General features: G+C 70.2%; 54 protein-coding genes and 1 pseudogene. 25 read left to right on the top strand and 30 right to left on the bottom strand.

Going from position 1 to position 52,436, the window contains the following annotated elements:
• Positions 1–38 precede the first annotated feature (38 nt).
• The gene (locus AC07YS_RS25060; protein ID WP_159274905.1) at positions 39–602 is read left to right on the top strand and encodes a response regulator transcription factor; all 564 of its coding nucleotides are present in this window, start codon (positions 39–41) and stop codon (positions 600–602) included.
• A 63-nt stretch (positions 603–665) separates the two neighbouring features.
• Complete coding sequence (gene trhA / locus AC07YS_RS25065) at positions 666–1,373, top strand: PAQR family membrane homeostasis protein TrhA (protein WP_370870083.1); 708 nt, start codon at positions 666–668, stop codon at positions 1,371–1,373.
• Positions 1,374–1,383: 10 nt separating this feature from the next.
• On the opposite strand, the gene AC07YS_RS25070 is transcribed toward trhA, so the two are convergent.
• The 4 genes from AC07YS_RS25070 to AC07YS_RS25085 are packed head-to-tail and all read right to left on the bottom strand — an operon-like array spanning position 1,384 to position 3,898.
• A complete protein-coding gene (locus AC07YS_RS25070; RefSeq protein ID WP_495270354.1) occupies positions 1,384–1,608 on the bottom strand; it encodes a SlyX family protein in 225 nt (74 codons plus the stop codon).
• A 51-nt stretch (positions 1,609–1,659) separates the two neighbouring features.
• Entirely contained in the window at positions 1,660–2,553 is an 894-nt protein-coding gene (locus AC07YS_RS25075) for an SDR family NAD(P)-dependent oxidoreductase (RefSeq protein ID WP_495270353.1), read from the bottom strand.
• Between the two features lie 49 nt (positions 2,554–2,602).
• Positions 2,603–3,103 (bottom strand): DUF1097 domain-containing protein, encoded by a 501-nt coding sequence (locus tag AC07YS_RS25080; protein WP_495270352.1) that lies wholly within the window; start codon positions 3,101–3,103, stop codon positions 2,603–2,605.
• A 36-nt stretch (positions 3,104–3,139) separates the two neighbouring features.
• Complete coding sequence (locus tag AC07YS_RS25085; RefSeq protein ID WP_159278121.1) at positions 3,140–3,898, bottom strand: SDR family oxidoreductase; 759 nt, start codon at positions 3,896–3,898, stop codon at positions 3,140–3,142.
• Positions 3,899–4,023: 125 nt separating this feature from the next.
• Between AC07YS_RS25085 and AC07YS_RS25090 the strand changes: the two genes are divergently transcribed.
• The gene (locus tag AC07YS_RS25090; RefSeq protein ID WP_495270351.1) at positions 4,024–4,923 is read left to right on the top strand and encodes a LysR family transcriptional regulator; all 900 of its coding nucleotides are present in this window, start codon (positions 4,024–4,026) and stop codon (positions 4,921–4,923) included.
• Between the two features lie 19 nt (positions 4,924–4,942).
• On the opposite strand, the gene AC07YS_RS25095 is transcribed toward AC07YS_RS25090, so the two are convergent.
• Complete coding sequence (locus AC07YS_RS25095; protein WP_495275736.1) at positions 4,943–6,469, bottom strand: MFS transporter; 1,527 nt, start codon at positions 6,467–6,469, stop codon at positions 4,943–4,945.
• A gap of 125 nt (positions 6,470–6,594) precedes the next feature.
• Between AC07YS_RS25095 and AC07YS_RS25100 the strand changes: the two genes are divergently transcribed.
• From AC07YS_RS25100 to AC07YS_RS25110, 3 genes are read left to right on the top strand one after another with little or no spacing between them, the layout of a single operon-like run.
• The gene (locus AC07YS_RS25100) at positions 6,595–7,497 is read left to right on the top strand and encodes a LysR family transcriptional regulator (RefSeq protein ID WP_495270331.1); all 903 of its coding nucleotides are present in this window, start codon (positions 6,595–6,597) and stop codon (positions 7,495–7,497) included.
• Positions 7,498–7,541: 44 nt separating this feature from the next.
• Positions 7,542–7,814, top strand: a complete 273-nt coding sequence (locus AC07YS_RS25105) for a type II toxin-antitoxin system Phd/YefM family antitoxin (RefSeq protein WP_070061494.1) — start codon at positions 7,542–7,544, stop codon at positions 7,812–7,814.
• On the top strand, positions 7,811–8,134 hold the full coding sequence (locus AC07YS_RS25110) for a type II toxin-antitoxin system RelE/ParE family toxin (protein WP_070061493.1): 324 nt from the start codon (positions 7,811–7,813) through the stop codon (positions 8,132–8,134). Before AC07YS_RS25105 ends, AC07YS_RS25110 begins: the two co-directional genes overlap by 4 nt.
• 39 nt (positions 8,135–8,173) lie before the next feature.
• On the opposite strand, the gene AC07YS_RS25115 is transcribed toward AC07YS_RS25110, so the two are convergent.
• The 3 genes from AC07YS_RS25115 to selD all read right to left on the bottom strand — a co-directional run bounded on the left by AC07YS_RS25115 (position 8,174) and on the right by selD (position 13,500).
• Positions 8,174–9,640, bottom strand: coding sequence for an AAA family ATPase (locus AC07YS_RS25115; RefSeq protein WP_495270332.1), 1,467 nt, complete (start codon positions 9,638–9,640; stop codon positions 8,174–8,176).
• A gap of 106 nt (positions 9,641–9,746) precedes the next feature.
• Entirely contained in the window at positions 9,747–12,263 is a 2,517-nt protein-coding gene (locus AC07YS_RS25120; RefSeq protein WP_070061491.1) for an ABC transporter permease, read from the bottom strand.
• Between the two features lie 157 nt (positions 12,264–12,420).
• Positions 12,421–13,500: a selenide, water dikinase SelD gene (selD, locus tag AC07YS_RS25125; protein WP_062469051.1), complete on the bottom strand. Its 1,080-nt coding sequence runs from the start codon at positions 13,498–13,500 to the stop codon at positions 12,421–12,423.
• A gap of 111 nt (positions 13,501–13,611) precedes the next feature.
• Here selD and AC07YS_RS25130 point away from each other — a divergent pair, with 111 nt between their 5' ends.
• Genes AC07YS_RS25130 through mnmH form a run of 5 tightly spaced genes read left to right on the top strand, consistent with a single transcriptional unit; the run spans position 13,612 to position 18,055 of the window.
• Positions 13,612–14,475 carry a putative selenate ABC transporter substrate-binding protein gene (locus AC07YS_RS25130; protein ID WP_062469048.1) on the top strand — a complete coding sequence of 288 codons (864 nt, stop codon included), beginning with the start codon at positions 13,612–13,614 and terminating at the stop codon, positions 14,473–14,475.
• A 13-nt stretch (positions 14,476–14,488) separates the two neighbouring features.
• Positions 14,489–15,313, top strand: coding sequence for a phosphonate ABC transporter ATP-binding protein (locus AC07YS_RS25135; RefSeq protein WP_495269686.1), 825 nt, complete (start codon positions 14,489–14,491; stop codon positions 15,311–15,313).
• On the top strand, positions 15,310–16,146 hold the full coding sequence (locus tag AC07YS_RS25140) for a PhnE/PtxC family ABC transporter permease (protein ID WP_369644444.1): 837 nt from the start codon (positions 15,310–15,312) through the stop codon (positions 16,144–16,146). The genes AC07YS_RS25135 and AC07YS_RS25140 overlap by 4 nt, the downstream gene beginning before the upstream one ends.
• Positions 16,143–16,940 carry a phosphonate ABC transporter, permease protein PhnE gene (gene phnE, locus AC07YS_RS25145; protein WP_495269685.1) on the top strand — a complete coding sequence of 266 codons (798 nt, stop codon included), beginning with the start codon at positions 16,143–16,145 and terminating at the stop codon, positions 16,938–16,940. The genes AC07YS_RS25140 and phnE overlap by 4 nt, the downstream gene beginning before the upstream one ends.
• Before the next feature lie 35 nt (positions 16,941–16,975).
• A complete protein-coding gene (gene mnmH, locus AC07YS_RS25150; RefSeq protein ID WP_495269684.1) occupies positions 16,976–18,055 on the top strand; it encodes a tRNA 2-selenouridine(34) synthase MnmH in 1,080 nt (359 codons plus the stop codon).
• Here mnmH and fdhD read toward each other — a convergent pair.
• The 6 genes from fdhD to modB form a co-directional block, all read right to left on the bottom strand.
• Positions 17,980–18,897, bottom strand: a complete 918-nt coding sequence (gene fdhD / locus AC07YS_RS25155; RefSeq protein WP_495269683.1) for a formate dehydrogenase accessory sulfurtransferase FdhD — start codon at positions 18,895–18,897, stop codon at positions 17,980–17,982. The two genes, mnmH and fdhD, sit on opposite strands and share 76 nt — an antisense overlap.
• Before the next feature lie 19 nt (positions 18,898–18,916).
• On the bottom strand, positions 18,917–19,207 hold the full coding sequence (locus AC07YS_RS25160) for a helix-turn-helix domain-containing protein (protein WP_062479014.1): 291 nt from the start codon (positions 19,205–19,207) through the stop codon (positions 18,917–18,919).
• Positions 19,204–21,546 (bottom strand): FdhF/YdeP family oxidoreductase, encoded by a 2,343-nt coding sequence (locus AC07YS_RS25165; RefSeq protein WP_495269682.1) that lies wholly within the window; start codon positions 21,544–21,546, stop codon positions 19,204–19,206. Before AC07YS_RS25165 ends, AC07YS_RS25160 begins: the two co-directional genes overlap by 4 nt.
• An 80-nt stretch (positions 21,547–21,626) precedes the next feature.
• On the bottom strand, positions 21,627–22,418 hold the full coding sequence (locus tag AC07YS_RS25170) for an ABC transporter ATP-binding protein (protein WP_495269681.1): 792 nt from the start codon (positions 22,416–22,418) through the stop codon (positions 21,627–21,629).
• A complete protein-coding gene (gene modA, locus AC07YS_RS25175; protein WP_495269680.1) occupies positions 22,415–23,164 on the bottom strand; it encodes a molybdate ABC transporter substrate-binding protein in 750 nt (249 codons plus the stop codon). Before modA ends, AC07YS_RS25170 begins: the two co-directional genes overlap by 4 nt.
• Before the next feature lie 28 nt (positions 23,165–23,192).
• Entirely contained in the window at positions 23,193–23,882 is a 690-nt protein-coding gene (gene modB, locus AC07YS_RS25180; protein WP_495269679.1) for a molybdate ABC transporter permease subunit, read from the bottom strand.
• A 115-nt stretch (positions 23,883–23,997) separates the two neighbouring features.
• Between modB and AC07YS_RS25185 the strand changes: the two genes are divergently transcribed.
• The gene (locus tag AC07YS_RS25185; protein ID WP_062478998.1) at positions 23,998–24,237 is read left to right on the top strand and encodes a hypothetical protein; all 240 of its coding nucleotides are present in this window, start codon (positions 23,998–24,000) and stop codon (positions 24,235–24,237) included.
• Positions 24,234–24,914: a nitroreductase family protein gene (locus AC07YS_RS25190; protein ID WP_495269678.1), complete on the top strand. Its 681-nt coding sequence runs from the start codon at positions 24,234–24,236 to the stop codon at positions 24,912–24,914. Before AC07YS_RS25185 ends, AC07YS_RS25190 begins: the two co-directional genes overlap by 4 nt.
• On the opposite strand, the gene tsaA is transcribed toward AC07YS_RS25190, so the two are convergent.
• The 4 genes from tsaA to apbC all read right to left on the bottom strand — a co-directional run bounded on the left by tsaA (position 24,875) and on the right by apbC (position 27,883).
• Positions 24,875–25,372, bottom strand: coding sequence for a tRNA (N6-threonylcarbamoyladenosine(37)-N6)-methyltransferase TrmO (gene tsaA, locus AC07YS_RS25195; RefSeq protein ID WP_495269677.1), 498 nt, complete (start codon positions 25,370–25,372; stop codon positions 24,875–24,877). The two genes, AC07YS_RS25190 and tsaA, sit on opposite strands and share 40 nt — an antisense overlap.
• Complete coding sequence (locus AC07YS_RS25200) at positions 25,369–25,716, bottom strand: winged helix-turn-helix domain-containing protein (RefSeq protein ID WP_062478989.1); 348 nt, start codon at positions 25,714–25,716, stop codon at positions 25,369–25,371. Before AC07YS_RS25200 ends, tsaA begins: the two co-directional genes overlap by 4 nt.
• 51 nt (positions 25,717–25,767) lie before the next feature.
• Positions 25,768–26,718 (bottom strand): LysR family transcriptional regulator, encoded by a 951-nt coding sequence (locus AC07YS_RS25205; RefSeq protein ID WP_062478987.1) that lies wholly within the window; start codon positions 26,716–26,718, stop codon positions 25,768–25,770.
• A 73-nt stretch (positions 26,719–26,791) separates the two neighbouring features.
• On the bottom strand, positions 26,792–27,883 hold the full coding sequence (gene apbC / locus AC07YS_RS25210; RefSeq protein ID WP_062478984.1) for an iron-sulfur cluster carrier protein ApbC: 1,092 nt from the start codon (positions 27,881–27,883) through the stop codon (positions 26,792–26,794).
• Positions 27,884–27,990: 107 nt separating this feature from the next.
• Here apbC and AC07YS_RS25215 point away from each other — a divergent pair, with 107 nt between their 5' ends.
• On the top strand, positions 27,991–29,196 hold the full coding sequence (locus AC07YS_RS25215; protein ID WP_495269676.1) for a patatin-like phospholipase family protein: 1,206 nt from the start codon (positions 27,991–27,993) through the stop codon (positions 29,194–29,196).
• Positions 29,197–29,227: 31 nt separating this feature from the next.
• On the opposite strand, the gene AC07YS_RS25220 is transcribed toward AC07YS_RS25215, so the two are convergent.
• The 3 genes and pseudogenes from AC07YS_RS25220 to AC07YS_RS25230 all read right to left on the bottom strand — a co-directional run bounded on the left by AC07YS_RS25220 (position 29,228) and on the right by AC07YS_RS25230 (position 32,882).
• Positions 29,228–30,487: a M20 family metallo-hydrolase gene (locus AC07YS_RS25220; protein WP_495269688.1), complete on the bottom strand. Its 1,260-nt coding sequence runs from the start codon at positions 30,485–30,487 to the stop codon at positions 29,228–29,230.
• A gap of 15 nt (positions 30,488–30,502) precedes the next feature.
• Positions 30,503–31,672: pseudogene (locus tag AC07YS_RS25225) on the bottom strand (diaminopropionate ammonia-lyase); the annotation flags it as partial.
• A gap of 28 nt (positions 31,673–31,700) precedes the next feature.
• Entirely contained in the window at positions 31,701–32,882 is a 1,182-nt protein-coding gene (locus AC07YS_RS25230; protein ID WP_495269675.1) for a M20 aminoacylase family protein, read from the bottom strand.
• A gap of 88 nt (positions 32,883–32,970) precedes the next feature.
• On the opposite strand from AC07YS_RS25230, the gene AC07YS_RS25235 reads away from it, so the two are divergent.
• The gene (locus AC07YS_RS25235; RefSeq protein ID WP_095743953.1) at positions 32,971–33,444 is read left to right on the top strand and encodes an Lrp/AsnC family transcriptional regulator; all 474 of its coding nucleotides are present in this window, start codon (positions 32,971–32,973) and stop codon (positions 33,442–33,444) included.
• Positions 33,445–33,471: 27 nt separating this feature from the next.
• Here AC07YS_RS25235 and AC07YS_RS25240 read toward each other — a convergent pair whose 3' ends face one another.
• From AC07YS_RS25240 to AC07YS_RS25260, 5 genes are all read right to left on the bottom strand, one after another.
• Positions 33,472–33,831: a hypothetical protein gene (locus AC07YS_RS25240; protein ID WP_495269674.1), complete on the bottom strand. Its 360-nt coding sequence runs from the start codon at positions 33,829–33,831 to the stop codon at positions 33,472–33,474.
• Positions 33,832–33,875: 44 nt separating this feature from the next.
• Entirely contained in the window at positions 33,876–34,331 is a 456-nt protein-coding gene (locus AC07YS_RS25245; RefSeq protein ID WP_495269673.1) for a hypothetical protein, read from the bottom strand.
• A gap of 85 nt (positions 34,332–34,416) precedes the next feature.
• Entirely contained in the window at positions 34,417–35,118 is a 702-nt protein-coding gene (locus AC07YS_RS25250) for a YceH family protein (RefSeq protein ID WP_495269672.1), read from the bottom strand.
• A 41-nt stretch (positions 35,119–35,159) separates the two neighbouring features.
• Entirely contained in the window at positions 35,160–35,885 is a 726-nt protein-coding gene (locus tag AC07YS_RS25255; protein ID WP_495269671.1) for a phosphodiester glycosidase family protein, read from the bottom strand.
• A 28-nt stretch (positions 35,886–35,913) separates the two neighbouring features.
• Complete coding sequence (locus tag AC07YS_RS25260; protein ID WP_354343042.1) at positions 35,914–36,945, bottom strand: isocitrate/isopropylmalate dehydrogenase family protein; 1,032 nt, start codon at positions 36,943–36,945, stop codon at positions 35,914–35,916.
• Positions 36,946–37,171: 226 nt separating this feature from the next.
• On the opposite strand from AC07YS_RS25260, the gene metG reads away from it, so the two are divergent.
• On the top strand, positions 37,172–39,268 hold the full coding sequence (metG, locus tag AC07YS_RS25265) for a methionine--tRNA ligase (RefSeq protein WP_307696238.1): 2,097 nt from the start codon (positions 37,172–37,174) through the stop codon (positions 39,266–39,268).
• 24 nt (positions 39,269–39,292) lie between these two features.
• On the opposite strand, the gene AC07YS_RS25270 is transcribed toward metG, so the two are convergent.
• Entirely contained in the window at positions 39,293–39,964 is a 672-nt protein-coding gene (locus AC07YS_RS25270) for a GntR family transcriptional regulator (RefSeq protein WP_495269670.1), read from the bottom strand.
• A gap of 58 nt (positions 39,965–40,022) precedes the next feature.
• Between AC07YS_RS25270 and AC07YS_RS25275 the strand changes: the two genes are divergently transcribed.
• Genes AC07YS_RS25275 through AC07YS_RS25290 form a run of 4 tightly spaced genes read left to right on the top strand, consistent with a single transcriptional unit; the run spans position 40,023 to position 43,202 of the window.
• A complete protein-coding gene (locus AC07YS_RS25275) occupies positions 40,023–40,778 on the top strand; it encodes an enoyl-CoA hydratase/isomerase family protein (protein WP_495269669.1) in 756 nt (251 codons plus the stop codon).
• 42 nt (positions 40,779–40,820) lie between these two features.
• On the top strand, positions 40,821–41,795 hold the full coding sequence (locus AC07YS_RS25280) for a Bug family tripartite tricarboxylate transporter substrate binding protein (protein WP_495269668.1): 975 nt from the start codon (positions 40,821–40,823) through the stop codon (positions 41,793–41,795).
• Positions 41,792–42,991 (top strand): CaiB/BaiF CoA transferase family protein, encoded by a 1,200-nt coding sequence (locus AC07YS_RS25285; RefSeq protein ID WP_495269667.1) that lies wholly within the window; start codon positions 41,792–41,794, stop codon positions 42,989–42,991. Before AC07YS_RS25280 ends, AC07YS_RS25285 begins: the two co-directional genes overlap by 4 nt.
• Positions 42,978–43,202, top strand: coding sequence for a hypothetical protein (locus AC07YS_RS25290; protein ID WP_307696242.1), 225 nt, complete (start codon positions 42,978–42,980; stop codon positions 43,200–43,202). Before AC07YS_RS25285 ends, AC07YS_RS25290 begins: the two co-directional genes overlap by 14 nt.
• 7 nt (positions 43,203–43,209) lie before the next feature.
• Here the strand turns inward: AC07YS_RS25290 and AC07YS_RS25295 are convergent, their stop codons facing one another.
• Entirely contained in the window at positions 43,210–44,922 is a 1,713-nt protein-coding gene (locus tag AC07YS_RS25295) for a hydrogenase maturation protein (protein WP_495269666.1), read from the bottom strand.
• Between the two features lie 134 nt (positions 44,923–45,056).
• On the opposite strand from AC07YS_RS25295, the gene AC07YS_RS25300 reads away from it, so the two are divergent.
• Positions 45,057–46,730 carry a SulP family inorganic anion transporter gene (locus AC07YS_RS25300; RefSeq protein ID WP_369631699.1) on the top strand — a complete coding sequence of 558 codons (1,674 nt, stop codon included), beginning with the start codon at positions 45,057–45,059 and terminating at the stop codon, positions 46,728–46,730.
• 10 nt (positions 46,731–46,740) lie between these two features.
• On the opposite strand, the gene AC07YS_RS25305 is transcribed toward AC07YS_RS25300, so the two are convergent.
• Positions 46,741–47,499: a helix-turn-helix transcriptional regulator gene (locus AC07YS_RS25305; RefSeq protein WP_495269665.1), complete on the bottom strand. Its 759-nt coding sequence runs from the start codon at positions 47,497–47,499 to the stop codon at positions 46,741–46,743.
• Between the two features lie 141 nt (positions 47,500–47,640).
• Here AC07YS_RS25305 and AC07YS_RS25310 point away from each other — a divergent pair, with 141 nt between their 5' ends.
• Positions 47,641–49,077, top strand: a complete 1,437-nt coding sequence (locus tag AC07YS_RS25310) for an amidase (RefSeq protein ID WP_495269664.1) — start codon at positions 47,641–47,643, stop codon at positions 49,075–49,077.
• 9 nt (positions 49,078–49,086) lie between these two features.
• Here the strand turns inward: AC07YS_RS25310 and AC07YS_RS25315 are convergent, their stop codons facing one another.
• On the bottom strand, positions 49,087–49,590 hold the full coding sequence (locus tag AC07YS_RS25315) for an outer membrane protein assembly factor BamE (RefSeq protein WP_495269663.1): 504 nt from the start codon (positions 49,588–49,590) through the stop codon (positions 49,087–49,089).
• 39 nt (positions 49,591–49,629) lie between these two features.
• Between AC07YS_RS25315 and AC07YS_RS25320 the strand changes: the two genes are divergently transcribed.
• The 3 genes from AC07YS_RS25320 to nadB all read left to right on the top strand — a co-directional run bounded on the left by AC07YS_RS25320 (position 49,630) and on the right by nadB (position 52,345).
• Positions 49,630–49,836 carry a DUF3460 family protein gene (locus tag AC07YS_RS25320; protein ID WP_062477114.1) on the top strand — a complete coding sequence of 69 codons (207 nt, stop codon included), beginning with the start codon at positions 49,630–49,632 and terminating at the stop codon, positions 49,834–49,836.
• Between the two features lie 68 nt (positions 49,837–49,904).
• Entirely contained in the window at positions 49,905–50,741 is an 837-nt protein-coding gene (locus tag AC07YS_RS25325) for a segregation and condensation protein A (RefSeq protein WP_056578351.1), read from the top strand.
• A 20-nt stretch (positions 50,742–50,761) separates the two neighbouring features.
• Entirely contained in the window at positions 50,762–52,345 is a 1,584-nt protein-coding gene (gene nadB, locus AC07YS_RS25330) for an L-aspartate oxidase (protein ID WP_062477111.1), read from the top strand.
• Positions 52,346–52,436 lie beyond the last annotated feature (91 nt).

A 52,436-nucleotide genomic window follows, 5' to 3' on the forward strand; every position in this document is an offset into this window, starting at 1 on the left:
CTCGCGGACACCGCCGCCCCCCAAGCCCCGAGCAGCCCATGACCCACACACCCGACACCGCCGAGGTCCGCCAGCTGCTCATCGTCGAGGACGACGAGGCCTTCGCGCGCACGCTCGCGCGCTCGTTCGAGCGGCGCGGCTACGTCGTGCTGCATGCGCGCAACCTCGAGGAGGTGGAAGCGCTGCTCGAGGAAGGCGACGGCCCCTCGCCCGGCTACGCCGTGGTCGACCTCAAGCTCAACGGCGAGGCCTCGGGCCTGGCCTGCGTGCAGATGCTGCACCGGCACGATGCGGAGATGCTGATCGTGGTGCTCACCGGCTTCGCGAGCATCGCCACCGCCGTCGAGGCCATCAAGCTCGGCGCCTGCCACTACCTGGCCAAGCCCTCGAACACCGACGACATCGAGGCCGCCTTCGGCCGCGCCGCCGGCACCACCGAGGTCGAGCTGACCAACCGCTCCACCTCGATCAAGACGCTGGAGTGGGAGCGCATCCACGAAATGCTGGCCGAGACCGGCTTCAACATTTCGGAAACGGCGCGCCGGCTCGGCATGCATCGGCGCACATTGGCACGCAAACTCGGCAAACAGCAGGTCAAGTAACATGATCTGCCGGTTTCGCGAATTCTTGCGGAACCAACACCGATCCCGGAGGCTCTGTTCCTGATGACGAATAGCCCGCCGCTGCAGCTGCAGCCCGCCCGTTCCACCGATCTGCAGAAAAAGCAGGCGTCCGCCGCGCGCGACCAGACCGCGATGGAAGAGCTCTTCAACGCCCTGAGCCACGGCCTGGGCCTGTTGCTGGCGATCGCCTCGCTGCCGATCCTGGTCTATAGCGCCGCCCAGAAGGGCCAGGCCGCGGCCGTGGTGGGCGCCTCGCTCTTCGCGGGCACGGCCATCGTGCTGTACCTGATCTCCACGCTGTACCACGCGCTGCCGATCGGCCGCGCCAAGGCCTGGTTCAACCGGCTCGACCACGCGGCCATCTACCTGTTCATTGCGGGCAGCTACATGCCCTTTCTGTTCGGCGTGCTGCGCGGGCCCTGGGGCTGGACGCTGTTCGGCGCCATCACCGCCGCCGCCGTGCTGGGCGTGAGCGCCAAGCTGTTCAACCGCCTGCAGCACCCGCTGTGGTCCACCGGCCTGTACGTGGCGATGGGCTGGATGGCACTGATGGCGGCGGTGCCGCTGTACGAGCGCATGTCATCGGCGGGGCTGGCCTGGCTGGTGGCCGGCGGGCTGTTCTACACGGCCGGGGCCGTGGTGTTCCTGTTCGACAACAAGGTGCGCTACGCGCACTCGGTGTGGCACCTGTTCGTGCTGGCCGGCAGCACCTGCCACTTCTTCGCCGTGCTGTGGCACGCGCACGGCTGACCGATCTTCCTCAGTAGTGAGGCGGGAGCTCGTCGCGCAGGTTGCGCGCGCCCCCGTCCTGCCCTGCGTTCTGGCTTTGCAGCCGCAGCTGCGCGACCTGCAGGATCAGGTTGTCGATCTGCTGCTGTTGCCGGTAGATCGTCATGTTCAGCTGCTCGAGCAGGTCTTCGGCATAGCTCGACTTGATCTCGAGGTCGTTCAGGCGCTCTGTCACGTCGTTCGGTGAATGTTCCATGCCGCTATTGGACAGGAAGATCCACCGCTTCTTGTTGACACTGCGCCCCGATCAGCGCCGGACCTTCGCCTCGAGCAGGTCGCCCATGCCGATGCGCCGGGCGAAGTCGATGCGCACGCGCTCCGACACCTCGAAGACCTCGGCCGCACCGTCGCCCACGAAGTCGATCAGCGAACGCATCGGCCGCGTGCCGGCCGGCAGGCCCACGATGCGCACGATGTCGTCGGCCACGGCCTGCGGATCGGCATGCTCGGGTGTGAGCGCGGACAGGCGCTCGCCGATGCGGTCCATCACGCCGTCGTAGCGGCTGTAGGCGGCGGCAATGGCCGCATCGGAGGGCTTGCCCGCACTCGGAAAGTGATCGGTGCCCCGGGTGAACGCGCCCGGCACGACGATCGAGGTCTCGATGCCGAAGCGCGCGATCTCGTAGGCCAGCGTCACGGCCAGCGAATCCATGGCCGCCTTGGCCGCGCCGTACGGGCCCATGAACGGAGGAAAGCCGCCCTTGGTGGTCGTGCTGCTGATCCACAGCATCAGCCCCGACTCCTGCTGGCGCAGGTACGGCAGCACCGCGCGGTTCACGCGCTGGGCGCCGAGCACGTTGGTGTCGAACACCTGGGCGATGTCTTCCGGCGTGAAGGCCTCGGTCGGCCCGACCACGAGATGGCCCGCGTTCTGCATCACCACATCGAGGCGGCCCTGCGCCTGGACGATGGTCGCCGCGGCGGCTTCGGCGGAGGCCTGCGACAGCACATCGAGTTCGATCGGATGCAGCTGAAGCCCCTGGGCCGCGGCCAGGGCACGCAGCTCGGCCGCGCGCGCCTTGTTGCGGCCTGCGATGTCGCGCATGGAGGCATAGACGATGTGGCCCGCTTCGGCGAGCGCCCGCGCGCTGAGCTTGCCGATGCCGGAGCCGGCGCCAGTGACGAGGATGACGGATTGCATGAGGGAACCCCTTGAATGAAGGTGAGAGGGAAGAAAGGAAAGTCCGGGGTCAGTGCACGCGGCGCTGCAGCAGGTGCGCCACCCACGCCGCCATCGATCCGAGTGCCGCCGCGCCGGCCAGCGTGGCGAACAGCGACAGCGAAGGGGGCTGGTGGACCGCGAAGAACGCGATCAGCCCGAGGAAGTAGCACAGCAGGTTGTTCAGTCGCGGCACGCTGCGCATCGACACCACGAGAAGCGCCACGAACAGCACCACCACCGGCAGCGCCGCGGCGCCCGCGATCGGGGCCAGCGCGGCGATGGCCAGGGCCGCGCCCTTGCCGATCAGCAGGCCCAGGCTCACGCAGACGAGGTTGAACACGCCGTCGCGTGCGGTCGCGCCGCGGGTGTAGAACGCCACCCAGCCGACGAACATTGCCCACACGGGCAGTTCGAGCACGAGCGCCATCGCCGAGGCGACAGCGGCCACCACGGCCGCGGCGGCCGTGAACGCCGTGTAGGCGAGGCTGAAGAAGCGCGGGGTGGCCGCGCGGGGTGAAGGCGGATGCATGGTGCGTGCTCCGTGGATGTCGTGGGAAGCCACTGGTCAGGCCACGCCGCCGTTGGCCCGCAGCACCTGCCCGTTGACCCATCCCGCATCCGGCCCCGCCAGGAACGACACCACCGAGGCGATGTCTTCCGGCTGGCCCAGGCGCTGCAGCGGTGGCATCTGGGCGAAGGCCTGGATCTGCTCGTCGGTCTTGCCGTCCAGGAACAGCGAGGTCGCGACCGGGCCCGGCGCCACGGCGTTCACCGTGATGCGTCGGCCGCGCAGCTCCTTGGCGAAGACGTGCGTGAAGGCCTCGACCGCCGCCTTGGTGGCGTTGTAGATCGCGTAGCCCGGCATGTGCAGCGCGAGCGTGGTGCTCGAGAAGTTGACGATGCGCCCGCCCTCGGCGAGCCGGGTCGCGGCCTCGCGCAGGGTGTTGAAGGTGCCGCGCACGTTGATGTCGAAGGTGTGGTCGTACAGCGCGTCGCTGTGCGCGGCCAGCGGCGCGGTCTGGAGCACGCCGGCGTTGTTGACCAGCACGTCGACCGGGCCGAGCTGCGCTTCGACGGTGTCGAACATCGCGCGCACCGCGTCGGCGTTCGCCACGTCGGCCTGCACCGCGAGGGCGCGGGCGCCGGTAGCCTTCAGTTCGGCGACCAGCGCTTCGGCCGGCGCAGCGCCTGCAGCGTAGTTGACGGCAATGGCGAACCCGTCGGCGGCGAGCCGGCGGGCGATGGCGGCGCCGATGCCGCGCGAGGCGCCGGTGACGAGGGCGACGCGGGTGGGCAGCGAAGCAGAAGTGGCGGTGGTGTTCATGGCGCGATTCCTTGGGGTGGTGAGTGGATGAAGCGAATGGTCGGCCATTCCACCCAAAAGATAATCAGCACCCATTCGTCAATAAAATTCCATTTACTTAAACAATAGGCGCGAAGGGCGACCCCATGGACCGCTTCCAGGAAATGCAGGCCTTTGTGCGCATCGCCGAGCGTCAGAGCTTCACGCAGGCCTCGGACGACCTGCAGATTCCGCGCGCCACCCTCACCACGCTGATCCAGCGGCTCGAATCGCGCCTGGGCGCCCGGCTGCTCGAGCGCACCACGCGCACGGTGCGCCTCACGCAGGACGGCGAGGCCCACTACCAGCGCTGCGTGCGGCTGCTGGCGGACGTGGAAGAGGCCGAGGGCGCGTTCACCCATGCGGCGCCCCAGGGCCTGCTGCGCGTGAGCCTGCAGGGCACGCTGGCGCGGCACTTCGTGGTGCCGGCGCTGCCCGCCTTCCTCGCCCGCCATCCGGGCCTGCAGCTGCACATCGGCGAAGACGACCGGCTGGTCGACCTGGTGCGCGAAGGCGTCGACTGCGTGCTGCGCGCCGGCCCGCTGCAGGACTCCTCGCTGGTCGCGCAGCGCGTGGCGCTGCTGCCGCAGGTGACGGTGGCGAGCCCCGGCTACCTTGCGGCGCACGGCGAGCCCGTCGACCTGGCCGCGCTGGCTTCGCACCGCGCGGTGCACTACGTGTCGAGCAGCACGGGCAAGGCGCTGCCGCTCGAGTTCACGGTCGACGGTCAGGTGCGCCCCGTGCAACTGGCCGCCACCGTGTCGGTCACAGGCGCCGACCTGTACACGGGCGCTGCCGTCATGGGCCTCGGGCTGGTGCAGGTGCCGCGCTACCGCGTGGCGGCCGAGCTGGCGGACGGGCGCCTGCAGGCGGTGCTGCCGGGCTTCGCGCCGCCGCCGATGCCGGTCTCGGTGCTGTATCCGCAGAACCGGCAGCTGTCATCGCGGGTGCGGGTGTTCACGCAGTGGCTGCGCGGTCTCTTCGCAGAAGACACCGCGCAGGGCTGAGCACCGCGCCCGACATGCTTCAGGAAACCGGGCACTCCAACGTCGCCTCCGGGTGATGCGACGGCATCTCCCCGCGCAGGAATGCAAACACCACCACCGCTGTCAACACAGTCACCCCGGCCAGCACGCACAGCAGCGTCCCGAACGCGGCGCCATACGCATGCAGCAGCCCCGCGCGGTCCATGCCCGGCAGCAAGGCCAGCGCTTGCGCCAGGTCGCCCGTCGCCACGCGCTGCGCCGCCTGCGAAACCGCCACGGACGAAGGCGACGATGACGCCGTCAGCTGCAACGCCACGAGGGCCGTGAGCCCCGCCCCCACCAGCGCCAGCGCAATGCCCTCCCCCGCGACCCGCACCGTGTTGAAGATCCCCGATGCCATGCCCGCCCGCTCGCGTGGCACCACGCTCACGGCCAGGCCGTCCATCAGCCCCCAGGGCAGGCCGATGCCCGCGCCGATCAAGAGCAGCGGGCCCACGAGGCCGTGCAAGGGCGTGCCCGGTGCACAGCGGCTGAGCCACACGAGCCCCGCTGCGCACACCAACAATCCCGCGGCCGAGATCACGCCTGCAGAGAACCGGTGCGCGAGCCACGCCGCCAGCGTCGGCACCACGAGGATCGGCCCCGACAACGCGAACATGAAGCCGCCCGCCTCCAGCGCGCTGCGCCCTTCGAGCCCGATGAAGCGGATCGGCAGCAGCACCAGCAGCACGACAAAGCCGTAGGCCGGCGCCGCGGCCAGCAGCTGCACGCCGACGAAGCGCGGAAAACGGAACAGCGACAGGTCGAGCATCGGATGCGCAGCGCGCCGCTCGATGGCGATGAAGGCCGCGCCCATGGCCAGCGCGCCGGCCAGCGCCGCGAGCACCCACGGGCTGCCCCAGCCGCTGTCGGGCGCCTGCAGCACGCCCAGCGTGAGCAGGCTCAGCGCGGCCGTGAAGCTGAGCGTGCCCGGCACGTCCAGCCCCATCGCCTGCGGGTTGCGCGACTCGTGCATGCGCGGCGCGGCCAGGCCCAGCGCAACGAGGCTCACGGCGCCGGGGCTCAGCATCACGGCGTGCCAGCCGACGGTGTCGGCCAGCCAGCCCGAGAGGATCGATCCGCACGACAGCCCCACGCCGAACGAGGTGCCGATGAGGCTGAACGCCCGCAGCCGCGCCGGCCCGTCGAACACCTGCGCCAGCGCCGCCGTGCCGGCCGCGAAGGCCGCCGCCGAACCCAGCCCCTGCACGACACGCGCGAGGTCGAAGGCGACGATGCCCGGCGCCAGCGTCAACAGCGCGCTGCTCAGCGCCACCACCGCCAGGCCCAGCAGGAAGACGCGCTTGCGCCCGTACGCATCGGCCAGCGCGCCGGCCGCCATCAGCGTGGCGCCGAAGCTCAGCATGAAGGCGTTGGTGACCCAGTTGAGCTGCACCGGCGTGCCGCCCAGCGCGTCGCGGATCGCGGGCAGCACCACGGCCGGGCCGGTGAAGCTCAGCGGCATGCCGAGCGCGGCCAGACAGACGGCGGCGAGCAGCCAGGCCTTGTTGGAATCGGGGGAGGACATCGGGAGGGCTTTCACGCGGGAGAAGGAAAAGGGGAATGCGTGAAGCGAAGATAAAAAGGATTCAATGAAACGAAAATGGGCCCTCAGCTCCTCACACTGCCAACCCCAGGTTGCCAATCAAGCCCATGGACAGCTTCAGCGGACTCGAATCCTTCGTGCGGGCGGCCGACCTGCAGAGCTTTGCGCGGGCAGGCCGCGACCTGGGCATCTCGGCCTCGGCCGTGGGCAAGAACGTCGCGCGGCTGGAGGCGCAGATGGGCGTGCGGCTGTTCCACCGCACCACGCGGCAGGTGCGGCTCACGGCCGAGGGCGCGATGTTCCACGAGCGCTGCCGCCGCATCCTCGACGAGCTCGGCGATGCGCGCGCCATGCTGCAGGACGCCGTCGCCACGCCGCGCGGCTGCCTGCGCGTGAGCCTGCCGACCATCGGCTACCGCTTTCTGCTGCCGATCCTGCCGGCGTTCAAGGCGCGCTTCCCCGAGATCGAACTCGACCTCGACTTCAACGACCGGCTGGTCGACGTGGTGGCCGAGGGTGTCGACGTGGCCATCCGCAGCGGCGAGCTGGTCGACTCACAGCTCGTGGCGCGCCGGCTCGGCCCGTTCAGCTTCGTGCTCGCCGCCTCGCCGGCCTACCTGGCGCAACACGGCGTGCCGCAAGTGCCGGCCGACCTCGCCCGTCACAGCTGCCTGCGCTACAAGTTCGTGACCGGCGGAAAGATCGAGGACTGGGACCTGCCCGGCCTGCCGCCCCAGCTGCCGCCGGGCCTGGTCTGCAACAACATGGAAGCCATGCTGGGCGCCGCCGTCGCGGGCCTGGGCATTGCGTACATGCCCGACTTCCTGGCGCGCGACGCGCTGCGCCGTGGTGAACTGCAGCGCGTGCTCGCCGCGCACCTCGTGCGGCAGGGGCAGTTCTCGGCGCTGTGGCCGTCGAGCCGGCAGCTGTCGCCGAAGGTGCGGGCGTTTGTCGACTTCGCGAGCGAACACATGTTCAGGGACGATGGCTCGGAAACATCGAAAGACTGAATTCAGACCATAATCGGTCCGATCGACAACCGCAGGTGAACCCCATGAACTTCTCAACGCAGGTCAAACCCATCAGCTATCTCAAGAGCCATGCCGCGGACATCGTGAAGACCCTCTCGGACACCCGCGAGCCTCTGGTCATCACACAGAACGGCGAAGCCAAGCTCGTGGTGATGGATGTCCGCTCCTTCGAAGAGCAGGAAGCGACCCTCGCGTTGCTGAAAGTGCTGGCACTCGGCAACCGCGAAATCGAACAAGGCCAATTCCGGTCCGCGGACGATGTGTTCGCCGATCTGGACCAAGAAGACGCCCCATGAAGGTGGTGTTCCTGCGGTCCGCCGAAGCCGACCTGAAGGACCTGAGGCGCTACCTGCTCAAGAACTTCGGCGCGGACACCTGGGCGGCGAGCTACGCCAAGATCAAGCAATCCGTCGCGATGATCGCAGCCCATCCCCAGGCAGGCCGGATTCCCGAGGAACTGGAAGACCTGAACGCGGCCCAGTACCGGCAGGTCATCTCGGGCATGAACCGCATCATCTACGAGGTGCGACTGGACACCGCCTACATCCACGTCGTCTGCGACACGCGCAGGGACCTGAAGGGCCTGCTCATGCGGCGCCTCGTGGGCGCCGTGTGAGCCCGATGCAGTACGCGGCCTGAGACGTCCGGCGTACGCCTACGCCGCCGCTTCCACCAGCTGACGCTCCGCCTGTTCGCCGACAGTCACGGCGGGTGCCTCGACAGGCGCCACGGGCTTCGCCTGGCTCAGCGCCAGCGCCACCTGCAACGGATACAGCGTGCGCACATCGCCCTCGGCCTTGTTGCTCACCGTCGTGCCGGCGGCCTCGCTCATGCGGGCCGTGCGCACCGCGTCGAGCCGGTGGGTCGGCACCATGAACGGCGAGTGCGTCGTGTAGAGGATCTGGTTGGCGAAGTCGTGCTCCAGATGCGCCAGCAGATCGGCCTGCGAATGCGCGTGCAGGTGCAGGCCGGGCTCGTCCAGCAGCAGGATCGCATCGGCCACGCCCTTCGTGTCCGCGAAGAACGCGACGTAGAACGAGAAGAACCACTGGAAGCCGCGGCTGCGTTCGTCGAGGTTCACTTCCACCTCGTAGGCGGCGTTGGGGTCGGACACCAGCGTCTCCAGGTGCTGCCCGTCGAGGTTGAAGCGGACCTTGAGTTCGCGGTCCTTCCACACGCGGCGGATTTCCGACGTGACGACCGAGCCCGCCCGGTTCACCAACTGATTGCGCGTCGCCAGGTCGTTCTTCGCCAGCAGGTCCTGCAGTTGCTGCGGATCGAGCCCCGCCACCTGGCACAGCTTCTCGAAATTGCGCTCGCCCGCCGTGCGCTCGCCCCAGCCCTTGCGCGTGAGGTACTCGGCGATGTTCTGGCGGCCGGGCAGCGAGGCGTAGTCCTCGACGTAGATGAAGCGCGGCAGTTTCTCCAGCACCCAGGCGCGGGCGCGGGCCAGCGCGGGCTGGTCGTTGTCGATCGTGCGTGCCAGCTCCTCGAGCTCGGTCAGCATCTGCGCCTGCTTGTCGGCGATCTCGGCGCCGGCCGTGGCCAGCGCCTGGCGCAACGCCTGCAGTGCCAGCAGCGCGCCGGCCGACCACTTGACGAAATCGGGGCTCGGGATCATCGCGGCGTCGAAGGCGTCGGCCTCCTGTTCGAGCGGCGCCTTCAGCTCGTCGGCGACCTTCTCGGCCGCGGCCTTCACGGCGGGCACGATCTTGCGCACCTTGGCCTTGATGTCGCTCACGTCGATCGACAGCGGGCCCAGGCCCTCGAAGCCGGTCGTGCGCGTGGCGCCGTAGCCGCGGCCGGCCGTGACCTGGCGCACGCCTGCCGCGCGCGGCAGGATGGCGGCGAGCGCCAGCTGTTCGGAGGCGTCCAGGTCCCAGCGCGTGTGCACCACCGGGGTGTCGTCGGTGCATTCGTCCAGGCGGCGGTGCCGCGGAAAGTCCTTGATGGGGCTGAGTGCCGTGAGCCCGTCGGTCGGGTTCAGGCTGTGCAACGCGCGCAGCAGGTTCGACTTGCCGCTGTCATTTCGGCCGAGGATCGCTGTGATCTGGGAGGAATCGATGGAGCCGCTGTCGTGGATCGAGCGATAGTTGGTGATCTGGAATGACGCCAAGCGCATGCAGGAATTTCTCTTCTGAATTGAATACGGGGCCGGGGAATGTATTGCATCCCCGGCCCCGTCCTGCCGATCGCGGAAGAAAAAAACTGTACGGGCCTGCCGTGCCCTACTCGGCCGCGCGGCGCAGCGTGTCGACCACCGGCCGGCGCAGCACATCGCGCAGGCCCCACCACCCCGCCGCCAGCGCGAGCACCGCGCCGGCCAGCGCGCCCGCCACCGGCACGAGCGGCGAGGCGGTCCAGGTGAACTCGAAGACGTAGCGCGCCAGCCCCCAGCCGATCACCGAGGCCACGATGCTCGCCAGGAAGCCCGCCAGCAGGCCCACGCCCACCAGCTCGGCGCGCTGCACCTGCCGCAGCAGACTGGCGCGTGCGCCCACCGCGCGCATCACGGCGAACTCGCGCGCACGCTCCTCGCGCGTGGCGGTCACGGCGGCGAACAGCACCACCAGCCCGGCCGCCAGCGTGAAGCCGAACAAAAACTCGACCGCGCGCACCACCTGGTCGAGCACGCGCTGCACCTGGTTGATGGTGGCGCTCATGTCGACGTTGGTCACGTTGGGGAAGCTGCGCACCAGCGCGTTGTCGAAGCCGCGCGTCTCGGGCGCGCGGAAGGCGCCCATGTAGGTCACGGGCACATCGGCCAGCGAGGCCACGGTGTACATCACGAAGAAGTTGGCGTGCAGCGAGCCCCAGTCGACCTTGCGCAGCGAGGTGATGCGCGCGTCGTTCTGCATGCCGCCGATGTCGAAGCGCAGGGTGTCGCCCAGCTTCAGGCCCAGCGTCTCGGCCAGGCCTTCTTCCACGCTCACCTCGTTCTTCGCCTCGGGCGTCCAGGCGCCGGCGGTGACGCTGTTGTGCGCGGGCGCCTCGGTGCTGTTGCTCAGGTTGAACTCGCGGTCCACCAGGCGCTTGGCGCGGTCCTCGGTGTAGTCGTCGGGTGTCACGGGCTTGTCGTTGATCGCCACCAGCCGGCCGCGGATCATCGGGTACCAGTCGAACTTGGCGACGCCCGCGTCGCGCAGCGTCTTCTGGAACGCCTCGCTCTGCTCGGGCATCACGTTGATGACGAAGCGGTTGGGCGCATCGGGCGGCGTGGCCTTGCGCCAGCTCGCCACGAGGTCGGTGCGCAGCAGCACGAGCAGCACCAGCGCCAGCAGGCCCACGGCCAGCGCGCTGACCTGCACCACGGCGTAGGCCGGGCGCGCCGAGATCTGCCGCGTGGCCAGCACCAGCCAGCGCGGCGCGGTGGTCTCGCTGACGCTGCGGCGCAGCACCTTCACGGCGAGCCAGCTCAGCAGCGCGAACACGGCCACGGCACCGGCAAAGCCGCCGACCGCAATGAGGCCCAGCTTGAGGTCGCTGCTGGCCGCCATCAGCAAGGCCGCGAAGCCCGCCACGCCGATGCCGAGCACGGCGAGCGATGCAGGCTTGAGCCCACCCACGTCGCGCCGGATCACGCGCAGCGGCGGCACGCGCGCCAGCTGCAGCACCGGCGGCAGGCCGAAGGCGAACAGCAGCGTGAGCCCCATGCCCAGGCCGAAGGCCACCGGCCACAGCGTGGCGGCGGGCAAGGCGGTTTCGACCAGCCCGGCCAGCAGCAGCACGAACACGTAGTGGACGGCAAAGCCGATGGCCACGCCGATCGCGCTGGCCACGGTGCCGATCACGGCGAACTCGAAGGCGTAGGCCGCGGCGATGGTGCGCTGGCTCTGGCCCAGCACGCGCAGCATGGCGCAGTCGTCCAGGTGGCTGGCCGCGAAGCCGCGCGCGGCCAACGCCACGGCCACGGCCGACAGCAGCGCCGCGAGCAGCGCGACGAGGCTCAGGAATTTCTCGGCGCGGTCCAGCGTCTGGCGCATCTCGGGCCGACCGCCCTCGAAGGAGTCGAGCCGCACGCCGCGCAGCTCGCCCTTCTTGATGGTGGCGTCGGCCCATTCGGTGAAGCGCTTCACGGCGGCGTCGTCGCCCGCCACGGCGTAGCGGTAGCCCACGCGGCTGGCCGGCTGCACGAGGCCGGTGCGCGCCACGTCGGCCTGGTTGAGCATCACGCGCGGCGAAAAGCTCATGAAGCCCGCGCCCCGGTCGGGCTCGAGCGTGATCACGCGGCCCACGCGCAGGCCGGTGTCGCCCAGCAGCAGCGTGTCGCCGACCTTCAGGCCCAGCGAGTCGAGCAGCGAGGCATCGACCCAGACCTCGCCCGACGCCGGCACGTCGCGCGTCACCGTGCCCGCGCCCTCGGCCGTGGTGGCCGTCTGCAGGTTGCCGCGCAGCGGATAGCCCGGCGTCACGGCCTTCAGGGCCACGAGCTTGCTGGCACCGCCCTGGGCGTCCTCGGCCCGCGCCATGGTGGGAAAGCCGAAGGTGCCGGTGCCCGCAAGGCCCAGCGACTTCGCCTGTGCGATGAAAGTTTCGGGCGTCGGGTTGTCGCTCACGACCACCGCGTCGCCGCCCAGCAGCTGGCGCGCGTCGCGCTGCAGCCCGCCCTGCAATCGGTCGGCGAAGAAGCCGACCGCCGTGAGCGCGGCCACGGCCAGCACCACGGCCACGATCAAGAGGCGCAGCTCACCGGCGCGCAGGTCGCGCCAGAGCGTGCGCCAGCCAAGGCGAAGGGAAGCGTTCATGGCGCGAACGATAGCCGACGCCTACCGGCACCGGCGGACTCAAGGGTTATTGGAAAGGGCCGCGGGGTGTTGCCCGCTGCGCGGACCTGTCGCACGATGCGAAAAAACGAAGGAGCGCGTGTCGATGACGACCCCACCCGCCCGGCGGCGCCCCGGCTCAGGGCAACACGACGAGGCCCGGCGCGCCAGCTTCCACGCGACCGATGACCGCCGCCTGCCCGAAGCCTTCGTTGCGGAAGATCTCCAGCACCGCCTCGACCGCCTCGGGCGCGCAGCTCACGAGCAGCCCGCCCGAGGTCTGCGGATCGGTCATGAGCGCCTGCGCGGTGGCCGGCAGGCCTTCGTGCAACTGCACGTCGGCGCCGTAGCCCGCCCAGTTGCGGCCCGACGCGCCGGTGACCAGTCCGCCGCCGGCCATGGCGATCACGTTGTCGAGCAGCGGCACACGCGACCATTCGACCACCGCCGCGAGCCCCGCGCCGCGCGCGAGTTCGAGCGCGTGGCCGGCCAGGCCGAAGCCGGTGACGTCGGTCAGCGCATGCACGCCGTCGAGTGCCGACAGCGCGATGCCGGGCGTGTTGAGCTTGGTCGTGTTCTCGATCAGCTGGCGGTAGCCGGCCTCGGACAGCTGCTGCTTCTTGAGCGCCGCCGACAGCACGCCCACACCCAGCGGCTTGCCCAGCACCAGCACGTCGCCCGCCTGCGCGTCGGCGTTGCGCCGCACGCGCTTGGGGTGCACCAGCCCCATCGCGACCAGCCCGTAGATCGGCTCGACCGAATCGATGGTGTGGCCGCCCGCAATGGGAATGCCGGCCGCGCGGCACACGTCCTGCCCGCCGCGCACGATCTCGGCGATGACTTCCACCGGCAGCTGGTTGATCGGCATGGCGACCAGCGCCAGCGCCATGATCGGGCGCCCGCCCATCGCGTAGACGTCGCTGATCGCGTTGGTCGCGGCGATGCGGCCGAACTCGTAGGGGTCGTCCACGATGGGCATGAAGAAATCGGTGGTGGCGATCAGCGCCTGCTCGTCGTTGAGCCGGTAGACTGCCGCGTCGTCGGCGGTCTCGATGCCGACCATGAGCTCGGGCGGAATCAGCCCGCCCGCATGGTTCTTGAGGATCTGCGACAGCACGCCCGGCGCGATCTTGCAGCCGCAGCCGCCCCCATGCGAGAAGCTGGTGAGCCGCAGCGGCGCCAACGGATTCAGGAGCTTGGAAGGTGCGGCTTCGATCATGGCAGCGGGTCGGTCGAATGGAACAAGCCGCGATTATCGAAGCCCGCACCGCCGTCTGCCCGAGTGCCCCGACACACCCTTTTCTTTTTCCACTGAACGCGTCATCACACCATGCAAACGAAACAAACCGTGTCCCGGCTCGCGCTCGCGCTGGCCCTGTCCCTCACCGCCGTGGGCGCCTTCGCCCAGGGCGTGCTGCGCGTGTCGGCCATTCCCGACGAGGCGCCCACCGAGCTGCAGCGCAAGTTCACGCCGCTGGGCGACTACCTGAAGAAGGAAACCGGCATGGACGTGCAGTTCACGCCTGTGACCGACTACGCCGCCGTGGTCGAAGGCCTGGCGACCAACAAGATCGACCTGGCGTGGCTGGGCGGCTTCACCTTCGTGCAGGCGCGCATCCGCACCAACGGCGGCGCGGTGCCGATCGTGCAGCGCGCGGAAGACGAGGTGTTCACCAGCAAGTTCATCGTGCCGATCGACAGCCCCGCCAAGACCCTGGCCGACCTGAAGGGCAAGACCTTCGCCTTCGGCGCGCCCTCGTCCACCTCGGGCAGCCTGATGCCGCGCTACTTCCTGCTGCAGGCCGGCATCAACCCCGAGAAGGACTTCAAGACGGTCGCGTTCTCGGGCGCGCACGACGCCACCGTGGCCTTCGTGGCCGCCTCGCGCGCCGAAGCGGGCGTGCTCAACGCCTCGGTGTGGGACAAGCTGGTCGAGGCCAAGAACCCCAACGCCGCCAAGGTGCGCGTGCTGGCCACCACGCCGACCTACTACGACTACAACTGGACCGTGCGCCCGGGCCTGGACGCCGCCGTGACGAAGAAGCTGACCGACGCCTTCCTGAAGCTGGACCCGGCCAACCCGGCGCACAAGGAGATCATGGCGCTGCAGCGCGCGAGCAAGTTCATTCCCACCAAGTCGTCGAACTACGACGGCATCGAGACGGCGGGCAAGTCGGCCGGCCTCATCAAGTGAGCGGAATGCGCGGATGAGTTTTTCGCTCGACAGCGCGGGCGTGGTGCACCCCAACGGCCAGCGCGCGCTGGCCGGGGTGACGCTGGCCGCGCGCGACGGCGAGCGCATCGCCGTCATCGGGCCCTCGGGCGCGGGCAAGACCACGCTGCTGCGCGTGCTCGGCGCGGCGCTGCGGCCCGGTGAAGGCCAGGTGCAGGCGTTGGGCCAACACCCGTGGCGGCTGCCGGCCCGTGCGCTCAAGCAGCTGCGCGCGCGCATCGGCACCGTGCACCAGGCGCCGCCGATCGCGCCGCGCCTGCGCGTGGTCACGGCCGTGCTCGCGGGCCGGCTCGGCCAGTGGTCGACGGCACGCGCGCTGGGTTCGCTGTTCTACCCGTCCGACATCGCGGGCGCGCACGCGGCGCTGGCCCGGCTCGCGCTCGAAGACCGGCTGTTCGACCGCTGCGACCGCCTCTCGGGCGGCCAGCTGCAGCGCGTGGGCATCGCCCGCGTGCTGTACCAGCGCCCCGCACTGCTGCTGGCGGACGAGCCGGTGTCGGCGCTCGACCCCACGCTCGCGCACGCGGCCGTGGGCCAGCTGGTGGCGCAGAGCGAATCGACCGGCGCCACGCTGGTCGCGTCGCTGCACGCGGTCGACCTGGCACTGCGCTGGTTTCCGCGCATCGTGGGCATGCGCGACGGTCAGGTGGCCTTCGACCTGCCGGCCGCCGAGGTGACGCCGGCGCTGCTTGAGGCGCTCTATGCGAGCGAAGGCGGCGTGGCGACGCAGGGCCCGCTGCCGGTTGCACCGGTGGCCGGCACCGCCGAGCCGGCCTTCCACCGGCCGGACTGCCCGTGACGGCGACACTCGCCCGCCCCGCCCTGCGCGATCCGCACGCGGGCCGCCGCCTGGCCGGCTGGCTCGCGGCACTGGCCGTTGCGTGGCCAATGCTCGCGCTCTCCGAATTCAAGCCCTGGGCGCTGTTCGGCAGCGGCAACCTCGCCGTCATCGGCGGCTTTCTTGCGGGCTTCTTTCCGCCCGACAGCTCGCCCGCCTTTCTCGCGCTGCTCGCCAAGGCCACGCTCGAGACCCTGGCCATGGCCACGGCCGGCACCGCCATGGCGCTGCTGATCGGCGCGCCGCTGGGCTTCGTGACCACGCGCGCGCTCTCCATCTCGCGCATCGGGCCCGGCCCCGGCCGCGTGCAGGCCGGCATCGTCCGGCAGGCGGCGCGCTGGCTGCTGATGGTGCTGCGCGCCATTCCCGAGATCGTGTGGGCGCTGCTGTTCGTTCGCGCGCTCGGGCTCGGCCCCGCGGCCGGCGTGCTGGCGCTGGCCATCACTTACGGCGGCATGCTGGGCAAGGTCTACGCCGAGATCCTCGAATCGACCGACACGCGCCCCGCGCGCGCCCTGCTCGAAAGCGGCAGCGGCCGGCTCGCGGCGCTGTGCTACGGCCTGCTGCCGCACACGGCACAGGAGCTGGCCTCGTACACCGTGTACCGCTGGGAATGCGCGGTGCGCGCCTCGGTGGTGATGGGCTTCGTGGGCGCGGGCGGCCTCGGGCAGCTGATGGACCAGTCGATGAAGATGCTCAACGGCGGCGAGGCCAGCAGCATCCTGCTGGTGTTCCTCGCGCTCGTGCTGCTGGCCGACATGCTGAGCAACGCGCTGCGAAAGCTCCTGGCATGACGACGCTGCCGCCACGCCCTCCTTTGTGCCTGCGCTGCTGGCTCGCCGTGGGGCTGATCGCCGCGGCCGTGGTCGCGAGCTTCGTCTACCTGGGCATCGACTACGGCGCGCTGGGCTCGGCCGAATCGCTCCGGCTCATGGGCAAGTTCATCGCCGAGTTCTTCCCGCCCGACGTGTCGCCCGAGTTCCTGGCCAAGGTCGGCCACGGCGCGTTGCAGACGCTCGCGGTGTCGGCACTGGGCACCGTGCTGGCCGCCGTGGCGGGCGCCGTGCTCGCGCTGCCGGCGTCGGGGCGCATCGGCGGGCCGCTGCGCCACGGCGCGCGCTTCGTGCTCAACTTCCTGCGCAGCGTGCCCGAGCTGGTGTGGGCCGCGCTGATGGTGCTGGCCGCCGGCATCGGGCCGTTCGCGGGCGCGCTGGCGCTGTCGCTGCACACGACCGGCGTGCTCGGGCGCCTCTTCGCCGAAGCGCTGGAGAACGCGCCGCGCGAGCCCGAGCAGGCGCTGACGCTCTCGGGCGCGGGCCCGGTCGCCGCCTTCAGCTACGCCAGCCTGCCGATCGTGCTGCCGCAGTGGGTGGCCTACACGCTCTACCGCTGGGAAATGAACATCCGCATGGCGGCCGTGCTGGGCTTCGTGGGCGGCGGCGGGCTGGGCCAGCTGCTGTACTTCCACCTGTCGATCTTCCAGCAGCAGCAGGCGATGACGGTGCTGATCGCGATGTTCGTGCTGGTCACCTTTGTCGACTTGGCGAGTGCTCGCTTGCGAAAAGGCTTAGGTCCCGCCTACGCCTGAGTGGCCGACAATGGCGGCATGAGGTCCCTTCAGCCATGAGTCATCGCCAACCCGTCCGGGTGGCGGACCGCCACGCCTTCGATTCGATCATCGACGCCCGCTCGCCCGCCGAGTTCGCGCTCGACCACATCCCCGGCGCCATCAACTGCCCCGTGCTCAACGACGAAGAGCGCCACATCGTCGGCACGGTCTACGTGCAGACCGGCGCCTTCGAGGCGCGCCGCATCGGCGGTGCCATGGTGGCGGCCAACATCGCGACCCACCTGCGCGACACGCTGGCCGACCGGCCCGAGAAGTGGAAGCCGCTGGTCTACTGCTGGCGCGGCGGCATGCGCAGCGGCTCGATGGTCACCTGGCTGCGGCTCGTGGGCTGGGACGCGCAGCAGCTCGCGGGCGGCTACAAGAGCTTTCGCCGGCACGTGATCTCGCAGCTCGACGCGCTGACGCCGCAGCTCGACCTGCGCGTGGTCTGCGGCGCCACCGGCAGCGCCAAGACGCGCGTGCTGCACGCGCTGGCCGAACGCGGCGCACAGGTGCTCGACCTGGAAGCCTTCGCCAACCACAAGGGCTCGCTGCTCGGCGCGCTGCCGGGCGTGCCGCAGCCTTCGCAGAAGCACTTCGAGACGCGCATCGCGACCGTGCTCGAAGCCATCGACCTCTCGCGCCCGCTGTATGTCGAGGGCGAGAGCGTGCGCATCGGGCGGCTGTCGCTGCCGCTGTCGCTCGTGGCGCAGATGCGCGCCGCGCCGTGCATCGAGGTGGAGGCCACGCCCGAGGCGCGGCTGGCCTACCTGCTGCGCGACTACGCCTACCTGGGCGACGACCGCGCGGCGCTCGCCGAGAAGATGGGCGTGCTCAAGGAACTGCAGGGCAAGGAAACGGTGACGCGCTGGCAGCAGTGGGCGCACGAGGCCGACCTGCCGCATCTGTTCGCCGAGCTCATGTCGTTGCACTACGACCCGCACTACCAGAAGTCGCAGGAGACGCACTTTCGCGCGTGGGCCAGGCGCCAGCGCGTGGGGGCGACCGACCTCTCGGATCAGGGCATCGAGGCCGTGGCCGACGCGGTGCTGCTGCTCGCCAATCCACCCGTCGCACCAAGCCCGTCGGCGTAGAGCACGCCGCGCGGCGCGCGGCACAGCCCCCAGAACCGCAGGCCGCTGAGCTCGGCCATGCGCACGCCCATCGCGGTCGGCGCCGAGATGGTCGCCATCGCCGCGATGCCCAGGCGCGCGCACTTGCGCACCAGCTCGTGGCTGCCGCGGCTGGACATCAGCACGAAGCCGGGCTCCTGCAGCCGATTCGCACGGGCCAGCGCGCCGAGCAGCTTGTCGAGCGCGTTGTGGCGGCCGACGTCTTCCATGAGGTCGGTGAGTTCGCCGTCGACCGTGGCCCAGGCCGCCGCGTGGATCGCGCCGGCTTCGGCATTGAGCACCTGGCGCGGCGGCATGGCGGCGAAGGCGCGCAGCACGGTGGCCAGGTCGATGCGTTCGATCCAGTCGCGTGGCGGCACGCGCTGCGGCGACAGGTCGAGCCCCGCGAAGCTTTCGACGCCGCACACGCCGCAGCCGGTGCGGCCCGCGAGGCTGCGACGGCGGTCCTTCAGGCGTTCGAAGCTGCGCGTGGACACTTCGAGCTGCACCTCGATGCCGGGCATGCCTTCGGGCAGGCCCGCATCGAGGGCCTCGACCGTTCGCACGTCGATGCCGCGGCAATCGGCGGCGCTGTCGAGGATGCCCTCGCTGAGTGCAAAGCCCAGCGCGAAGGCCTCGAGGTCTTGCGGCGTGGCCATCATCACCGCGTGCGAGACGCCGTTGAACACCAGCGCCACCGGCACCTCGGCGGCCAGCGTGTCGTCGCGCACCACGCCCTCGGGCGCGAGGCCGCGCTCGCCGAAGACGTGCACGGCATGCCGCACGAGGGGCGGCAGGGCGTCGGGTTCGGGGGTGTTTTCCATGGCCGCGGCCATTGTCCGCTCAGTCTCGGCTGTCGTCAGCCGGCAGGCTCTCGGCGACCGCGCGCCCGGCGTCGGTGAGGTGCGCGACCCAGCGATCGTCCAGCTGCACCACGCGCACCCAACCCGGTCCGCGCACGCCGCCGAGCGCGGCATCGCCCATCAGCGTGAGCTGGCGCATGACCACGCTCGCGCCCTGCCCCAGCCGCTTGCCCAGGCGCGGCAGCGACATGCCGCCTTCGCCCGGAGCTTCGGCCAGCGCGCGCAGGATCGCGATGGAAAAGGCGTCGGCGTCGAACCCGGAATCGCTCATGCCGCCACGGCGTCGGCCTCCGCCGCGACCGGCGCCACATGCAGCGACAGCACCACGGGGATCGACTTGGACGTCGGCGTACCCGCGTTCTCGGCCACCGACGACAGCGGCACCAGCGGGTTCGTCTCGGGGTAGTAGGCCGCGAGGTTGCCGCGCGGGATGTCGTACGCGACCAGCTTGAAGCGATCGGCCCGGCGCTCCTGCCCGTCGCTCCACACCGTCTGGATGTCGACCCAGTCGCCGTCCTTCATGCCGAGCTGGCGGATGTCGTCGGCGTGGATGAACACCACGCGGCGCTGGCCGAACACGCCGCGGTAGCGGTCGTCCATGCCGTAAATGGTGGTGTTGTACTGGTCATGCGAACGCGTGGTGAGCAGCGTGAACACCAGCGTGTCGCGCTGCGACGCGAAGCGCGCGCGGGCGCGGTGGGCGTGCGTGTCCAGCGGCACGGCGTGCGTGAAGAACACGGCCTTCTTCGACGCGGTGGCCCACACGCGCTCGCTCGCCGTGTTGCGCAGGCGGAAGCCGCCGGGGTGCGCCACGCGTGCGTTGAAGTCCTTGAAGTCGTCGAACACGGCTTCGATCTTGTCGCGGATGCGGGCGTAGTCTTCCACCAGCCAGAGCCACGGCGTCTTGCTGCGCGCGCCGATGGTGGCTGCAGCAAGGCGCGCCACGATGGCCGGCTCGGACAGCAGGTGCTCCGACGCGGGTGGGTTGATGCCCATCGAGATGTGCACCATGCTCATCGAGTCTTCGACCGTCACGCCCTGCGGACCGTTGGCCTGCATGTCGATCTCGGTGCGGCCCAGGCACGGCAGGATGAGTGCCTCGCGCCCGTGGATGATGTGGCTGCGGTTGAGCTTGGTCGTCACGTGCACCGTGAGGTCGCACTGCCGCAGCGCCTTCCAGGTCTGGTAGGTGTCGGGCGTGGCCGCCGCGAAGTTGCCGCCCAGCGCGAAGAACACCTTGCCCTTGCCGTCGAGCATGAGCTGGATCGCCTCGACCGTGTCCACGCCATTTTTGCGCGGCGGCTCGAAGCCGAACACCTGCTGCAGCCGGTCGAGCAGCGCGGCCGGCGGCTTTTCCCAGATGCCCATGGTGCGGTCGCCCTGCACGTTGCTGTGGCCGCGCACCGGGCAGGCGCCCGCGCCTTCGCGGCCCATGTGGCCGCACAGCATGAGCCAGTTGCCGATCATCTGGATCGTGGCCACCGAATGCTGGTGCTGCGTGATGCCCATGCCCCAGCAGGCGATGACCCGCTTCGCGCCCAGGTACACGTCGGCCGCCGCGCGCATCTGCGCTTCGCTCAGGCCCGATTCCTGCGCCAGCAGCGGCCACGATTCGGCGCGCAGGTCGTCGGCCAGCGCTTCGAAACCCAGGGTGTGCTCGGCGATGAATGCGTGGTCGAGCACCGAAGGCTCGCCGCGCGCCACCGCCGCGTCTTCGCGCTCGATGACGTGCTTCATCATCCCCTTCACCGCCGCGAAGTCGCCGCCCACGCGCAGCTGGAAGTAGTGCGTGCTGATCGGCGTGGAGCCCAGCGTGGCCATCTCCAGCTTGTCCTGCGGGTCGGCAAAGCGCTCCAGCCCGCGCTCGCGCAGCGGGTTGAAGCTCACGATGCGCGCGCCGCGCTTGGACGCCGCGCGCAGCTCGCCGAGCATGCGCGGGTGGTTGGTGCCCGGGTTCTGGCCGAAGATGAAGATCGCGTCGGCCTTCTCGAAGTCTTCCAGCGTGACCGTGCCCTTGCCCACGCCCAGCTGCGGGCGCATGCCGCTGCCGCTGGGTTCGTGGCACATGTTCGAGCAGTCGGGAAAGTTATTGGTGCCGTACTCGCGCACGAACAGCTGGTACAGGAAGGCCGCCTCGTTGCTCGCGCGGCCCGAGGTGTAGAAGATGGCCTGGTTCGGGTCGGGCAGCGCGTTCAGGTGCTGCGCGATGCGCGCGAAGGCGTCGTCCCAGTCGATGGGCACGTACCTGTCGCTGGCCGCGTCGTAGGCCATGGGGTGCGTGAGGCGGCCCTGGTCTTCGAGCCAGAAATCGCTCTGCTGAGCCAGCTCGGCCACCGTGTGCTTCGCGAACAGCTCCGGGCCTGCGCGCCGCGCGGTGGCCTCCGCGGCCACGGCCTTCACGCCGTTCTCGCAGAACTCGAAGGTCGAGGCATGGTTGCGGTCGGGCCAGGCGCAGCCGGGGCAGTCGAAGCCGTCGGGCTGGTTGGCCGAGAGCAGCGTCTTCGCGCCCTTGACCGGAATGTCCTGCCGCAGCAGCGCATTCGTCACGCTGCGCAACGCACCCCAACCACCGGCAGGGCCCTTGTAAAACTCGATCTTCTGCTCGCTCATGGCGGCAGTGTTGGCCTGCGGGGGCGTGGCGTCAAATTGAATCGGGACATGCGGCGATTCAAAATGGAAATGATGGAGGCTCAGGCCTCGCGCGCACCACCCATCAACAAGCCCCGCAGCTTGCTGCGCAGCGGCGTCTCCTCCACCTCCTGCACCCCGGCAATCTCCCGCAGCGCAAAGTCGCGGCTGTCGGCGTTGTGCAGGTCGATCTCCCGCACCACCTGCCCGTCCTTGTAGACAAAGGCCACGTCGGCCAGCGCCAGCACGTCCTCGATGTCGTGCGTGATCATCAAAACCGGGATGCCCCATTGCTTGCGCACCTGCGCGAGCTCGTGGCGCAGCTCGGCGCGCAGCATGGGGTTGAGCGCGGCAAAGGGTTCGTCGAGCAGCAGCACCTGCGGCTCGCAGGCCAGCGCGCGCGCCAGGGCCACGCGCTGCTGCTGGCCGCCCGAGAGTTTCTGCGGCCGGCTGTCGGCCAGCGCGGCGAGGCCGAAGCTGGCCAGCAGCGCCTGCACGCGCTCGGCGTCGCGGGCCGGCAGCGTGCGGCGGTGCCACGCGGTGAGCCCGAAGGCCACGTTCTCGCGCACCGTGAGGTGCGGGAACAGCGCGTAGTTCTGGAACAGGTAGCCGATGCGGCGCGCCGGCGCGGGCACGTCGATGCGCTGGGCCGCGTCGTACAGCGTGCGGCCATCGAGCCGCACATGGCCCGCCGACGGATGCAGCAGGCCGGCGATGGCCTGCAGGGTCAGCGACTTGCCGGCCCCCGAGGGGCCGTAGAGCGCGGCGAAGGGAACGTCGGTCTGGAAGCGCACGGCGAGGTCGAAGCGCCGGGCCCCGTCCTTCACCGTGAGCTGCAGATCGACATCGATCATGGCTTGCCGAAACCGTAGCGCGTGAGCACTTCTTGCGCGGCCGGTGTCGCGAGGAAGGCGATGAAGTCGCCGGCCAGCGCCTTCTGCTTGCTCTCGGCCACGACGGCGATGGGGTAGGTCACGGGCGTGTGGCCGGTGGGCGTGAAGGCGACCTTGACCTTATCGCCGGCCACGGCCGCGTCGGTGCGGTACACGAAGCCAGCCTCGACCTCGCCACGGCTCACGTAGTCGAGCACCTGGCGCACGCTGTCGGCCTGCACGAACTTGGGTTCGAGCGCGGTCCACAGGTTGGCGTTGTCCAGCACCTGCTTGGTGTAGCGGCCGACCGGCACGGTGGCGGTCTTGCCGACGGCGATCTTCTTCACGTTCGCACCGCTCAGGTCCTGCAGCGACTTCAGGCCGACGGCGCCCTGCGCGGGCTCGACCAGCACGAGGCTGTTGGTGACGAAGTCCTTGCGGGTGGCGGTGTCGATGAGCTTCTGGTCGTTGCCGCGGTTCATCGTCTCCTGATCGGCGCTGGCGAACACGTCGACCGGCGCGCCTTGCCCGATCTGCTGCAGCAGCACGCCCGAGGCCGCGAAGTTGAAGCGCACAGTGCTGCCCGCCTTGGCGGCTTCGAACTTGGGACCGATTTCCTTGAACGCGTCGGTCAGGCTCGCGGCGGCGGACACGGTGATCTGCTGCGCGGCGGCCGCAAACGGCAGGGCCAGGGCAAGCACGACAGACAAAAGACGCAACGGACGCATGGGCACAGTCTCCTGGAAAAAAGGGGAATCAACGAAGCGAAAAGAAGCGGTTCGACACGACCAGCACGGCAATCGACAGCACCGACGTGACGACCACCAGCAGCAGCGCCAGGTCGTCGTGGCCGGCCTGCACGGCGTCGTAGATGGCCATCGACAGGGTCTGGGTCTGCTTGGGAATGGAGCCGGCCACCATCAGCGAGGCGCCGAACTCGCCCATGGCGCGCGCGAACGCGAGCAGCGTGCCGGCCAGGATGCCGGGCCAAGCCAGCGGCAGCGTGACGCGCAGGAACACCGAAAACGGCGACTGGCGCAAGGTGCTGGCGGCGGCTTCGAGCGAGCGGTCGACGTTCGAGAACGCCGCGCTGGCCGACTTGAGCACCAGCGGCAGCGCCACCACGGCCGACGCCACCACGGCGCCGTGCCAGCTGAAGATGATGGTGTAGTCGAAGTGCTCGCGCAGCCAGGCGCCCAGCGGGCTGCGGCGCCCTGCCGCCACCAGGATGGCGTAGCCGATCACCGTGGGCGGCAGCACCAGCGGCAGCATGAACACGGCCTCGAGCACGCCCGAACCGGTGAACTGCTTGCGCGCGAACACCCAGCCCAGCGCCACGCCCGCGACCAGCGCCAGCAAGGTCGCGACCGCCGCGACCTGCAGCGACAGGACCAGCGGCGACCAGTCGGTGGTGACGATGAGCGAAGATGTGGTCGTCGTGTTCATTGAGATACGGCGCAATTGTTACATGAGCGGCCTTCTGGTTCCCACGGGGATGCACGGATGCGCCGGTCTTCATATACTGGCGGATACAGCGTTGGAGACTTTGTCCATCCGCCCCATGCGCCTTTCCCCTCATGACACCGTTGTCCGCTCGACCTCCGGCAGGCCCGAGCTTCGCCATGTGACGCAGGTGCACGAATGGCGCATCGAGCGCACGCTGGACGCCGGCGGCTTCGTGCTGTCGATCATCGCGCCGGGCGGCGAGAGCCAGTCGTTCCTGGTGGCGCCGGGCGACGCGCAGGACATCGGCGAGGTGCTGCGCCGCAGCGCCGCGTGGACCGACCGGCGCGGGCCATGACAACGATGTGGCGCCACATGACGGGTGCGGAACGCATCCTCGAAGTCCTGCTGACACGGCGCTCGGTGTCGCCGCGGCGGCTGCAATCGCCCGGCCCGAACCCCGACGAACTCGACGCCATCCTTCAGGCCGGCCTGCGCGCGCCCGACCACGGCGGGCTGCATCCGTGGCGCGTGATCGAGTTCCGCCCGCAGAACCGCGAGGCGCTGGCCTGGTGCTTCGAACAGGAAAAGCTGCGCCGCGATCCGCTCGCCAGCCCGACCGACCTGCGGCGCGCCCGCGAGCACGCCACGCGTCCGCCGTTGCTGCTGGGCTTCGTGGTGTCGCCGCGCGAGCGCAGCAAGATCCCCGCGCGCGAACAGTGGCTGGGCGCCGGCGCGGCGCTGGGCAACCTGCTGGCCGCCGCGCACCAGCTGGGCTACGGCGCCATCGTGCTCAGCGGCGAGCGCTGCTTCGACGAGACGCTGGTGCGCCAGGTCGGCGTGCAGCCGGGCGAGTACCTGGCGGGTTTCATCAGCATGGGCACGATCCGCGAGGCGCCGCCGCAGGCGCGCGAGACGCTGTCGCAGGACGTGTGGTCGTGCTGGCAGGGCGACCTGCTGCCGGGCGCGGCCGGCGAAGCGTCAGGCGACGGCGATCAGTCCATCCGGCCGTCGGAGCGCGTGCGCGGCAGCTGATCGAGCCGCGCGCCGAACCAGCCCACGCGCTCGGTCTCGCGCACGTCGAAGCGCGGCACGTAGGGCTTGATGTCCAGCACGGGCGTGCCGTCGGCCATGTCGTTGCCGCTGAAGTGCAGCGTCGTGCCCTCCACCGCCGTGAGCCGCACGATCGACAGGCCCAGCCGGTTGGGCCGCGCGGGCGCCCGCGTGGCGAACACGCCGTGCGTGGCGTCGTCCAGGAAGGGCACCACCTCGAGCCGTTCGTGCGCGCAGCGGTGCAGGTGCGTCACGAGGATCAGGTAGTCGAAGCCTTCGATGTCGCGCAGCCCCGGCGCGAACTCGGCGAACACCTCCAGGCGCCCCACTTCGTCGGGTGCGCCGGCCGTCTGGATGGGCATGCCCGAGGTTTCCGTGAAGCGGCTGCGCACGATGCCGACCGGGCGGCAGACGACGGGGTCGATGTCGGCGGCGTTCATGGCGCGAGCAGCCGTGTGAGCGCGCGAACGTCGGCCGCCGTCGCCAGGCGCGCGGCGTTCTCGATGGCGCGGTAGCGCTTCACGATGTCCTCGCCCACCGGCGTGAGCGCCGTGCCGCCGCCGCGCGAGCCGCCGGCGGCGGTGTTCACGGCCGGCGAAGCCAGCGTCTGGTTCATCTCGTCGATCAGCATCCACGCGCGGCGGTACGACATGCCGAGCAGGCGGGCCGCCGCCGAGATCGAACCGGTCTCGGCCACGGCTTCGAGCACGGCGATCTTGCCGGGGCCGATGGCGATGGTGTCGTCCCGGTAGATGCGCAGGCGGAACTGGGCTTTGGATTTCATGATGGCGCGAAGGGTAAACCATCCAGGTGCCGTCGGCACCCGTGCGCCGGGCTACGCGGCGTCGAGCGCGCCGCTGTGCTGGCGCGCCTGCGCCTGCCATTCGGGCGTCTGCAAGAAGGCCAGCGCCGCATCGAGCGCCCGCGCGGGCCGCACGCCCTCCTGCGTCATGAAGCCGATGGGCGTGCGCACCTCGGGCGCCACCAGCGGCAGCGCCTCCAGTTCGCGGTGGCTGCGCACGGCCGCCACCATGGCGCCGGGCAGCACGCTGCTGACGGTGCCCGCGCTCACGGCCAGCGCGAGCGTGAGCACCGAGTTGGTTTCGATGGCGGGCGCCACCGCGGCCACGCCGGCCTCGCGCAGGGCCTGGTCGATGATGGCGCGGTTGTGCATGTCGGGCGTGAGCAGGCACAGTGGCAGCGTGCCGGCTTCGGCCCAGGCGATGGGGCGGCCGATGCGCAGCCGGTCGGCCGAGGGCTTCTTCGCGCGCCGCAGCAGGAAGTAATGCTCGATGCTCTGCGGCCAGGCCTTGAGCTTGACGCCCGGCAGGTGCATGCGCTCGGTGTAGCCCAGGGCGAGATCGACCGAGAGGTTTTCCAGGCCCGTCTCCAGCTCCTGCGAACTCATGGAAAGCACGGCCGGCACGATGCCCGGATGGCGCTGCTGCAGCATCGCGGCAAAGCGAGACAGCATCGGGATCGCGGTGGGCACCGCGGCCATGCGCAGCCGTCCGCGCGGGTCGCCGGCTTCGCTGCGCAGTTCCTGCAGCAGCACCTCGTTGTCGCGCAGCATGCGCTGCGCCGTGGCCAGCACGCGCTCGCCTTCGTGCGTGAGGCCCACGTACACGCGGGAGCGCTTGACGATGACGACGCCGAACTCGCCTTCCAGCGCGCGCAGCGCGTTAGACAGGGCCGGCTGCGTGATGTGGCAGGCCTGCGCGGCGCGGCCGAAATGCTTGTGCTCGCTGAGTGCGACGAGGTAGCGCATCGAGGCGAGCAGGTTCATTGCGTGCGTCCTTCTTCTTGGGGGCTCTCGTCCGGGGCGCCTGCGCAGGCCCTCGCCCTGCCCCGCCTCGGCCTCAGGTGTTCTTGCTGATCGAGATCGTCGGGAACTTCGCGGAAAAGTCTTTCGCCTTCTCCGCGATCCCCACCGCCACGCTGCGCGCCACGGCCTTGTAGAGGCCGGCCACCTCGCCGTCGGGGTCGGACACCACCGTGGGCGCCCCGCTGTCCGCCTGCAGGCGGATGTTGATGTCCAGCGGCAGCGCGCCCAGGTAGGCCATCTGGTACTCGGCCGCCATCTTCTTGCCGCCGTCGGCGCCGAAGATGTGCTCGGCATGGCCGCAGTTGGAGCAGATGTGCACCGCCATGTTCTCCACGATGCCCAGGATCGGCACGCCGACCTTCTCGAACATCTGGATGCCCTTGCGCGCGTCGAGCAGCGCGATGTCCTGCGGCGTGGTGACGATCACCGCGCCCGTCATCGGCACGCGCTGGCTCAGCGTGAGCTGGATGTCGCCGGTGCCCGGCGGCATGTCGACGATCAGATAGTCGAGGTCTTTCCAGTTGGTCTGGCGCAGCAGCTGCTCGAGCGCCTGCGTGGCCATGGGGCCGCGCCAGATCATGGCCTGGTCGGCGTCGACCAGGAAGCCGATCGACATCACCTGCACGCCATGGCGCTCCTTGGGCTCCATGTTCTTGCCGTCGATGCTCTCGGGGCGCCCGTCCAGGCCCATCATCATGGGCTGGCTCGGGCCGTAGATGTCGGCGTCGAGCAGGCCCACGCTGGCGCCCTCGGCGGCCAGCGCCAGCGCCAGGTTGGCGGCCGTGGTGCTCTTGCCCACGCCGCCCTTGCCCGAGGCCACGGCCACGATGTTGCGCACGTTGGGCATCAGCTGCACGCCGCGCTGCACCGCATGGCTGATGACCTTGGTGACGATGTTGACCGACACGTTCTCCACGCCCGGCACGGCCTTGGCCGCGGCCACGAGCGACTTGCGGATGGCCGCGTGCTGGCTCTTGGCGGGGTAGCCCAGTTCGAGGTCGAACGAGACATCGCCCTCGGCGATCTGCAGGTTTTTGAGCGAGCGGGTCGCTGCGAATTCTTTGCCGGTGTTAGGGTCCGTGACGCTCTTGAGTGCGTCCATGAGCCCGTCGGGGGTGAGTGCCATTGATCAAACTCCTGAATGGCGGGTAGTCTATTCCGCCCGCCAAGCCCGTACCGGGACGCGCTCATTTCCCGTCCGAAAAACGCCGAAGAAGAAAAGACACCGACGCAATGCCCGAGACAAGCCCCGCCACCGGCCTGCTGCTGACAGGCGGCGGCGCCCGCGCCGCCTACCAGGTCGGCGTGCTCGAAGCCATCGCCGAGATCCGGCGCGACGCCGTGGCGGCGGGTGCGGCCATCGGCGGCGGCAACCCGTTCCAGATCATCACAGGCACCTCGGCCGGCGCCATCAACGCCGCGGCGCTGGCCTGCGGCGCCGACGACTTCGACCGCGTGGTCGCGCACATCGCGCAGGTCTGGGGCGAGTTCCGCGCCGAGCAGATCTACCGCGCCGACTCGCTCTCGGTGCTCGGCAGCGGCGCGCGCTGGCGCATGCTGCTCGGGCTGGGGCGCTTTGCGGCCAACTGGATGCGCATCAAGCCCAAGTCGCTGCTGGACAACTCCCCGCTGGCCGGCCTGCTGCAACGCCTGGTACCGCTGGACCGCCTGCCGCAGCTCATGCAGCAGGGCCACGTGCAGGCGCTGGCGGTCACGGCCTCGAGCTACAGCTCGGGCGAGCACGTGACCTTCTTCGAGGCGGCCGTGCCGATGGAGCCCTGGGTGCGCTCGCAGCGCCTGTCGGTGCGCGACCGCATCACGCACGCGCACCTGATGGCCTCCTCGGCCATTCCCTTCGTGTTCCCGGCCACCGCGCTGCCGATGCCGCCGGGCCACACCGAGTACTTCGGCGACGGCTCGATGCGCCAGTCGGCCCCCATCGCGGCGGCGATCCACCTGGGTGCGCAGCGCATCGTGGTGATCGGCGCGGGCCGCATGCACGAGCCGCGCGACGAGGACGCACCCAACACCCACAGCGGCTACCCGACCATGGCGCAGATCGCCGGCCATGCGCTGTCGAGCATCTTTCTGGATGCGCTGGCGGTCGACATCGAGCGCCTGCGCCGCATCAACCACACGCTGGGCCTGATCCCCGAAGAAGCGCGCGCCGCGAGCACGCTGCGCCCGCTCGACCTGCTGGTGATCTCGCCGTCGGAGCGCATCGACATGATCGCGGCGCGCCACGTCGACGCGCTGCCGGGCGCCGTGCGGCACCTGCTGGGCGGCTCGAAGGTCGCGGCCGACGTGAAGGGCGGCGCGCTCGCCAGCTACCTGCTGTTCGAGTCGGCCTACACGCGCGAGCTCATGGCGCTGGGGCACGCGGACGCGATGCGCCAGCGCGACGAGGTGCTGCGGTTCTTCGGGTGGGTGCCGAAATGACGGCGCACGCGGCCGGCTGACCGCGCGCCGCTCAGTCCGCCTCGTCCAGCAGCCCCAGCACCACGTCCAGCAGCACGTTCGCGCCCTGCGCCAGGTCGGCGCTCGCCGTGTGCTCCTTCGGGTTGTGGCTGATGCCGCGCACGCTCGGCACGAAGACCATGGCGGCGGGCGCGATACGCGCCATCATCTGCGCGTCGTGGCCCGCGCCCGAGGTCATGCGGCGGTGGCTCAGGCCGCGGGCGTGCGCGCTGGCTTCGACGAGGCGCACCAGCCGTTCATCGAACTGCACCGGCTCGAAGCGCGCCAGCGTGCGGGCTTCGATGGTCACGCCTTCGGTTGTTTCGAGTTGCCGCAGGTAGTCCGCCAACTCGCCTTCGGCGTCCTTCAGCGTCGCCTCGTCGGTGTGGCGCAGGTCGACCGTGAGCGTGGCGCGCGCCGCGATCACGTTGATGAGGTTGGGGTGCAGGTCGATCGCGCCGACGGTCGCGACCTGGCTGCCGCCGTAGCGGCGTGCCAGCTCGCGCACGAACACCGCGATGGCGGCGGCGCAGTAGCCGGCGTCGTGGCGCAGGCGCATGGGCGTGGTGCCCGCGTGGTTCGACTGGCCGGTGACGACGATCTCCTGCCACGAGATGCCCTGCAGGTCGGCCACCGCGCCGATGGTGACGCCTTCGGCCTCCAGCACCGGGCCCTGCTCGATGTGCAGTTCGACGAACGCATGCGGCACCAGCGCGCCGCAGGCCATGTCGCCCGCGTAGCCGATGCGCGCGAGCTCGTCGCCCAGCCGTGCGCCGTCGGTGGCGACGGTGTCGAGCGCCGCCTCGAGCGCCAGCCCGCCCGCGTGCACCAGCGAGCCCATCATGTCGGGCATGAAGCGCACGCCCTCCTCGTTGGTGAACGCGGCGACCACGAAGGGGCGCAGCGTCTGGCGCTGGCGTTCGTTGAGCCAGCGCACCGCCTCCAGGCCGGCCATCACGCCGTAGTTGCCGTCGTAGCGACCGCCCGCGGCGACGGTGTCGATGTGGGAGCCGGTCATCACGGGCTTCGCATCGGGCAGCTGGCCGGGGCGGATGCCGAAGATGTTGCCGATGCGGTCGATGCGCACGGTGAGGCCCAGGTCGCGCATCCATTGCACGAGCTGGTCGCGGCCTGCGCGGTCGGCGTCGGTGAGCGCGATGCGGCAGACGCCGCCTTGCGCGGTCGCACCGATGGCGGCGTGCGCGTCGATGCGCGCCATCAGCGCGGCTTCGGCGATGCCTTCGTGTTGCAGCCATTGCGCCTGCGCCGCCACGACTTCTTCGCCCGAGCGGCCGGTCAGCGCGCGGTACACGCCGGGCGCGGTTGCGCCCTCGGTGCTGAACAGCAGCACGCGCGAGCTGGCGTCGAGGCCGGCGGCGCGCACCAGTTCGGGGTCGGCCGCAAGCACCTGCAGCGCAGCCAGGCCGGCCGCGCCGGACTCGCCGACCAGCACGGGCACGTCGCCCGCCTCGCCCGTGGCGAAGGTGCGCATGGCGTGTTCGGCGTCGGCATCGGTCACGGTCATGAAGAGATCGACCGAGGGCTGCAGAAAGCGCCATGCGAGCGGCGAGGTCTCGCCGCAGGCCAGCCCGGCCATCACGGAATCGACGCTGCCGGTGGCGCGGTCGGGGCGACCGCTGCGCGCGCTCTGCAGCAGGCAGTCGGCCTGCTCGGGCTCGACGACGATCAGCGTCGGCCGCGCCGCGCCGTAGCGCTCCCAGAAATGGCTGGCCACGCCGGCCGCGAGCCCGCCGACGCCGCCCTGCACGATGACGTGGGTGAAGGGGCACGGCGCGCCGGGCGCGGTGTTCTCGAGCAGCTCGTCGACGAGGATGCCGTAGCCCTGCATCACGTCGCGCGGAATCTCTTCGTAGCCTTCGTAGGAGGTGTCGGAGACCACCTCCCAGCCATTCACCCGGGCCAGGCGCGCGGCCTCTTCGACCGAGGCGTCGTAGTTGCCGGCGATGCGCACGATCTCGGCGCCGAGCGCGGCGATGGGCGCCTCGCGCTCCTCGCTGACCTGCGCGTGCAGCACGATCACGCAGCGGCAACCCATGCTCTGCGCAGCCGCGGCCAGTGCGCGGCCATGGTTGCCGTCGGTCGCGCTGATGACGACGAAGTCGCGCAGCGCCTCGGCATGCCGGCCCGCGAACAGGTCGGCGGGCGTCCAGCCCCGTTCGGGCCAGCGGCGCAGCACCAGGCGCAGCAGGGCCACGGGCGCACCGAGCACCTTGAAGCTGCCGAGCGCGGAGCGGCGCGATTCGTCTTTCACGACCACCTGCGCGATGCCCAGTTGCGCGGCGAGCCGGGGCAGCGGCCACGCCGGCGTCGGCTGCGGCGAGAGCCGGTCCCAGGTGGACAGCCACTGGCGGCTCTCGCGGCCGCGTGCGATGGTCATGACGGCCTGCAGGGCCGCGTCGTAGCCGCGCCGTTGCGCGTGAGGGTTGGAAAAGAGCATGGGAAGAAAACCGGAAAAGAAGAATGGATCAGGCGGCAGTTCGCACGGGAAGCCGCAGCCGCACGATCTGCGCGAAGTAGCGCGCGCCCGTGGTCAGCACCGCATCGTTGAAGTCGTAGCGGCCGTTGTGCAGCGGCGTGCCGCCGGGCTCGCCCTCGGCGCCGTTGCCCAGGAAAACGAAGGCGCCCGGCACGGCCCGCAGGAAGGCGCCGAAGTCTTCCGAGATCATCATCGGCGCCACATTCGCGTCGACCTTTTCGGCGCCCACGACGGCCGTCGCGGCGGCCACCGCGGTCGGCACGCACTCGGCCCAGTTCACGGTGGGCGCGAACTCGTGCGTGTAGCTGAAGGTGCACTCCGCGCCGTGCATGCGGCAGATGCCCTCGCTGATCTCGCGCATGCGCGCCTCGAGCATGCGCTGCACGGCCGGGTCGTAGCTGCGCGTGTCGCCCTTGATGACCACGTTCGACGGAATCGCGTTGCGGATGCCGTCGGTGATGAACTCGGTGCACGACACCACGGCCTGCGCGCCGGGGTCGAGCGTGCGCGACACGATGGTCTGCAGCGCCAGCACGATCTGCGCGCCGATCACGATCGGGTCGATGCCCATGTGCGGCCGCGCGGCGTGCGTGCCCCGGCCGTGGATGTGGATGACGAAGTTGTCTTCGCTCGCCATCAGGCCGCCCGCGCGCGTGGCGAAGGTGCCGGCGGGCAGGCCGGGCATGTTGTGCAGGCCGTAGATCTCGTCGACCGGAAAGCGTTCGAACAGGCCGTCGTCCATCATGGCCCGGGCGCCGCGGCCGTGCTCTTCGGCGGGCTGGAAGATGAAGCGCACGGTGCCGTCGAAATCGCGCCGCTCGCGCAGCAGCTGCGCGGCACCGAGCACCATCGCCATGTGGCCGTCGTGGCCGCAGGCGTGCATGCGCCCGGGCGTGCCGGAGGCGTACGGCCGCTCGGTCGCCAGCTCGGTGATGGCCAGCGCGTCCATCTCGGCGCGCAGGCCGATCACGCCGGTCCCGCTGCCGACCGTGAGGCTGGCGACCAGCCCGGTGCCGCCGATGCCGGTGTGCACTTCGAGCCCTAGCGCCCGCAGCGCGTTGGCAATGAAGGCCGAGGTCTTCGCCTCCTCGAAGCCGGTTTCGGGCATCGCGTGCAGCTGGTGCCGCCAGCCGGCCAGCTGGTCGCGCAGGGGTGCGTCTGGAAACTTCATGGCGAGATGCTATTGACAACGCAGCGGGACAGGTGCGCAAAATGAGCCGCCGCCACGCAACGTTTTTGCGCGAAGCCTGCCCTTTCTCATGACACCCCTCGACGCCCTCGACCTGCACCTGCTCGAACTGATCCAGGCCGACAGCCGCCTCTCGCAGGGCGAGCTGGGCGAGCGCATCCACCTGTCGACGGCGGCGGTGAACCGCCGGCTCAAGCGCCTGCGCGACGAGGGCGTGATCCAGCGCCACGGCGCCGTGCTGTCGCCCGCCGCGCTCGGGCACCCGCTCACCATCGTGGTCGAGGTCGAGGCCGAGAGCGAGCAGATCGAACGGCTCGACGCCATGAAGCAAAGCTTTCGCGACTGCCCGCAGGTGCAGCAGTGCTACTACGTGACGGGCGAGTGGGACTTCATCCTCGTGTGCGTGGTGCGCGACATGGCGCAATACACGGCGCTCACCCGCCAGCTGTTTTTCCAGAGCAACAACGTCAAGCGCTTTCGCACGCTGGTGACGATGGACCCGGTGAAGGTCAGCCTGGATGTGCCGGTGTCGGCGGGGGCCTGAGGGCGCGGGCTCAGGCGGCGCGCGGCGTCACGAGCCCAGGCCGAACAGCGCCAGCAGGCCCAGAACGAACCAGCCGGCCTTCTTGGCGCTGTCGGCGCTTTCCTTCGAGATCGGCCACAGCCTGGCGCGGCGCCAGGCCCGGAAGTTGTTCGCCACCGCCAGGCCCACGCCAAGCAAGAGCAGCGGCGCCATGTCCCATGCAGCCGCTGCGATGCCCGACAGCACGATGATCAGCAGGCCCGCCACCCCGATCCCGCTTGAGGTGCTGGCCAGCACATGCGAGAGCTTGCCGCAAAGTCCGCACGCCGCGGGCGTTTCGCGGCTGGACCAGCGCTTGGCCATGGCGGCGATGCCCGGCTGGCGGCAATGAGGACAGGCGTAGGTCATGCGGCTCCCGCGAACGACGTGGAAGCCGACGATAGCCGATGCGCTCAGCGCGCCGACAACATCGACCGCAGCATCAGCAGCACCGCGCCGACGATCGGCGCCAGCGCCAGCAGCCGGCCGGGTTCGAAGGCCAGCCCGGCGACCGCGCCGAGCAGGCAGCCAGCCTTGATCCACATCGCCACCGCGCCCCAGCCGCGCCGATGGGTCACGGCGAGCGCAACCAGCGCGAGCCAGCCGATCGCGCCGCCAAGAACAGACAGCGTCCAGCTCAGCAGGTAGAACGCCGAGTCGGCATCACGGAACGCGAGCGCCGTGCCCAGGCCGCGCCAGGTGTGCCACCAGCCGTCGAACAGCAGGAAGCCGGTGGCCGAAGCGGCCCACCAGAAGAAGGCGTAGAGGCTGGCCACGCCGGCCAGGGCCGCCAGCCCGCCCAGCAGGCGGCGGGTGATGTCGTCGAAGGGCGTGTGGTCGCGCCAGGCGGCTGTTTGTCCGTGGTCCATGGTCGGAGCTCCATTGGGTTCGCAATGGGTCCGACGGTAGGCGGCGAATGTGCGGCCTGGATGAAGCCTTTGTGAAGCGGGAGGATCAGGCCTCGGGTACGTCCGGCGCGTCAGGAGAAATGCCCAGTTCCGAGCACACGCGCCCCAGCAGCGCCTTCAGCGATGCCACCTCGGTCTCCAGCCGCGCCACGTTGGCCTTGAGCGCCGCGACCTCGCCGAGCGAATCGCCGTGCGTGGCAAACGCGCCGTCGCCCGTTGCGCCCGGCCCCGCCACCTCTTCCGCCGGCGGCCCGCTCAGCAGGTGCGCCCAGCGGCTTTCGCGCGCGCCGGGCAGGCGCGCCAGCTTCACCACCAGCGCGCCGGCCGGCCGTTCGGCGAGTTCGTTGAGGAAGCCCTCGACCGACGAGATGTCGGCAAAGTTGTGCATGCGGTCGCAGGCGATGCGCAGCTCGCCGGCCGTTTGCGGGCCGCGCAGCATCAGCACGGTGAGCAGGATGACCGACTGCGACGGAATGCGCAGCACGCGGTCGGTGTTGTGCTCGTAGCGGAAGGCGCGCCCGCCGCTGGTCTCGGCCACGAGGCTGTAGCCCTTCAGGCTGTCGATGGCGGCCTGCACCTGCGACTCGCTGAGTTCGAGCACCGGGTTGCGGCTGGTCTTCTGGTTGCAGCCCGACACCAGCGAGTTGAGCGTGAGCGGGTAGCTGTCGGGCACGGTGCGCTGCTTTTCGGCCAGCACGCCGAGGACGCGGGTTTCGAGGAGGGACAGGACGGGCAGCGGTGTGGACATGGCTCTGGGAGAAAGGGCAGAAGTGAAAAGGCAGCCGGGCCTCAGGGCGCCACCACGGCCAGCATCGGCCCGAGGTCGCGCACGAAGTCGTTGCGCTGCAGTGTCTTCGAATAGATCGCCGACACGGTGCCGTCGAGGTACAGCGCGTCGCGGCAATGCAGCACGTCGCGCAAGTACAGCGCGAAGTCGTAAAAGTTCACCGGCGTCTCGGCAAGGACGAAGACCGCGGTGGTGCCCGACACGCACACGCCGTTGCGGGTCTTGCGCGAATCCGAATTCGGAATGAGCGCCGGGTGCACCGCGCCGTGGCGCAGCAGCAGCGGGCCCGACTGGGTCGCCAGCTGCACACCGCCCTTCGCAGCGATCGACGGGTATTCCGACGCCTCGACGATGCGCGGCCCCTCGGCCGTCACCAGGAACACGCCGTTGGGCTTGCGAAAGAAATTGCCGACGCCGTCGGCCAGATTCAAAGGTGCTTCTTCACGGCCTTCGCGCACCAGCAGCCCAACGGGTGCGAAGTCGGCGTGATACATGCCGGCGTTCGCCGCGAACAGCAGTTGTTTGTTGCGCGCCTTCAGCCAGGCCTCGAGCCGGTCGAAGCGCTTGAAGGCGGTGCCGGTGTCGTCGTTCAGGAACAGCGCGAGCTTGTCGGTGCGCAGGTCGACCTTGACGACGGTGTAGCGCGGCGGCGCGTCCACGGCGCCGGCAGCGGACCACGCCAGGCCGGCGAGCAGGAAGACCAGCGCAGGCAGCAGCAGTTTTTTCATGCGACGACCTGCGCTGCCTCTTTTTTGCTCAGCCGCCGTTGATGCGCGCGACCAGCGCCTTCGTGAAGGCCGCCGTGCCGGCGCTGCCGCCGAGGTCGCCGGTGCGCACGTTGTCCAGGTTGAGCGTCTGGTCGATGGCGGTGCGCAGGCGCGTGGCCAGCTCGGGCCGCTTGACGTGGTCGAGCATGAGCGCGGCCGCCAGCATCAGCGCGATCGGGTTGGCGATGCCCTTGCCGGCGATGTCGGGGGCCGAGCCGTGCACGGCCTCGAAGATCGCGGCGTTGGTGCCGATGTTGGCGCCGGGCGCCATGCCCAGGCCGCCGACCAGGCCGGCCACGAGGTCCGAGAGGATGTCGCCGAACAGGTTGGTGGTCACCAGCATGTCGAACTGCCAGGGGTTGAGCACCAGCTTCATCGCGCAGGCGTCGATGATCACGGTGTCGAGCTCGAACTGGCCCTTGTACTTCTCTTCGTACAGGTCCAGGCCAGTCTCCAGGAAGATGCCGGTGAGCGCCTTCATGATGTTGGCCTTGTGCACCAGCGTGACCTTCTTGCGGCCGGTGGCCACGGCGGTGTCGAACGCGTATTCGAGGATGCGGCGGCTGCCCTTGCGGGTGTTGACGCCGGTGGCCATGGCCACGGCGTGCGGGTCGCCGTCGATGGGCACGTAGTGCTCGTGGCCGATGTACAGGCCCTCGAGGTTCTCGCGTACCACGGTCAGGTCGATGTTGTCGTAGCGCCCGCCCGGGATGATGGTGCGTGCGGGACGCAGGTTGGCGTACAGCTGGAACTCCTCGCGCAAGCGCACGTTCGACGAGCGGTAGCCCCCGCCCGAGGGGGTTTCCAGCGGGCCCTTGAGCGCCAGGCGGGTGCTGCGGATGCTGTCCAGCGTGGCCTTGGGCAGCGGATCGCCCGAGGCCTTGACGCCGCCCAGGCCGGCGATCTGGGTGTCCCACACGAAGGGCGCCTTCAGCGCGTCGAGCGCCGCCAGGGTCGCGTCGACGATCTCGGGGCCGATGCCGTCGCCGGGGATGAGGGTTGCGGGAATCGAGGTGGTCATCGGCGGCGGCTCACTTTCAGTAAAGAGGCTGCGAGCATACGTCGCATGGGCGACACCCCCGCGGCCTTCGGGGTCACTCCGGGTACCCCGCGGCCGAGGTGAGCAGCCCCATGGCGGCGGCCGCGGGACGGGCCGCCTAAAATGCCCGGTTCCCGGACGCGGCCCCTGGCCGCCTCCACGGGCCCCGCGCCCCTTCCGTTCGTCACTCCCGAAAGCGCCCTCCCCGATGTCCGCCCCGCGCAAGCTCTTCGTCACCACCGCCCTGCCGTATGCCAACGGCAAGTTCCACATCGGCCACATGATGGAATACATCCAGGCCGACATCTGGGTGCGGAACCAGCGAATGAATGGCGCCGACGTCAACTTCGTGTGCGCCGACGACGCGCACGGCGCGGCCATCACCATCGCGGCCGACAAGGCCGGCGTGACGCCGCAGGCCTTCGTGGCCGAGATCGCCGCGGGCCGCAAGCCCTACCTCGATGGCTACCACATCGCCTTCGACAACTGGCACTCGACCGACGCGCCCGAGAACCACCAGCTGGCGCAGGACATCTACCGCGACCTGCGCGCCAACGGCCTCATCGAGACCAAGAGCGTCGAGCAGTTCTACGACCCGGCCAAGGGCATGTTCCTGGCCGACCGCTTCATCAAGGGCGAGTGCCCCAACTGCCACTCGAAGGACCAGTACGGCGACAACTGCGAGGTGTGCGGCGCCGTGTACGCGCCCACCGAGCTGATCAACCCGTACTCGGCGCTGTCGGGCGCCAAGCCCGAGCTGCGCAGCTCGGAGCACTTCTTCTTCAAGCTGTCGGACCCGCGCTGCGAGGCCTACCTGAAGGAATGGACCGCCGCCCCCGGCCACGTGCAGCCCGAGGTGCAGAACAAGATCCGCGAGTGGCTCTACAAGGACGACGAAGGCAAGGGCGGCCTGGGCGACTGGGACATCAGCCGCGACGCGCCCTACTTCGGCATCGAGATCCCCGATGCGCCGGGCAAGTACTTCTACGTGTGGCTGGACGCGCCCGTGGGCTACCTGGCCTCGCTGAAGAACCTGCTGGACAAGCGCTGCATCGAGCTGGGCGGCGACGGCATCTCGTACACCGAGTACATGGCCGACCCCGAGCTGGAGCAGGTGCACTTCATCGGCAAGGACATCATCACCTTCCACACGCTGTTCTGGCCCGCGATGCTGCATTTCAGCGGCCGCAAGGCGCCCAACGCCGTGTACGTGCACGGCCACCTGACGGTGAGCGGCGAGAAGATGAGCAAGAGCCGCGGCACCGGCATCGACCCGCTCAAGTACCTGTCGATCGGGCTCGATCCCGAATGGCTGCGCTACTACATCGCCGCCAAGCTCAACGGCCGCAACGAGGACATCGACTTCAACCCCGACGACTTCGTGGCGCGCGTCAACAGCGACCTCGTGGGCAAGTACATCAACATCGCCAGCCGCGCGGCCGGCTTCATCGGCAAGCGCTTCGGCGGCCAGCTGGGCGCGGTGTCGGCCGACGGCGAAACGCTGCTGTCCACGCTGCGTGCTGCGGCCTCGCAGGTGCAGTCGCTGTACGACGGCCGCGACTACGCCCGCGCGCTGCGCGAGGTGATGGCGCTGGCCGACAAGGTGAACGAGTACGTCGACCAGAACAAGCCCTGGGAACTGGCCAAGAAGGAAGGCGCCGAGGCGCGCCTGCACGACGTGTGCACGGTGTGCATCGAGGCCTTCCGCCTGCTCACGCTGTACCTGAAGCCGGTGCTGCCGGCGCTGGCCGTGAACGTCGAGGCCTTCCTGAAGATCGCCCCGCTGACCTGGGCCGACGCGGCGCAGGCCCTGCCGGCCGGCCACGCCATCGGCGACTACAAGCACCTGATGCAGCGCGCCGACCCCAAGCAGGTCGACAAGCTGTTCGACGTGCCCGAAGCCGCGGCTGCCGCGCCCGTTGCCACGGAAGCGCAGGAGCTGCCCGGCGGCGAAGCCATCGCGCCGACCATCACCATCGACGACTTCGCGAAGATCGACCTTCGCATCGCGAAGATCGTGGCCTGCGAGAAGGTCGAGGGCTCGACCAAGCTGCTGCGCCTGACGCTCGACGCGGGCGAAGGCAAGACGCGCAACGTGTTCAGCGGCATCGCCTCGGCCTACCAGCCGGAGCAGCTCGTGGGCAAGCTCACGGTGCTGGTCGCCAACCTCGCGCCGCGCAAGATGAAGTTCGGCGTCAGCGAAGGCATGGTGCTGGCCGCGAGCCACGGCGACGAAAAGGCCCACCCGGGCATCCACGTGCTCGAGCCCTGGGCGGGCGCGACGCCGGGCATGCGCGTGCGCTGACCCGAAGACAGACGAAAAGAAGAACTAGCCGAACTTGTTGTTCAACACGAGGTCGGCGAACACCTTGCCGCCCACCGAGATGTGGTCGCGCATCGCCTCCGCGGCGTTGTCCGCGTGGCCTTTCAGAATCCACTCGACCACCCGTTCGTGCTCCCGCTGTGAAGCGGCGAGCCGGCCGGGCTTCTCGAACATCCGCCCACGGTAGGCCGAGATGCGCAGGCGCACGGTCTGCGCCTGCTCCACGATGAAGGGGTTGCCGCTGGCGCGGTAGATCACGTCGTGCAGCGCGGCGTTGGCCTGCTGGTAGGCCTCGGCGTCGTCCGCCAGCGCCTGCGCGGCGGTGCCGGCCAGGGCGCGCAGCAGCTCCTCGCGCAGCGCCGGGCCGATGCGCAGCGCGGCCAGCCGCGCCAGCACGCCTTCGAGCTCGCCGAGCGCTTCCATCATCGCCACCAGTTCGTTCGCCCGCAGCTGGCGCACGTAGATGCCGGTGCGCGGAACGATGTCCACCAGCCCGCGCGCACTGAGCAGCAGCAGCGCCTCGCGCACCGGCGTGCGCGAGGTGTTGAAGCTCAGGGCCAGGGCCTTTTCGTCGATGGCCATGCCGGGCGACAGCACGCCGCCCAGGATGTCTTGTTCGAGCCGGGCGCGGATGCGGTCCTGCAGGCTGTGGGTGTCGAGGGTTTTCGCGGGTTGCATGGCGATCTGGATATTAGCTAACCTTCCAGATATATCAATTCATCTGTTTGGTACATCAATGTCTCCCACCCTCGCGATCGACGGCCATGTGGCCTACCTGACGCTGCACCGTCCCCAGGCCGCCAACAAGCTCACGCCGGACGATCTTCCCGTGCTGATCCGGCATGTGGACACAGTGAACCGCACGCCCGAGGTGCTGGTGCTGGTCCTGCGCGCCGAGGGCAAGTACTTCTGCAGCGGATTTGATATATCAGAGGTGGCCGCCCAGAGCCAGACCGAGGGCCGCAGCTTCGGCGAGATGGTCGATGTGTTCGAAAACTGCCGCGCCGTCACCATCGCGGCGGTGCACGGCGGCGTCTACGGCGGCGCGACCGACCTCGTGCTGGCCTGCGACTTCCGCGTGGGCGCTCGCAGCGCCGAGATGTTCATGCCGGCCGCCCGGCTCGGCCTGCACTACTACCAGAGCGGCATGGAGCGCTACGTGTCGCGGCTGGGGCTGGACACGGCCAAGCGCCTGTTTCTCACCGCCGAGAAGCTCGACGGCGCCGCCATGCGCGACTGCGGCTTTCTCACGCAGCTGGTCGATGACGCCGCCGCGCTCGATGCCGAGGTGCAGCGCCTGCGCACCGTGCTCGCCGGCATGGCGCCGCTGGCGCTGCTGGGCATGAAGAAGCACCTGAACCAGATCGCGCGCGGCACCGCCGACGCCGCCGCGATCTCGCGCGAGGTGCAGCGCACCGTCGCCTCCGAAGACCTCGCCGAGGGCGGCCGGGCCTGGCGCGAGAAGCGCACGCCGGTGTTCCAGGGCCGCTGAGCGCGCCCGCCCTTCCCTACACAAGACCCAGGAGACAAACCCATGAAGCAAGAACTGCGAGCCCTCTCGTTCGCCGCCGCCGCGCTGCTGGCCTCGGCCGGCGCACTGGCCGACACCTACCCCTCGCGCCCGATCACGCTGCTGGTGGGCTTCCCCGCCGGCGGCGGCGCCGACACCGTGGCGCGCATCGTCGGCGACAAGCTGGGCAAGCTGCTCGGCCAGCCGATCGTCATCGACAACAAGCCGGGCGCGGGCACCACCATCGCGTCCGACCAGGTCGCGCGCGCCGCGCCCGACGGCTACACGCTGCTGCTGGGCAGCGCCAACCTCTACGGCAGCGACAAGCTGCTCTACAAGAGCGTGAAGTACGACGGCGCGAAAAGCTTCGTGCCGATCTCGCGCTGGAGCTCCGCGCCGATGCTGCTCGCGGTGAACAAGGACGTGAGCGCCAAGACGGTGCAGGCGCTGATCGCCGAGGCGCGGCAGAACCCCGGCAAGCTGGCGTACTCGTCGTCGGGTGCCGGCGTGGTGACGCACCTGGCGGGCCTGTCGTTCGAGAAGGCGGCCGGCGTGCAGATGCTGCACGTGCCGTACAAGGGCGGCGCGCCGTCGATCCAGGCCGTGGCCGCGGGCGACGTGCAGCTCACCTTCGGCACGCCGCCCTCGGTGCTGCCGATGGCGCAGGGCCAGAAGCTGCGCGTGCTGGCCGTCACCTCGGGCCAGCGCTCGCCGCTCTTTCCCGACGTGCCCAGCGTGGCCGAGGCCGGCGTGAAGGGCTACGACTACACCTTCTGGTTCGGCCTCTTCGGCCCGGCCGGCCTGCCGCCGGAGGTGGCGCAGAAGCTGTTCGACGCCAGCGTGGCGGCACTGAACGACCCCGAGGTCAAGGCGCGGATGGAGAAGTCGGGCAACGAGTCGGCGCCGTCGACGTCGCTGGCCGAATTCCGTGCCTGGGCCCTGGCCGAAGGCGCGAAGTCGAAGGAACTCACCGAGCGCTCGGGCGCGAGCGTCGAATGAGCACGCACGCACCCAAGGCAGGCCCGCTGCAGGGCTTCACCGTCATCGACCTCACGCGCGTGCTCGCGGGCCCGTACTGCACGCTGCTGCTCGCCGATCTGGGCGCGCGCGTCATCAAGGTGGAACAACCCGGCCTGGGCGACGACGCGCGGCAGATCGGCCCCTTCGTCGAAGGCGACTCGGCCTACTTCATGTCGGTCAACCGCAACAAGGAGTCGATCGCGCTCGACCTGAAGGCGCCGGCCGACCGCGCGGTCTTCGAGCAGCTCTTGGCCACGGCCGACGTGCTGGTCGAGAACTTCCGGCCCGGCACGATGGAAAAGCTGGGCTACGACTGGCCGACGCTGCACGCGCGCTTTCCGAAACTGGTGTTCACCTCGGTCTCGGGCTTCGGCCAGACCGGGCCGTACAGCAGGCGCCCCGCCTACGACATGGTGGTGCAGGCGATGGGCGGCATCATGAGCCTCACCGGCCATCCTGGCGCGCCGCCGACGCGCGTGGGCGTGTCGATCGGCGACCTCGGCGCCGGGCTGTACGCGGCCGTCGGCACGCAGGCCGCGCTGCTGCAGCGCGGGCGCACGGGCGTAGGCGACCGGGTCGACGTGGCCATGCTCGACTGCCAGGTTGCGCTGCTCGAGAACGCGATCTCGCGCATGGAGGCCGAGGGCCGCGCGCCGGGGCCGATCGGCTCGCGGCACCCGTCGATCACGCCCTTCGACGTGTTCCGCGCGGCCGACGGCTGGTTCGTGATCGCGGCGGGCAACGACGCGCTGTTCCAGCGCCTGTGCACTGCGCTCGAGCTGCCCGCGCTCGCCGAGGACGCGCGCTTTGCCACCAACCCGGCGCGCTGCCAGCACCACGAGGCGCTGAAGCAGTTGCTCGAAGAGCGCCTGTCGACCGCGCCCTGCGCGCACTGGCAGGCGCTGCTGATGCAGCACAACATCCCCACCGGCGACTACAACGACGTGGCGGCGGTGGTGAACGACCCGCAGGTGCAGGCGCGCGAGATGCTGGTGCAGGTGCGCACGCAGGGCGGCCAGCCGCTCACGGTGGCGGGCAACCCGGTGCACGTCGGCGGGCTGCGCACGCAGGTGCGGCGGCAACCGCCACGGCTGGACCAGGACCGCGAGGCGATCCTGGCGTCACTCGCCCGATCCAGCGCTGCGGGTGCAGAATCCGCCCATGCAACGCAGTGACCGCCTCCGCCCCCTCGTCCTTTCTGCGCTCGGCCTCGCGAGTGCGCTGCTGCTGAGCGGCTGCGCGGTGGTCAGCGTCGCGAGCACCGCCGTGAGCGTGGGCGCCGGCGCGGTCGGCCTCGCGGCCGATGCCGCCATCGGCACCGCGCGCATCACCGGCAAGGCCGTGGGCGCGGCCGCCGACGCGGTGATTCCCGACAGCAAGGACTGACGGGCGTTCAGCGCGGCAAGCCGAGCGCCGCGAGGTGCGCAGGCGTGTGCTGCGCTTTTTCCTTGCGCACGAAGGCCGAGCGCAGCGCCGCGTGCGGCTCGGCGGGATCGAAGAAGTTGCGCCGCATGTGCGCCAGCTCCTCGTCGCGGTACGCCTGCAGCGGCTTGACTGCCTCGTCGTGCACACGCGCCGCCTGCTTGTCCGCCAGGCGCGCGGCCAGGTCCGGCGATGCCGCCAGTTGCGCGGCCAGCCGGCCGACCTCGTCACCCAGTTCTTCCGGCGCGGCCTGCAGCACGCGCTGCGCCAGGCCCAGCGCCACCGCGCGCTTCGCGCTCACCGGCAGCGCCGACTGCGTGAGCCGCGCGGCCTCGTCGGCGCCCACGCGACGCGGCAGGCTGTAGGTCCAGTACTCGGAGCCGTGCAGGCCCATGAGTTTGTAGTGCGGGTTGAGCACCACGCCGTCGCGGCACCACACCTCGTCGGCCGCGAGCGCGAGCATCACGCCGCCGGCCGCGGCATTGCCGCCCAGCGCGGCCACCGTGAGGCGGTCGGTGGTCGTGAGCACGGCCTCGACCAGGTCGTTCATGGCGTGGATGTTGGCCCACGACTCCTCGGCCGGATCGGCCGCCGCCTCGATCACGTTCAGGTGGATGCCGTTGGAGAAGAAGTCGCGCAGCCCGCCCAGCACCAGCACCGAGGTCGGCCGGGTGCAGGCGAAGCGGTAGGCAGCCAGCAGACGCCGGCATTGCGCGGTGCTCATGGCCCCGCCCGCGAACGAGAAGTTCAGCACGCCGACGGGGCCGTGCTCGCGGTAGCGGATGTCGGTCCAGGTGCGACGGCCGGCCGGCAGCTCGAGCGGCGCGGGCACCTCGGGCAAGCCGGCAGGCAATCGCGCGCCCAGCGCCTCGACGGCCGGCAGCTTGTAGCTCGGCAGGCGGGAGCCCGGCTCGCGCCAGGGCCGCAGCTGGGTGAGCCAGACCGCGCCGTCGACGGTGGCGCGGCAGACGGCGCCGGCGCGGGTGGCGATCAGCTCGCCGGGCGTACCGCGCAGTTCGTCCTCGGCATGGCCGCCGTGCAGGTACCACGGCGCGCCCAGCAGCTCGTCGAGCACGCCGGGCTGCGAATCGGCCGCGCGCAGCTGCCGCAGCACCGATTCGGTGGTCTGCGTGGCCCAGTCGATGCGGCGCTCGGCCTGCTTCATGAAGGGCCGCCAGCCGGCGGCGAGGTCGGCCGCCTTCTGCCGCTTCGGCTTGTAGGTGCCCGAGGCAAAACGCTCGACGGCCAGCAGCACGGCGTCGACGGCGGCATCGGCCACCTCGCCGCGGTACAGGTCGCTCTTGCCGGCCTGTGGCGGCACCTTCAGCGACGACCAGGCCCAGACATCGCCCGCGTCCATCTCGGCCACAGCCTCGAGCACGGTGACGCCCCAGCTGTCGACGCCGCCCTGCAGCGTCCGGTCGAGCGAGGACGGGCCGCGGTCGCCGGGCGGGCCCGGGTGCACGATCAGGCAGGTGTGGGCGCGCCAGACGTCCTCGGGAATCGCCGTGGTCAGCATCGGTGCGATGACGAGCGCGGGCGCGTGCTGGCGCACCGCTTCGCGCAAGGCCTCGTCGTCGCCGAGCGCCAGCACGATGCCTGCGGTATGGCCCCGGTCCTGGAGCTCGGCCAGCACGCGCTGCGTGAGGCTGTTGAACGCGCTCGCGACGAGCAGGATGTGCATGGGCGACCTCATTGACGTTTGTTTCTAAACGTCAAAAATGTATCTTTCAGCCTCGTCGCCGATAAGCTGACTGAAAGTACTCACCGCCGGGAAATCGCGGGGCCGCCGCGACGGCCGGGCCACAATGACCGCACATGTCGTCGCCGCTGAACCTCACCCGCTTTCGCCCCCGCCTGCTGGACACGATGGCCGGCTACGACCGGGGGCGGTTCCTGGGGGACCTGGGCGCGGGCGCCACGGTGGGCATCGTGGCGCTGCCGCTGGCCATGGCCTTCGCCATCGCCTCGGGGCTCAAGCCCGAGGCCGGCATCTGGACGGCGATCATCGCGGGCTTCCTGATCTCGCTGCTGGGCGGCTCGGCCGTGCAGATCGGCGGCCCGGCGGGCGCGTTCATCGTGATCGTCTACGGCATCGTCGAGCGCTACGGCGTGGCCAACCTGCTGATCGCCACCGCCTGCGCGGGCGTGCTGCTGTTCATGGCGGGGCTGTTCGGGCTCGGGCGGCTGGTGCGCTTCGTGCCGCTGTCGATCGTGGTGGGCTTCACCAACGGCATCGCGGTGCTGATCCTGCTGTCGCAACTCAAAGACCTGCTGGGCCTCACGGTGGAGCGCATGCCGGCCGACGTGTTTTCGCAGCTGCACGCCATGGCGCTGCGGCTGGACACCTTCAATCCGCACGCCTTCGCGCTCGGGCTGGCCTGCGTGCTCGGCCTGCTGGCGTGGTCGCGGCTGTTTCGCGGCGACTCGGCGCTGGCGCGCGCGGTGCAGCGCGTGGGCGGGCGCTGGGTGCAGACGCGCCCGGTGCAGATCGTCGGGCGCATCCCGGGGCCGATCGTCGCGCTGGTGTCGCTCACGCTGGTGTCGTGGGGCTTCGCGCTGCCGGTGGAGACCATCGGCACGCGCTTCGGCGGCATTCCCGAGGGCGTGCCGGCCTTCGCGCTGCCCGATTTCTCGTGGGAGACCGTCAAGCAGCTGGTGACGCCGACGCTGACCATCGCGCTGCTCGGCGCCATCGAGTCGCTGCTGTGCGCGCGCGTGGCCGACCAGGTCAGCGGCCAGCCGCGCCACGACCCGAACCAGGAGCTGATGGCGCAGGGCATCGCCAACCTGGTCACGCCCTTCTTCGGCGGCATGCCGGCCACGGGCACCATCGCGCGCACCGTGACCAACATCCGCTCCGGCGGCAGCTCGCCCATCGCGGGCATCGTGCATGCGGTCACGCTGCTGGTCGTGGTGCTGCTGGCGGCGCCGCTGGCGCGCCACGTGCCGCTCGCGGTGCTGGCGGGCATCCTGGTGTTCGTCGGGCTGAACATGGGCGAATGGCGCGAGTTCACGCCCGGCCAGCTGCGCCACTTCAGCCGCCACTACCGCCTGCTGATGCTCGGCACCTTCTTCCTCACGGTGGTGTTCGACCTGACGGTGGCGGTGCAGGTGGGCATCGTGCTGGCGTGCGCGCTCTTCATCCGGCGCATGAGCGGGCTGTTCAGCGTCGAACTCGTCACGCTGCAGCCGCCGGTGCTCACCTACCGGCTGTACGGCGCCATGTTCTTCGGCGCGGCGGCCAAGCTCGACGAAGCAGTGAACGCCGCGGAGCGCGCACCGCGCGGCATGACGCTGGTGCTCGACGCCACGCACCTGATCTACATCGACGCCACCGGCGTCGATGCGCTGCGGCAGTTGCACCGGGCGGTGCTGGCGCGCGACGGATTGCTGCGCATCGAGTCGCTGCAGCCACAGCCGCTCGAGGTGCTGGAGCGTTCGGGGTTTGCCGAGGAGCTGACATCGGGCCGGCCCGCAACGACCTCCTAGGCGAGGCTCCTCAGGCCTGCGCGGCCTCGCCGCACACCAGCCGCGCCATCTGCACCTTGCTCGTGACGCCGAGCTTGGCGTACACCTGCCGCAGGTGGTGGCGCACCGTCGCCGGAGAACTGTCGAGCCTGCGGGCCACCATCTTGTAGCTGTGGCCCTCGCCGAAGAGGCGAGCCACCTCGGCCTCGCGACGGCTCAGCACCGCCAGGGCCGAGACGCCGGGCGCCGGCGTCTCCCGCAGCCGCAGCGCCTGCGCCGAAACCAGGTGAGGCATCAGCAACTCCAGCAGCGCGTGCTCGCGCGCGCCGAAGCTCGCGGCTTCGCGGCCGTACAGCGACAGGTGCGTCCACCACGGCGAATCGGGCGCATGCAGCATCACGCTGAGCACCCGGTCGAGGCGATGGTCCGAAGCGAAGGCGCGCAGCGAGCCCACCGGCGGCAGCTCGTGCGACGCCATCGCCATGCCATGGCCCGGTCGTGCCATCACCGCGGCCACCATCGGATCGAGGTGGCGCACACGGCACCAGTCGGCCACGAAATCCGGCGCCAGCCCGCGCGTGTGGCCGTCTCGCGGCTCGAGCCGTCCGGCGGCGAACACCGAGCGGCCGAACCAGGCGGCATCGAACGCGATTTGGCCGGCCAGCCAGTCCAGCAGCCCGCCGGCGGCCGATGCCTCGGGCGCGGCGGCCCGCGGATACAGGTCGAGCAGCAGCGCGCCGAGCTGTGCGGCCGGAATGCACGACCCCGAAGAAGAACTGCTATGCGCCATGCGGCGCGATCTTAGGGGCCGCCCGCTCGCGGGCGGTTGCGGAGATTCCCGCATCGTTCATCTGAACGACTGCCGCTGCCGGACACCCCGCCCTACGCTGCACGGCGTTCCCACCTCACACACGAACAGGACCCCGTTGCCATGAACCTCGCCGACTACAGCCGCCTCGACGCCACCGGGCTGGCCGAATGCATCCGCCGCAAGGACATCAGCGCCGCCGAAGCGCAGCAGTGCGCGCGCCAGGCGGCGACCGCGCTCAACCCGCGCATCAACGCCATGGCCGAGCTTTTCGACGCCCCGCTGTCGCACGACACGCAGGGTCCGCTGGGCGGCGTGCCCTTCCTCATCAAGGACCTGGTGCTGCAGGCCGAGGGCGTGCGCTGCCAGGCCGGCAGCCGGCTGTTCGGCGACGGGCTGCCGGCTGCCGCAGACAGTGCGTTGATGGCGCGCTTTCGCCGCGCCGGCCTGGCCACGCTGGGGCGCACCTGGACCCCGGAACTCGGCTTCAACGCCACCACCGAGAGCGCCCTCGGCGGCGCGACGCGCAACCCGTGGAGCCTGGCGCACAGCGCGGGCGGCTCCAGCGGGGGCTCGGCCGCGGCGGTCGCCGCCGGCATCGTGCCCATGGCGCACGCCAACGACGGCGGCGGTTCGATCCGCGTGCCCGCCGCCGCCTGTGGCCTGATCGGGCTGAAGTCCAGCCGCGGCCGCATCAGCGCCGGCCCGGGCTACGGCCAGCCGCTGATGGGCTTGGGCATGGAGGGCGTGGTCTGCCGCACCGTGCGCGACGCCGCCGCTGCGCTCGACCTCATGCACGGCCCCGAGCTGGGCGATCCGTTCCTGATGGCCGCGCCCGCGCAGCCCTACGCACAGGCCATCCGGTCGGCGCCGCGCCGGCTGCGCATCGCGGTGAGCACGCAGTTCCCGGGCACGCAGCCGGCGACGCAACCCTGTGTCGACGCGGTGGAGGCGACGGCGCGCACGCTCGCCGGTCTCGGGCATGTCGTGGAATGGGCGACGCCGTCGTATGCGCACGAGGCCTTCTTCTCGGCCACGCGCACCTTCTGGTCCTCGTTGCTGGCGGCCGGCGTGGCGGGCGTGGCGCAGGCGCTGCAGATGCCGCTGGAGAAGGCGCTGGGCCAGGTGCAGGCCTGCACCCGCGCCACCGCCGAGCATGGGCTGCGCCTGAGCGCGCTCGACCTGGAACTGGCGCTCGCGCAGATGAATGCGGTCTCGCGCGAGGTGGCGCCCTTCTTCGCGCAGCACGACATCCTGCTCACGCCGACGATGCGCACCCCGCCCGTGGCGCTGGGCTACCTCGACCAGGACGACCCCGCGCGCGATGCGCAGGGCTACTTCGACCACCTGTTCGACTACGCGACCTTCACGCCGCTGGCCAACCTCACCGGCCAGCCGGCGATCTCGCTGCCCCTGGGGATGGCCGGCGACCTGCCGATCGGCGTGCAATGCATGGCGCCCATGGGCGACGAGGCCACGCTGCTGCAGCTCGCCGCGCAGCTCGAGCAGGCCATGCCCTGGGCCGCGCGGCGCCCGGCGCTGCACGCGGCGGCGCTGTAGGCAGCGCGCTCAGGGCGCTTCGGTGCCCCGGTCGGGCGACGACCCGCTGCGCACCACGCGCTGGTCGTCGTTCAGCGTGGCGGTGAAGACCATCGACGAATTCGGTGGCTGCACCCAGCGCCATTCCCATTCGGTCTCGCGCTTGAGCGCATAGGGCGTGACCTTGGCCGGCTTGCCCAGCAGCTTGCGCAGGTCTTCCATCATCATGCCGGGCTGCACCTTGGCGAAGTTCTCGGGCGTGAGCACCTGGCGCAGCGCGCTCATCTTGCCGTCGGCGCCGACGGTGATCATGTAGTTCTTCTGGCCCTGCGGCTGGCGGTTGAACTCCAGCACGCGGCCGTTGGGCACGTCCCAGACGTTCTCGGGTTCGCCGAAACGCGCGCGCACGTCGGCCTCGGTCGAGACGCCCTCTTCAAGCTCGCTGATGCGCTGCGGATCGCAGCCCGCGAGCCCGATCAGCGCCGCCAGCAGTCCTGCCACGAGGCCGATCCGGCCCTTCTGAAATCGTTGCATGCCGTCCCCGGTAAAATTCGAGCGATAAAGGTCCAGTCTATGTCCATCTTCCGCCGCCCCCACTACACCTCCGAGATCACGAACTTCATCGAGGAGATGAAGCAAAAGAAGCCGACGCTCGAGGCCGAACAGCGCGCCGGCCGCGCCCTGCTGTGGGACAAGCACCTCGACCGCAGCCTGCTCGAGGAGTACAGCGAAGCGCGCGTGCCGATGCAGCCGTACGTCTACCAGACCCAACCCAAGTGAATGGTGCCCACCCGGCATCCCGCCGCCCAGCCTGCGCGCACAGCTATTAAGTTGATAGCAACTTCCTCATGAGCGCAGACGAGGACAACGGCACGATCGTGGCCAGCATGCCCGAGGTCGTCGACCAGGTCGCCCTGGCCCGGCTCTACGGCGAGCCGCTGTTCGCGATGCCGAAGGACCTGTACATCCCGCCCGAGGCGCTGCAGGTCTTCCTGGAGGCCTTCGAGGGCCCGCTGGACCTGTTGCTGTACCTGATCCGCAAGCAGAACTTCAACATCCTCGACATCCCGATGGCGGGGCTCACGCGGCAATACCTGAGCTACGTCGACGAAATTCGCCAGACGAACCTCGAACTCGCGGCCGAATACCTGCTGATGGCCGCGATGCTGATCGAGATCAAGTCGCGCATGCTGCTGCCGCCCAAGAAGGTGGCCGACGGCGAAGAGGCCGAAGACCCGCGCGCCGAGCTGGTTCGCCGGCTCATGGAGTACGAGCAGACCAAGCTGCAGGCCGCCGCCATCAGCGCGCTGCCGACCTACGGGCGCGACTTCTGGAAGGCGCAGGTCTACATCGAGCAGTCGATCAAGCCGCGCTTTCCCGACGTCGACGTGGTCGAGCTGCGCGACGCCTGGGCCGACATCATGAAGCGCGCCAAGCTCGTGCAGCACCACAAGATCTCGCGCGAAGAGCTCAACGTGCGCGAGCACATGAGCATCGTGCTGCGCCACCTGCAGGGCCAGCGCTTCGTCGAGTTCGAGAAGCTCTTCGACGTCTCGCGCGGCGTGCCGGTGCTGATCGTCACCTTCATCGCGATGCTCGAGCTTGCGAAGGAGACGCTGATCGACATCACGCAGGCCGAAGCCTTCGCCCCCATCTACGTCCGACTGGCCTACTCGCCGGCCTGACCCAACCGGTTCCCACGCCTGTGACTTCCGCCGTTCGCGACTTCGATGTCCTCATTGTCGGCAGCGGCCTCGCAGGCCTCTCCGCCGCATTGCACCTGGCCCCCACCCACCGCGTGGCCGTGCTCACCAAGCGCGCGCTGAACGACGGCTCCAGCGCCTGGGCGCAGGGCGGCATCGCGGCCGTGCTGGCGGCGGGCGACAGCTTCGACGCCCACGTGGAAGACACACTGGTGGCCGGTGCCGGCCTGTGCGACCCCGAGGCCACGCGCTTCGTGGTCGAGGGCGCGCCGCAGGCCATCGGCTGGCTGCGCGAACTGGGCGTGCCCTTCTCGGAAGAAGGTGGCGACCTGCACCTGACGCGCGAAGGCGGCCACAGCCAGCGCCGCATCGTGCACGTGACCGACGCCACCGGCGCGGCCGTGCAGCAGGTGCTCATCGAGCGCGTGCGCCGCACGCCCAACATCACGCTGTTCGAGCACCACACGCTGGTCGACCTGGTCACCGGCACCAAGCTCGGGCTGGCCGACCCGTCCTGCCAGGGCCTGTACGCGCTGGACGACGAGACCGACGAGGTGCTGGCCTTCCGCGCACCGCACACCATCCTGGCGACCGGCGGCGCGGGCAAGGTGTACCTGTACACCACCAACCCCGACACCGCCACTGGCGACGGCATTGCCGCCGCCTGGCGCGCGGGCTGCCGGGTGTCGAACCTGGAGTTCATCCAGTTCCACCCGACCTGCCTGTACCACCCGCACGCCAAGTCGTTCCTGATCAGCGAGGCGGTGCGCGGCGAAGGCGGGCTGCTGAAATTGCCCGATGGCACGCGCTTCATGCCCAAGCACGACGAACGCGCCGAACTCGCGCCGCGCGACGTGGTGGCCCGCGCCATCGACTTCGAGATGAAGAAGCACGGGCTCGATTGCGTGTACCTCGACATCTCGCACCAGCCGCCCGCGTTCCTGAAGGAGCACTTCCCCAACATCCTGGCGCGCTGCCTGGAGCTGGGCATCGACATCACGCGCGAGCCGATTCCCGTGGTGCCCGCTGCGCACTACACCTGCGGCGGCGTGCTCAGCGACCTGGCGGGTCGCACCGACATCCCGGGCCTGTACGCCATCGGCGAAACCGCCTGCACCGGCCTGCACGGCGCCAACCGGCTGGCCAGCAACTCGCTGGTCGAGTGCATGGTGTTCGCACGCGCCGCGGCCGACGCCATCGCGCAGGCGCCGTCGCGCGAACGCGCCGCGCTGCCTGCCTGGGACGAAAGCCGCGTCACCGACGCCGACGAAGCCGTGGTCATCTCCCACAACTGGGACGAGCTGCGCCGCTTCATGTGGGATTACGTCGGCATCGTGCGCACCAACAAGCGCCTGGAGCGTGCGAGCCACCGCATCGCGCTGCTGCAGGCCGAGATCCAGGAGTTCTACGCGAACTTCCACGTCACGCGCGACCTGCTCGAACTGCGCAACCTGGTGCAGGTGGCCGAGCTGATCGTGCGTTCCGCGCAGGCCCGCCACGAGAGCCGTGGCCTGCATTTCAGTCGCGATTACCCTTCGCTGGCCGAGCCCACCGCACCCACCGTGCTGGTGCCGCCGGTCGACTGAGCCCACCCTTCGTCACCTTTCGATCACCCTCAGGATGCCCGGCCACCGACGCCCGCAGGGAGAAAGCCAACCATGTCGAACACCCCTACCC

It is taken from the genome of Variovorax sp. GW458-11-26-14-LB1 (assembly GCF_059423965.1).

What these genes read in the sequence shown, in the direction of transcription:
- AC07YS_RS25060 (WP_159274905.1), top strand. Translation starts at nt 39, where the DNA reads ATGACCCACACACCCGACACCGCCGAGGTCCGCCAGCTGCTCATCGTC.
- trhA (WP_370870083.1), top strand. Translation starts at nt 666, where the DNA reads ATGACGAATAGCCCGCCGCTGCAGCTGCAGCCCGCCCGTTCCACCGAT.
- AC07YS_RS25070 (WP_495270354.1), bottom strand. Translation starts at nt 1,608, where the DNA reads ATGGAACATTCACCGAACGACGTGACAGAGCGCCTGAACGACCTCGAG.
- AC07YS_RS25075 (WP_495270353.1), bottom strand. Translation starts at nt 2,553, where the DNA reads ATGCAATCCGTCATCCTCGTCACTGGCGCCGGCTCCGGCATCGGCAAG.
- AC07YS_RS25080 (WP_495270352.1), bottom strand. Translation starts at nt 3,103, where the DNA reads ATGCATCCGCCTTCACCCCGCGCGGCCACCCCGCGCTTCTTCAGCCTC.
- AC07YS_RS25085 (WP_159278121.1), bottom strand. Translation starts at nt 3,898, where the DNA reads ATGAACACCACCGCCACTTCTGCTTCGCTGCCCACCCGCGTCGCCCTC.
- AC07YS_RS25090 (WP_495270351.1), top strand. Translation starts at nt 4,024, where the DNA reads ATGGACCGCTTCCAGGAAATGCAGGCCTTTGTGCGCATCGCCGAGCGT.
- AC07YS_RS25095 (WP_495275736.1), bottom strand. Translation starts at nt 6,469, where the DNA reads ATGTCCTCCCCCGATTCCAACAAGGCCTGGCTGCTCGCCGCCGTCTGT.
- AC07YS_RS25100 (WP_495270331.1), top strand. Translation starts at nt 6,595, where the DNA reads ATGGACAGCTTCAGCGGACTCGAATCCTTCGTGCGGGCGGCCGACCTG.
- AC07YS_RS25105 (WP_070061494.1), top strand. Translation starts at nt 7,542, where the DNA reads ATGAACTTCTCAACGCAGGTCAAACCCATCAGCTATCTCAAGAGCCAT.
- AC07YS_RS25110 (WP_070061493.1), top strand. Translation starts at nt 7,811, where the DNA reads ATGAAGGTGGTGTTCCTGCGGTCCGCCGAAGCCGACCTGAAGGACCTG.
- AC07YS_RS25115 (WP_495270332.1), bottom strand. Translation starts at nt 9,640, where the DNA reads ATGCGCTTGGCGTCATTCCAGATCACCAACTATCGCTCGATCCACGAC.
- AC07YS_RS25120 (WP_070061491.1), bottom strand. Translation starts at nt 12,263, where the DNA reads ATGAACGCTTCCCTTCGCCTTGGCTGGCGCACGCTCTGGCGCGACCTG.
- selD (WP_062469051.1), bottom strand. Translation starts at nt 13,500, where the DNA reads ATGATCGAAGCCGCACCTTCCAAGCTCCTGAATCCGTTGGCGCCGCTG.
- AC07YS_RS25130 (WP_062469048.1), top strand. Translation starts at nt 13,612, where the DNA reads ATGCAAACGAAACAAACCGTGTCCCGGCTCGCGCTCGCGCTGGCCCTG.
- AC07YS_RS25135 (WP_495269686.1), top strand. Translation starts at nt 14,489, where the DNA reads ATGAGTTTTTCGCTCGACAGCGCGGGCGTGGTGCACCCCAACGGCCAG.
- phnE (WP_495269685.1), top strand. Translation starts at nt 16,143, where the DNA reads ATGACGACGCTGCCGCCACGCCCTCCTTTGTGCCTGCGCTGCTGGCTC.
- mnmH (WP_495269684.1), top strand. Translation starts at nt 16,976, where the DNA reads ATGAGTCATCGCCAACCCGTCCGGGTGGCGGACCGCCACGCCTTCGAT.
- fdhD (WP_495269683.1), bottom strand. Translation starts at nt 18,897, where the DNA reads ATGGAAAACACCCCCGAACCCGACGCCCTGCCGCCCCTCGTGCGGCAT.
- AC07YS_RS25160 (WP_062479014.1), bottom strand. Translation starts at nt 19,207, where the DNA reads ATGAGCGATTCCGGGTTCGACGCCGACGCCTTTTCCATCGCGATCCTG.
- AC07YS_RS25165 (WP_495269682.1), bottom strand. Translation starts at nt 21,546, where the DNA reads ATGAGCGAGCAGAAGATCGAGTTTTACAAGGGCCCTGCCGGTGGTTGG.
- AC07YS_RS25170 (WP_495269681.1), bottom strand. Translation starts at nt 22,418, where the DNA reads ATGATCGATGTCGATCTGCAGCTCACGGTGAAGGACGGGGCCCGGCGC.
- modA (WP_495269680.1), bottom strand. Translation starts at nt 23,164, where the DNA reads ATGCGTCCGTTGCGTCTTTTGTCTGTCGTGCTTGCCCTGGCCCTGCCG.
- modB (WP_495269679.1), bottom strand. Translation starts at nt 23,882, where the DNA reads ATGAACACGACGACCACATCTTCGCTCATCGTCACCACCGACTGGTCG.
- AC07YS_RS25185 (WP_062478998.1), top strand. Translation starts at nt 23,998, where the DNA reads ATGCGCCTTTCCCCTCATGACACCGTTGTCCGCTCGACCTCCGGCAGG.
- AC07YS_RS25190 (WP_495269678.1), top strand. Translation starts at nt 24,234, where the DNA reads ATGACAACGATGTGGCGCCACATGACGGGTGCGGAACGCATCCTCGAA.
- tsaA (WP_495269677.1), bottom strand. Translation starts at nt 25,372, where the DNA reads ATGAACGCCGCCGACATCGACCCCGTCGTCTGCCGCCCGGTCGGCATC.
- AC07YS_RS25200 (WP_062478989.1), bottom strand. Translation starts at nt 25,716, where the DNA reads ATGAAATCCAAAGCCCAGTTCCGCCTGCGCATCTACCGGGACGACACC.
- AC07YS_RS25205 (WP_062478987.1), bottom strand. Translation starts at nt 26,718, where the DNA reads ATGAACCTGCTCGCCTCGATGCGCTACCTCGTCGCACTCAGCGAGCAC.
- apbC (WP_062478984.1), bottom strand. Translation starts at nt 27,883, where the DNA reads ATGGCACTCACCCCCGACGGGCTCATGGACGCACTCAAGAGCGTCACG.
- AC07YS_RS25215 (WP_495269676.1), top strand. Translation starts at nt 27,991, where the DNA reads ATGCCCGAGACAAGCCCCGCCACCGGCCTGCTGCTGACAGGCGGCGGC.
- AC07YS_RS25230 (WP_495269675.1), bottom strand. Translation starts at nt 32,882, where the DNA reads ATGAAGTTTCCAGACGCACCCCTGCGCGACCAGCTGGCCGGCTGGCGG.
- AC07YS_RS25235 (WP_095743953.1), top strand. Translation starts at nt 32,971, where the DNA reads ATGACACCCCTCGACGCCCTCGACCTGCACCTGCTCGAACTGATCCAG.
- AC07YS_RS25240 (WP_495269674.1), bottom strand. Translation starts at nt 33,831, where the DNA reads ATGACCTACGCCTGTCCTCATTGCCGCCAGCCGGGCATCGCCGCCATG.
- AC07YS_RS25245 (WP_495269673.1), bottom strand. Translation starts at nt 34,331, where the DNA reads ATGGACCACGGACAAACAGCCGCCTGGCGCGACCACACGCCCTTCGAC.
- AC07YS_RS25250 (WP_495269672.1), bottom strand. Translation starts at nt 35,118, where the DNA reads ATGTCCACACCGCTGCCCGTCCTGTCCCTCCTCGAAACCCGCGTCCTC.
- AC07YS_RS25255 (WP_495269671.1), bottom strand. Translation starts at nt 35,885, where the DNA reads ATGAAAAAACTGCTGCTGCCTGCGCTGGTCTTCCTGCTCGCCGGCCTG.
- AC07YS_RS25260 (WP_354343042.1), bottom strand. Translation starts at nt 36,945, where the DNA reads ATGACCACCTCGATTCCCGCAACCCTCATCCCCGGCGACGGCATCGGC.
- metG (WP_307696238.1), top strand. Translation starts at nt 37,172, where the DNA reads ATGTCCGCCCCGCGCAAGCTCTTCGTCACCACCGCCCTGCCGTATGCC.
- AC07YS_RS25270 (WP_495269670.1), bottom strand. Translation starts at nt 39,964, where the DNA reads ATGCAACCCGCGAAAACCCTCGACACCCACAGCCTGCAGGACCGCATC.
- AC07YS_RS25275 (WP_495269669.1), top strand. Translation starts at nt 40,023, where the DNA reads ATGTCTCCCACCCTCGCGATCGACGGCCATGTGGCCTACCTGACGCTG.
- AC07YS_RS25280 (WP_495269668.1), top strand. Translation starts at nt 40,821, where the DNA reads ATGAAGCAAGAACTGCGAGCCCTCTCGTTCGCCGCCGCCGCGCTGCTG.
- AC07YS_RS25285 (WP_495269667.1), top strand. Translation starts at nt 41,792, where the DNA reads ATGAGCACGCACGCACCCAAGGCAGGCCCGCTGCAGGGCTTCACCGTC.
- AC07YS_RS25290 (WP_307696242.1), top strand. Translation starts at nt 42,978, where the DNA reads ATGCAACGCAGTGACCGCCTCCGCCCCCTCGTCCTTTCTGCGCTCGGC.
- AC07YS_RS25295 (WP_495269666.1), bottom strand. Translation starts at nt 44,922, where the DNA reads ATGCACATCCTGCTCGTCGCGAGCGCGTTCAACAGCCTCACGCAGCGC.
- AC07YS_RS25300 (WP_369631699.1), top strand. Translation starts at nt 45,057, where the DNA reads ATGTCGTCGCCGCTGAACCTCACCCGCTTTCGCCCCCGCCTGCTGGAC.
- AC07YS_RS25305 (WP_495269665.1), bottom strand. Translation starts at nt 47,499, where the DNA reads ATGGCGCATAGCAGTTCTTCTTCGGGGTCGTGCATTCCGGCCGCACAG.
- AC07YS_RS25310 (WP_495269664.1), top strand. Translation starts at nt 47,641, where the DNA reads ATGAACCTCGCCGACTACAGCCGCCTCGACGCCACCGGGCTGGCCGAA.
- AC07YS_RS25315 (WP_495269663.1), bottom strand. Translation starts at nt 49,590, where the DNA reads ATGCAACGATTTCAGAAGGGCCGGATCGGCCTCGTGGCAGGACTGCTG.
- AC07YS_RS25320 (WP_062477114.1), top strand. Translation starts at nt 49,630, where the DNA reads ATGTCCATCTTCCGCCGCCCCCACTACACCTCCGAGATCACGAACTTC.
- AC07YS_RS25325 (WP_056578351.1), top strand. Translation starts at nt 49,905, where the DNA reads ATGAGCGCAGACGAGGACAACGGCACGATCGTGGCCAGCATGCCCGAG.